The sequence below is a fragment of the Paraglaciecola polaris LMG 21857 genome, from assembly GCF_000315055.1.
Taxonomy (GTDB): Bacteria; Pseudomonadota; Gammaproteobacteria; order Enterobacterales; family Alteromonadaceae; genus Paraglaciecola; species Paraglaciecola polaris.
Map to the genome: position 1 here is coordinate 1 of NZ_BAER01000051.1, position 57,671 is coordinate 57,671.

Annotated in this window: 56 protein-coding genes and 1 pseudogene (1 of these 57 running past the window's edge); 11 read left to right on the forward strand and 46 right to left on the reverse strand. The window is 45.6% G+C overall.

Annotated features, from left to right (window positions below):
- Nucleotides 1-68: 68 nt before the first annotated feature.
- From GPLA_RS10940 to GPLA_RS11005, 16 genes are all read right to left on the reverse strand, one after another.
- A complete protein-coding gene (locus GPLA_RS10940; protein WP_007104980.1) occupies nucleotides 69-674 on the reverse strand; it encodes a tyrosine-type recombinase/integrase in 606 nt (201 codons plus the stop codon).
- Between the two features lie 201 nt (nucleotides 675-875).
- Nucleotides 876-1,136 (reverse strand): hypothetical protein, encoded by a 261-nt coding sequence (locus GPLA_RS24390; RefSeq protein WP_456095264.1) that lies wholly within the window; start codon nucleotides 1,134-1,136, stop codon nucleotides 876-878.
- A gap of 126 nt (nucleotides 1,137-1,262) precedes the next feature.
- Entirely contained in the window at nucleotides 1,263-1,583 is a 321-nt protein-coding gene (locus GPLA_RS24395; RefSeq protein ID WP_007104982.1) for a hypothetical protein, read from the reverse strand.
- Nucleotides 1,584-1,672: 89 nt separating this feature from the next.
- Nucleotides 1,673-2,746, reverse strand: a complete 1,074-nt coding sequence (locus GPLA_RS10950; RefSeq protein WP_007104983.1) for a DUF7146 domain-containing protein — start codon at nucleotides 2,744-2,746, stop codon at nucleotides 1,673-1,675.
- Nucleotides 2,747-2,837: 91 nt separating this feature from the next.
- Nucleotides 2,838-3,179, reverse strand: a complete 342-nt coding sequence (locus tag GPLA_RS10955) for a hypothetical protein (RefSeq protein ID WP_007104984.1) — start codon at nucleotides 3,177-3,179, stop codon at nucleotides 2,838-2,840.
- A complete protein-coding gene (radC, locus tag GPLA_RS10960) occupies nucleotides 3,179-3,676 on the reverse strand; it encodes a RadC family protein (RefSeq protein WP_007104985.1) in 498 nt (165 codons plus the stop codon). The genes GPLA_RS10955 and radC overlap by 1 nt, the downstream gene beginning before the upstream one ends.
- An 85-nt stretch (nucleotides 3,677-3,761) precedes the next feature.
- Entirely contained in the window at nucleotides 3,762-5,417 is a 1,656-nt protein-coding gene (locus GPLA_RS10965; RefSeq protein ID WP_007104986.1) for a nitric oxide reductase activation protein NorD, read from the reverse strand.
- Nucleotides 5,418-5,486: 69 nt separating this feature from the next.
- On the reverse strand, nucleotides 5,487-5,927 hold the full coding sequence (locus GPLA_RS10970) for a hypothetical protein (RefSeq protein ID WP_007104987.1): 441 nt from the start codon (nucleotides 5,925-5,927) through the stop codon (nucleotides 5,487-5,489).
- Nucleotides 5,928-5,988: 61 nt separating this feature from the next.
- Complete coding sequence (locus GPLA_RS10975) at nucleotides 5,989-6,942, reverse strand: DUF3150 domain-containing protein (RefSeq protein WP_007104988.1); 954 nt, start codon at nucleotides 6,940-6,942, stop codon at nucleotides 5,989-5,991.
- A 98-nt stretch (nucleotides 6,943-7,040) separates the two neighbouring features.
- Nucleotides 7,041-7,805 carry a hypothetical protein gene (locus GPLA_RS10980; RefSeq protein WP_007104989.1) on the reverse strand — a complete coding sequence of 255 codons (765 nt, stop codon included), beginning with the start codon at nucleotides 7,803-7,805 and terminating at the stop codon, nucleotides 7,041-7,043.
- Nucleotides 7,806-7,807: 2 nt separating this feature from the next.
- A complete protein-coding gene (locus GPLA_RS10985; RefSeq protein ID WP_007104990.1) occupies nucleotides 7,808-8,767 on the reverse strand; it encodes an AAA family ATPase in 960 nt (319 codons plus the stop codon).
- 209 nt (nucleotides 8,768-8,976) lie between these two features.
- Entirely contained in the window at nucleotides 8,977-9,993 is a 1,017-nt protein-coding gene (locus tag GPLA_RS10990) for a YqaJ viral recombinase family nuclease (RefSeq protein ID WP_007104991.1), read from the reverse strand.
- A gap of 60 nt (nucleotides 9,994-10,053) precedes the next feature.
- Entirely contained in the window at nucleotides 10,054-10,197 is a 144-nt protein-coding gene (locus tag GPLA_RS23710) for a hypothetical protein (protein ID WP_007104992.1), read from the reverse strand.
- 81 nt (nucleotides 10,198-10,278) lie between these two features.
- Nucleotides 10,279-11,097 (reverse strand): phage recombination protein Bet, encoded by an 819-nt coding sequence (bet, locus tag GPLA_RS10995; protein WP_007104993.1) that lies wholly within the window; start codon nucleotides 11,095-11,097, stop codon nucleotides 10,279-10,281.
- 79 nt (nucleotides 11,098-11,176) lie between these two features.
- On the reverse strand, nucleotides 11,177-11,596 hold the full coding sequence (locus GPLA_RS11000) for a single-stranded DNA-binding protein (RefSeq protein WP_007104994.1): 420 nt from the start codon (nucleotides 11,594-11,596) through the stop codon (nucleotides 11,177-11,179).
- A 15-nt stretch (nucleotides 11,597-11,611) separates the two neighbouring features.
- A complete protein-coding gene (locus tag GPLA_RS11005; RefSeq protein WP_007104995.1) occupies nucleotides 11,612-11,938 on the reverse strand; it encodes a hypothetical protein in 327 nt (108 codons plus the stop codon).
- A 367-nt stretch (nucleotides 11,939-12,305) separates the two neighbouring features.
- Between GPLA_RS11005 and GPLA_RS11010 the strand changes: the two genes are divergently transcribed.
- The 3 genes from GPLA_RS11010 (at nucleotide 12,306) to GPLA_RS11020 (ending at nucleotide 14,368) form a co-directional block, all read left to right on the forward strand.
- On the forward strand, nucleotides 12,306-12,908 hold the full coding sequence (locus tag GPLA_RS11010; RefSeq protein WP_007104996.1) for a hypothetical protein: 603 nt from the start codon (nucleotides 12,306-12,308) through the stop codon (nucleotides 12,906-12,908).
- 149 nt (nucleotides 12,909-13,057) lie between these two features.
- On the forward strand, nucleotides 13,058-13,831 hold the full coding sequence (locus GPLA_RS22965; RefSeq protein ID WP_051997667.1) for a hypothetical protein: 774 nt from the start codon (nucleotides 13,058-13,060) through the stop codon (nucleotides 13,829-13,831).
- A 9-nt stretch (nucleotides 13,832-13,840) separates the two neighbouring features.
- Nucleotides 13,841-14,368 carry a hypothetical protein gene (locus GPLA_RS11020; protein ID WP_007104998.1) on the forward strand — a complete coding sequence of 176 codons (528 nt, stop codon included), beginning with the start codon at nucleotides 13,841-13,843 and terminating at the stop codon, nucleotides 14,366-14,368.
- Between the two features lie 162 nt (nucleotides 14,369-14,530).
- Here GPLA_RS11020 and traN read toward each other — a convergent pair whose 3' ends face one another.
- The 7 genes from traN to GPLA_RS11055 are packed head-to-tail and all read right to left on the reverse strand — an operon-like array spanning nucleotide 14,531 to nucleotide 24,300.
- The gene (traN, locus tag GPLA_RS11025; protein WP_007104999.1) at nucleotides 14,531-18,223 is read right to left on the reverse strand and encodes a conjugal transfer protein TraN; all 3,693 of its coding nucleotides are present in this window, start codon (nucleotides 18,221-18,223) and stop codon (nucleotides 14,531-14,533) included.
- A 2-nt stretch (nucleotides 18,224-18,225) separates the two neighbouring features.
- Entirely contained in the window at nucleotides 18,226-19,254 is a 1,029-nt protein-coding gene (locus GPLA_RS11030) for a TraU family protein (protein ID WP_040514474.1), read from the reverse strand.
- Entirely contained in the window at nucleotides 19,238-20,362 is a 1,125-nt protein-coding gene (locus GPLA_RS11035; RefSeq protein WP_040514475.1) for a TrbC family F-type conjugative pilus assembly protein, read from the reverse strand. Before GPLA_RS11035 ends, GPLA_RS11030 begins: the two co-directional genes overlap by 17 nt.
- A gap of 10 nt (nucleotides 20,363-20,372) precedes the next feature.
- Entirely contained in the window at nucleotides 20,373-20,885 is a 513-nt protein-coding gene (locus GPLA_RS11040) for a S26 family signal peptidase (protein ID WP_015066570.1), read from the reverse strand.
- On the reverse strand, nucleotides 20,869-21,216 hold the full coding sequence (locus GPLA_RS11045; protein WP_007105003.1) for a hypothetical protein: 348 nt from the start codon (nucleotides 21,214-21,216) through the stop codon (nucleotides 20,869-20,871). The genes GPLA_RS11040 and GPLA_RS11045 overlap by 17 nt, the downstream gene beginning before the upstream one ends.
- The gene (traC, locus tag GPLA_RS11050; RefSeq protein WP_007105004.1) at nucleotides 21,209-23,608 is read right to left on the reverse strand and encodes a type IV secretion system protein TraC; all 2,400 of its coding nucleotides are present in this window, start codon (nucleotides 23,606-23,608) and stop codon (nucleotides 21,209-21,211) included. Before traC ends, GPLA_RS11045 begins: the two co-directional genes overlap by 8 nt.
- Nucleotides 23,608-24,300 (reverse strand): DsbC family protein, encoded by a 693-nt coding sequence (locus GPLA_RS11055; RefSeq protein WP_007105005.1) that lies wholly within the window; start codon nucleotides 24,298-24,300, stop codon nucleotides 23,608-23,610. The genes traC and GPLA_RS11055 overlap by 1 nt, the downstream gene beginning before the upstream one ends.
- A 378-nt stretch (nucleotides 24,301-24,678) precedes the next feature.
- Between GPLA_RS11055 and abiEi the strand changes: the two genes are divergently transcribed.
- The 3 genes from abiEi to GPLA_RS24205 are packed head-to-tail and all read left to right on the forward strand — an operon-like array spanning nucleotide 24,679 to nucleotide 26,126.
- Nucleotides 24,679-25,215 (forward strand): type IV toxin-antitoxin system AbiEi family antitoxin, encoded by a 537-nt coding sequence (gene abiEi / locus GPLA_RS11060; protein ID WP_007105006.1) that lies wholly within the window; start codon nucleotides 24,679-24,681, stop codon nucleotides 25,213-25,215.
- Nucleotides 25,205-25,699, forward strand: coding sequence for a nucleotidyl transferase AbiEii/AbiGii toxin family protein (locus tag GPLA_RS24200; RefSeq protein WP_264370820.1), 495 nt, complete (start codon nucleotides 25,205-25,207; stop codon nucleotides 25,697-25,699). The genes abiEi and GPLA_RS24200 overlap by 11 nt, the downstream gene beginning before the upstream one ends.
- A complete protein-coding gene (locus GPLA_RS24205) occupies nucleotides 25,644-26,126 on the forward strand; it encodes a nucleotidyl transferase AbiEii/AbiGii toxin family protein (RefSeq protein ID WP_264370821.1) in 483 nt (160 codons plus the stop codon). Before GPLA_RS24200 ends, GPLA_RS24205 begins: the two co-directional genes overlap by 56 nt.
- 65 nt (nucleotides 26,127-26,191) lie before the next feature.
- Here GPLA_RS24205 and traA read toward each other — a convergent pair whose 3' ends face one another.
- From traA to traL, 6 genes are all read right to left on the reverse strand, one after another.
- The gene (gene traA, locus GPLA_RS11070; RefSeq protein WP_000180225.1) at nucleotides 26,192-26,578 is read right to left on the reverse strand and encodes a TraA family conjugative transfer protein; all 387 of its coding nucleotides are present in this window, start codon (nucleotides 26,576-26,578) and stop codon (nucleotides 26,192-26,194) included.
- Nucleotides 26,575-27,147 carry a type IV conjugative transfer system lipoprotein TraV gene (gene traV / locus GPLA_RS11075; RefSeq protein WP_001944091.1) on the reverse strand — a complete coding sequence of 191 codons (573 nt, stop codon included), beginning with the start codon at nucleotides 27,145-27,147 and terminating at the stop codon, nucleotides 26,575-26,577. Before traV ends, traA begins: the two co-directional genes overlap by 4 nt.
- Before the next feature lie 74 nt (nucleotides 27,148-27,221).
- Nucleotides 27,222-28,511: a TraB/VirB10 family protein gene (locus tag GPLA_RS11080; RefSeq protein ID WP_007105008.1), complete on the reverse strand. Its 1,290-nt coding sequence runs from the start codon at nucleotides 28,509-28,511 to the stop codon at nucleotides 27,222-27,224.
- A gap of 2 nt (nucleotides 28,512-28,513) precedes the next feature.
- Nucleotides 28,514-29,410, reverse strand: a complete 897-nt coding sequence (locus GPLA_RS11085; RefSeq protein WP_007105009.1) for a TraK domain-containing protein — start codon at nucleotides 29,408-29,410, stop codon at nucleotides 28,514-28,516.
- Nucleotides 29,394-30,020: a TraE/TraK family type IV conjugative transfer system protein gene (locus GPLA_RS11090; protein ID WP_000667170.1), complete on the reverse strand. Its 627-nt coding sequence runs from the start codon at nucleotides 30,018-30,020 to the stop codon at nucleotides 29,394-29,396. Before GPLA_RS11090 ends, GPLA_RS11085 begins: the two co-directional genes overlap by 17 nt.
- Nucleotides 30,017-30,298, reverse strand: coding sequence for a type IV conjugative transfer system protein TraL (traL, locus tag GPLA_RS11095; protein ID WP_000433891.1), 282 nt, complete (start codon nucleotides 30,296-30,298; stop codon nucleotides 30,017-30,019). The genes GPLA_RS11090 and traL overlap by 4 nt, the downstream gene beginning before the upstream one ends.
- A 225-nt stretch (nucleotides 30,299-30,523) precedes the next feature.
- Here traL and GPLA_RS11100 point away from each other — a divergent pair, with 225 nt between their 5' ends.
- A complete protein-coding gene (locus GPLA_RS11100) occupies nucleotides 30,524-30,820 on the forward strand; it encodes a HigA family addiction module antitoxin (RefSeq protein ID WP_007105010.1) in 297 nt (98 codons plus the stop codon).
- A gap of 196 nt (nucleotides 30,821-31,016) precedes the next feature.
- Here GPLA_RS11100 and GPLA_RS11105 read toward each other — a convergent pair whose 3' ends face one another.
- The 15 genes from GPLA_RS11105 to GPLA_RS11175 all read right to left on the reverse strand — a co-directional run bounded on the left by GPLA_RS11105 (nucleotide 31,017) and on the right by GPLA_RS11175 (nucleotide 54,027).
- Nucleotides 31,017-32,123: a Fic family protein gene (locus tag GPLA_RS11105; protein WP_007105012.1), complete on the reverse strand. Its 1,107-nt coding sequence runs from the start codon at nucleotides 32,121-32,123 to the stop codon at nucleotides 31,017-31,019.
- A gap of 138 nt (nucleotides 32,124-32,261) precedes the next feature.
- Nucleotides 32,262-32,897 carry a DUF4400 domain-containing protein gene (locus tag GPLA_RS11110; protein WP_007105013.1) on the reverse strand — a complete coding sequence of 212 codons (636 nt, stop codon included), beginning with the start codon at nucleotides 32,895-32,897 and terminating at the stop codon, nucleotides 32,262-32,264.
- The gene (locus GPLA_RS11115) at nucleotides 32,884-33,444 is read right to left on the reverse strand and encodes a hypothetical protein (protein WP_007105014.1); all 561 of its coding nucleotides are present in this window, start codon (nucleotides 33,442-33,444) and stop codon (nucleotides 32,884-32,886) included. The genes GPLA_RS11110 and GPLA_RS11115 overlap by 14 nt, the downstream gene beginning before the upstream one ends.
- 9 nt (nucleotides 33,445-33,453) lie before the next feature.
- Complete coding sequence (traD, locus tag GPLA_RS11120; RefSeq protein WP_007105015.1) at nucleotides 33,454-35,274, reverse strand: conjugative transfer system coupling protein TraD; 1,821 nt, start codon at nucleotides 35,272-35,274, stop codon at nucleotides 33,454-33,456.
- Between the two features lie 48 nt (nucleotides 35,275-35,322).
- A complete protein-coding gene (gene mobH / locus GPLA_RS11125) occupies nucleotides 35,323-37,473 on the reverse strand; it encodes a MobH family relaxase (protein WP_007105016.1) in 2,151 nt (716 codons plus the stop codon).
- 121 nt (nucleotides 37,474-37,594) lie between these two features.
- Complete coding sequence (locus tag GPLA_RS11130; RefSeq protein ID WP_007105017.1) at nucleotides 37,595-38,410, reverse strand: abortive infection family protein; 816 nt, start codon at nucleotides 38,408-38,410, stop codon at nucleotides 37,595-37,597.
- A 34-nt stretch (nucleotides 38,411-38,444) separates the two neighbouring features.
- Nucleotides 38,445-39,215, reverse strand: a complete 771-nt coding sequence (locus tag GPLA_RS11135; protein WP_007105018.1) for a hypothetical protein — start codon at nucleotides 39,213-39,215, stop codon at nucleotides 38,445-38,447.
- 26 nt (nucleotides 39,216-39,241) lie between these two features.
- Nucleotides 39,242-41,293 carry a protease Lon-related BREX system protein BrxL gene (gene brxL, locus GPLA_RS11140; RefSeq protein WP_007105019.1) on the reverse strand — a complete coding sequence of 684 codons (2,052 nt, stop codon included), beginning with the start codon at nucleotides 41,291-41,293 and terminating at the stop codon, nucleotides 39,242-39,244.
- Between the two features lie 38 nt (nucleotides 41,294-41,331).
- The gene (locus tag GPLA_RS11145; protein ID WP_007105020.1) at nucleotides 41,332-43,635 is read right to left on the reverse strand and encodes a PglZ domain-containing protein; all 2,304 of its coding nucleotides are present in this window, start codon (nucleotides 43,633-43,635) and stop codon (nucleotides 41,332-41,334) included.
- 12 nt (nucleotides 43,636-43,647) lie between these two features.
- Nucleotides 43,648-47,403, reverse strand: coding sequence for a BREX-1 system adenine-specific DNA-methyltransferase PglX (pglX, locus tag GPLA_RS11150; RefSeq protein WP_007105021.1), 3,756 nt, complete (start codon nucleotides 47,401-47,403; stop codon nucleotides 43,648-43,650).
- A 4-nt stretch (nucleotides 47,404-47,407) separates the two neighbouring features.
- A complete protein-coding gene (brxC, locus tag GPLA_RS11155; protein ID WP_007105022.1) occupies nucleotides 47,408-51,097 on the reverse strand; it encodes a BREX system P-loop protein BrxC in 3,690 nt (1,229 codons plus the stop codon).
- 12 nt (nucleotides 51,098-51,109) lie between these two features.
- Nucleotides 51,110-51,658 carry a hypothetical protein gene (locus GPLA_RS11160; protein WP_001115853.1) on the reverse strand — a complete coding sequence of 183 codons (549 nt, stop codon included), beginning with the start codon at nucleotides 51,656-51,658 and terminating at the stop codon, nucleotides 51,110-51,112.
- On the reverse strand, nucleotides 51,642-52,442 hold the full coding sequence (locus GPLA_RS11165) for a BrxA family protein (protein WP_007105023.1): 801 nt from the start codon (nucleotides 52,440-52,442) through the stop codon (nucleotides 51,642-51,644). The genes GPLA_RS11160 and GPLA_RS11165 overlap by 17 nt, the downstream gene beginning before the upstream one ends.
- A gap of 17 nt (nucleotides 52,443-52,459) precedes the next feature.
- Nucleotides 52,460-53,410, reverse strand: coding sequence for a WYL domain-containing protein (locus GPLA_RS11170; protein WP_007105024.1), 951 nt, complete (start codon nucleotides 53,408-53,410; stop codon nucleotides 52,460-52,462).
- A gap of 317 nt (nucleotides 53,411-53,727) precedes the next feature.
- Entirely contained in the window at nucleotides 53,728-54,027 is a 300-nt protein-coding gene (locus tag GPLA_RS11175) for a hypothetical protein (protein WP_007105025.1), read from the reverse strand.
- Between GPLA_RS11175 and GPLA_RS23715 the strand changes: the two genes are divergently transcribed.
- The gene (locus GPLA_RS23715) at nucleotides 53,920-54,180 is read left to right on the forward strand and encodes a hypothetical protein (RefSeq protein ID WP_193362942.1); all 261 of its coding nucleotides are present in this window, start codon (nucleotides 53,920-53,922) and stop codon (nucleotides 54,178-54,180) included. The two genes, GPLA_RS11175 and GPLA_RS23715, sit on opposite strands and share 108 nt — an antisense overlap.
- 56 nt (nucleotides 54,181-54,236) lie before the next feature.
- Here GPLA_RS23715 and GPLA_RS11180 read toward each other — a convergent pair whose 3' ends face one another.
- A complete protein-coding gene (locus tag GPLA_RS11180; RefSeq protein WP_007105026.1) occupies nucleotides 54,237-55,142 on the reverse strand; it encodes a 3'-5' exonuclease in 906 nt (301 codons plus the stop codon).
- Nucleotides 55,143-55,797: 655 nt separating this feature from the next.
- Here GPLA_RS11180 and umuD point away from each other — a divergent pair.
- From umuD to GPLA_RS24340, 3 genes and pseudogenes are all read left to right on the forward strand, one after another.
- A complete protein-coding gene (umuD, locus tag GPLA_RS11190; protein WP_007105028.1) occupies nucleotides 55,798-56,247 on the forward strand; it encodes a translesion error-prone DNA polymerase V autoproteolytic subunit in 450 nt (149 codons plus the stop codon).
- 7 nt (nucleotides 56,248-56,254) lie between these two features.
- Nucleotides 56,255-56,413: pseudogene (locus tag GPLA_RS11195) on the forward strand (Y-family DNA polymerase); the annotation flags it as partial.
- Nucleotides 56,414-56,912: 499 nt separating this feature from the next.
- On the forward strand, nucleotides 56,913-57,053 hold the full coding sequence (locus tag GPLA_RS24340; protein ID WP_013786620.1) for an ATP-binding cassette domain-containing protein: 141 nt from the start codon (nucleotides 56,913-56,915) through the stop codon (nucleotides 57,051-57,053).
- Nucleotides 57,054-57,454: 401 nt separating this feature from the next.
- Here the strand turns inward: GPLA_RS24340 and GPLA_RS11200 are convergent, their stop codons facing one another.
- Nucleotides 57,455-57,671: the end of an FUSC family protein gene (locus GPLA_RS11200; RefSeq protein ID WP_226993098.1), read on the reverse strand. It continues 755 nt past the right edge of the window; the window shows 217 of its 972 coding nt (coding positions 756-972); its start codon lies off the right edge, out of view; the stop codon is at nucleotides 57,455-57,457.

A 57,671-nucleotide genomic window follows, 5' to 3' on the forward strand; every position in this document is an offset into this window, starting at 1 on the left:
AGGTTAATTAATTAGCTGAGTATAAAAGTACAGTATTTTTTATAAATAATAATGTTAATAATATCAAGCTATATGTCGAGATTTTCAGCAGACTCAAGCGCATCCTGCATATCGATACCAAGATAACGCACTGTGCTTTCGATTTTCTTATGACCGAGTAACAGCTGAATGGCGCGTAAGTTTTTGTCTCGCTTGTACAGAATAGAAACCTTAGTTCTGCGCATGGTGTGAGTGCCATACAAACCGCTTTCTAAACCGATGGATGACACCCATTTATGGACTATGCGATCATAAGCGCGGGTGCCAAGATGAGGCACAGCGTGTTTTCGTGAAGGAAATAAATAATCATCATATTTTAAATTTGCGAGAGTAATCCATTCGAGCAATGACTGGCGGGTGTGAGCGATGATTTCAAACATTACTGGGGTGCCAGTTTTCTGCTGAACAATACTGGCTCTCGTTAAAATTTCACCAGCTCGCATGACATCTAACACTTTTAAAGCGACTAAATCACAACCTCGAAGCTTTGAGTCAATGGCCAGATTGAACAATGCCAGCTCTTTAGTGTTATTGGCAATTTCAAGTCTGGCACGTATAGACCACACTTCTTGCTGACGAAGTGGTGCTTTTTGGCCGATGATTTTTCCTTTATTCCAAGGTATGCGACGAGCCATGATTTTTATCTCAAAAAGATTGGGCTTATGAGGTTATCGACCCGCTTGTATGAAATTTGACCGCAATTATTAAAGATAATTTACTGAAACGAAGATGAGCATGACGGCTATCCCTTGAAAGCCGTCATTAATGTTTGTTGAGAGGAGTGTCTGCAATTTGGCACATAAGTAATATTCATAAAGTGCGAATACTACATTAGCTCACTTTACTGCAAAAACCGTAACCAATGTCTTCATTGAGTCACCCGTAATCATAACAAAGTACATCTTGCTCTCCACATGCTGCCAGAACTCGGCCTCTTGTGCATATTTTTTGGCTTTTTGGATGGTGACCCTTTCAGGCAACTGGGCTTTAGTTAGCGCAGAACATAGCAACTTTGAGCACAAAGCCTTCCAAGGATGCTTAGGTACACCATCAGAAAGCCGTTCCACAAACCGTTCCAGTGCATGACGAGTCACCACGACAGGTCCAATGTTCGGAACGTTGATGACCTCATCGATTTCTCTCACTGTAGCATTATCGACGCTGTATTCTTCGAAGGAATGTGAGAGCCAATCGTCCCGCTTCTCTACCGAGATCTGTGCTTCCTAGTATCGAGTGAGCAAAAACCTAGTCAGGCTATAAAGTGAATGCTTAGTTGAGCGTTGTTTCTGTAACTTTTTGATAGCTCCTTTACTGACTCGGATTTGAAGCCCATTACCGCTTCGGTTACTCCCCATCACCTCTTTCACTGACAGTAGGTGATGAATAGCATAAAGCTCAGCTGCAATTGGCTTTTGCTGCTCGGGTAGCTTGTCGTATTGCTCACCTAAATCGACCTTTAGCTCACCACCTCTTCGAAGGCCGGTCTTCCAGTAAACCTTAAACTCACCATCAATCTGCTTTGTTAACAGGGTTAATACCATCATGTTTGTTTCTCCTATTGGTTATCTATTTTTCATTCTCCATGTTTTTTCAAATATGCAAGGCGCAAAAAAAGGGGCCGAAGCCCCTTGGATCAGATATGAACTTTAGGAAAGCCCATGGCACCGTAAACATTCAACACATCATTCCAATCCCAACTTTTCACGCCAAGTGACGTTGGTATCGGAGGGATCAACACTTGTGTCAGAATGCCTTTTTGCCAGGCTTTTTTCTTGAGTTCATTCGCTGCATTCAGGCCGGTCTCAGAGAGATCGTGATCTGCCCAGATGTACAGCATTTTCACATTACTTGGTGGTTCAAACCTAGCCAGTAGCGTTGCATTCACAACCGACCAACATGTTTGCCCCGTTGCTCTGGTTACCGCTAGGGCCGTTTCTATACCTTCAGAAACACCTAGTACTTCACCAGGCTCACCTATAGGAATGGCACCACCAGTGATTGTTCTGTCACTTGGTATCGGCATCATCTTTTTAGGCTTTTCAACCGGCGCTTTGAATCCATCTTCACTTAGGTAGATCCGATGGAACGTGGCCGAACGCCCTTGCTGCGTAACGATTTTACCTAGCAGCGCTGGGTAGCTATCGATAAACAGACCATCTTCATCATGGTAAGGCAAGTTTGGATGAAACCTCAGCACCGAATCCCATTCAGGACGAAGCCGGGTAACAATGCCACGACGATGCAAGTAGTTCCAAACTGGTTGCGCACGAGTATCTGCAAGAGATAGCGTTTCTCCCCAGGTTTGATTCAAGCGATGGATAATCGCTTTGTCCTCGTCCTGCTTTCTAGCCTTCCAATCAACAGCGTTACGCGTTATTGCCCGAGAAGGTGCTTGTATTTGTCCGGGTTGAATACCAAGAACTTGGCCAATTGCTTCAATAGACTGAGCAAAGTTCCACCCATTAATCCAAGACAACAGTTCAAAGCCATCATGAAAGATACCGCAGGTATTACAAACGCCACCACCGGTATATTCAGCATCTTTGAACAGCCTAAAGCCATCACGACCCCCATGAACAGGACAAGCCACATGACGGCCTTTTCGAGCAATAGCGGCATCAAGTTCTGGCACCAATGCCGCTAATACTTGAAGCCATTGGCCATTAAGATATGGCCTTACTGTTTCAATTTGTAAAGGTAACGCCATATAACCTCCTTAAGTAAAAAGCCGACTCCTACCACTGGTGGTAAAAGTCAGCTTGGGTCCTACATTAAGCCGTATGGTTAATGCAGGAACGTTAGTCAAGCTGGATACCATGTCGTCTTAATAGCCACATGATGGAATCACGAAGCACATCAGGATCGACAACCGCAGCCATCGCGCAAACACGAAAGCAAAATGGCGCTATTTCGTCATTTTGAATCCACGACAACACATCCTTGCGCAACCGAGTGCTGACACGACCGTCCAGCAATACTCGGATCGCATCCAATAGAATGCCTTCGCGTAACTGCCAGATTTCCGTGTCAGACCAAGTGACTGGGGCATCATCAAACTCAAATAGAAATTCGAGCTGTGATGATGTGTGTTGATGGGACTGCTTTTGTGATGTAGGAGAATGGGCAATGCGCCCATTCATTAAAGATAACCGCGTTCGGCAAGCGAAACGCAGCCCTCGGATGCGACTACGACATGGTCAAGCGTTCGAATATCAACAAGTGACAAGGAGTCACGAAGTCGATGAGTGATGCGTTTATCAGCTTCACTAGGCTCAGGATCACCCGATGGATGGTTATGAACCAGTATCACTGCTGCCGCATTAAGTTCCAATGCCCGCTTTGTTACTTCCCTTGGATACACGCTCGCCGCATCTAAAGTGCCTTTGAACAGCTCTTCAAATCGAATAACGCGATGCTTTGTATCAAGAAACAGCACTCCAAAGACTTCGTGCTCATACTCGTGCATCAGTGTTTGCAGGTATGAGAACGCCGACGATGGCTGTTCAATTTTGCGACCTTTACTCAATCGACCACGAGCAAGCTTGAGCGCCATATCTAATATATCCGCTTCGGTCACCTGCTCAGGAACGATGTAAGTACCGGCTTCTTCGCCAGCTAAGAACTTTTTGTTTTTCATAGGAGTCTCCCCAAAAAAAAGCGGAGACGAACCCATGCCCTGAAGGGGACGGAATCGTCCCCGCAGGGTGGTAAAATTGATGTGGTTACTGAATTAACAGTTGTTGTGTTACTTCGAATAACTCACGCTTCAGATCTTTGACATCATTAATCACGATGCTTTGAGGAAAGAATCTCTCAACACTGCGTGTTTGAATCCCGATCCCCAGCAGCTCAAAGCCACTGCGTCTGCACCGGTCAACAATGTCATGCGTGGCAGCCCAATCATCTGGGTCACCATCCGTTAGCACTATCATTAGCTTTCGCTTCTGTTTTTGTGCTAACAAACTGTTTGCCGCAAACCACATCGCTTGTGCCATAGGCGTACAACCTCGTGGTTTTTGGTCAAAACAGGCGGCCCGATGTCGAACCGATTGCTTGGGCAATAACGCGATAGAAACTTCCTGATGAATACCAGGAAAATAACTGACCGCAGGTACAACACCCGGTATACCTTCCAATGCCATGGATAAAGCCAAAGCGGCTTCATTGGCAACATGAAAGTACTTGCGATTACCTTCGCCAATGGGCTTACCCATTGAGCCCGATATATCGACAAGCAAGTGCACAGCAGCATTGGGCGCAATGCGAGGTTGCCTTTGAATAAACAATCTCGACTCTCCTGCTTGTGAAGCGGCAAGACGATGGGTTGCAACTCGAAGACCGTGCCTTTGGGCATGATTCCGATTGTCCTGACTGGACTGAACCATGCCCCTAAGTCGGGCTCGAATTTGAGCGGACTCAGACGCCGATAAGGTCAAGATGGCCTCATCACCCAACATAGCCTGCTCTGCTTGGGGCAAACTGAGTGGAGTGACGCCCTGATGTCCTTCAGCTTGTTCCGACAACACTTCTGCCACTTGGGCAAAGGTATCGGGTTCAAACTGAGCGGCACTGGCCTCTAAGGCTTGTCGCAAATTGTCAGCTTGATCAGAGTTATCAGAATCACTCGTTTCAGCAGCATCCCCTGTTGCAGACGAACCTGTTTCCGGGGTTTGACTGTCACTACTGCTATTGCTGTCATTACTCGCATCTTGTCCAATGTCATCACCGCCATCAGCATCAGACTCATCCTGTGGTGGACGAGATTCTTCTTCCAACATGGCAACGATGGCATCGACAAGTTTCAGCACTTCACCTGTAGATGCCAGGCTAGGCACTGCTGTCAGCATGGCGCTTAACCGGCTCATCGCTGCGGCAGGAAAGAGTTGTCTCACTCTTTCATCAACAGCTTGATACAAAGGTGTCAGCGCTTTCTGGCCCAGAAAATGGCATCTCAAGCGGAACAACAACCAGGCTTGCAAGTTAGATGCAGGCTCAAGCTGTTCAGGTACACACATTTGCTGTGTGTCCACCATGTACTCAATCACTTGCGAAATACTGCGCCGGGTTCCGGGGTAATCCTTTGCCAATTCGTTTTCAATGCGAACGTCCTCAATGATATTGAGAAGTGCCTTACGGATCGGTTTGGACGACGCCTTCTGCACCATGTCAAAATTAGTATGCCGAATATGCGCCGCTTCATGAGCCAGATAACCCCAAGCAATATGTTGATAGTGTGGGTCGTCTGGGTTTGCTGTTGGGATCACAATCCGCTCACCATCGGTAAACGCATCTTGTCCTTGAATAAGCACCTTCACACCAAACTTTTCGCCATAAGCGGCGGCAACGATTGGCAGTGCGTTTTTTAATGGATGATTCATGGGAGTCTCCTAATCATTAGGGGGAATACTCCCTCAGCGGGAGCGTTTCCCCGCTGGGAATGTAAGTGTTTAAACCTGTGCTTTTAGCTTATCCAGGTCGTATTTTTGACCTAACCAAGCCACCAATTGAGCTGGACTCTCGTGCTGCTCAAATGACGTTTTAAGCTGGTCTAAACTCAGGATGTCATCCAATGTCAGACCGTACTGGTCTTGTAACTGAGTAGACACCTCGTGTTGATATTGCAGCCAGGCCCGCTCATAAGCGGTTTGCTGCAATGCCATGTTTGGAACAAATACCATGGCCGTTACCCAAGCTCCTTGTGCGTCCGCATCTGCGATCAAAACAGGGTTCTTGGGGATCACGACACTATGTGTTGAGTACGACCGTTGTACTAACGTTCGACAACACGCCACTTCTGGTATCGATTCACTTTCAACAGCATCAGTCACACCACGAAAATGCGGTTCAAACTGGTTCAGTTGGCTGGGGTTATGGATGGTTGATTGCATAATTTCCTCTTACATAGTTCAGAGGACATGCGCCCTTAAGGGCAACATGCCCTCAAGGACGTTAGAAATAAAATGAGTTTGGTACAGTCGAACCAAGGTTTGGTCTGACGGTTGGTTGTGGTATTGCACGTAAGTTATCTGCCTGAGCAGATACTGGCTGTGCGGGTTTAGGTTCAGGTTTGGGCATCAGTTGTCTGATATCCAATTGACCTTCACCGTGCATTCTCATCTTGTCTGGATCAGACAAAATTAAAATGGTCGCCATCAGTTCGTGATAGAGATTGTCTGTCACAGGGCCGGTCTTCGGCAGACGAACAAATAAATTGTCCATCGCTTCGACCATCGGCTGAACTCGATGATCCAGGAATGACAAACCATCCAACTTGTCTCTTAACCGTTTGAGAGGGTTAAGGGCTCGCTGACTGATTTGATTCTTACCTGCAACGGAACGCTCAAACAGTTCATTGGCATCACGAGCCACCTCCCTAAAGAGGGTGTGTCCCATACCATTGACCTTGTCATCTAAGCCACCAGCTTGGTCAGCCGGTTGCATTCGATAGATGGCATAATCGAACTGAAGCCGTTGTTCCACGTCTTCGATGGGTGATAATGCACGTCGGATTGCATCTGCAAATTCCGGGTGTTTTGCAACCCAGTCAAACGTCACCTGATCATAGTTGTCCAGGAACAACTGCTTGCACTGCGCAAACTCCTGACCGATTCTGTCAAGCTCTGGAACAATCTGATCAATTCGCTCTTCAGGGACGGCATAGCCACCTAAGAACCGCACACCGACTTGCTCACACAAGCGCTGCGCTTCTTTCTTAAGCCTTTCAAAGTTCGCCAATGCCTCTGGGTCGCAAATTTTTTTACTCCCTAAGCTGGCAACATCCTTCGGTGGAAGTTGGCTGCCATTGGCTAATCTGAAATCTTCAGGCCTTAGTTTTTTTCTACCGCTCCAGATGGAACAGTCGATGTGACAAATCAAAAGTTTGTCGAGGGTTTGAATACTCATAGTGCATCCTCATGCGAGATGGGGACGCACCACTCCCAACAGGAGCAATGGCCCCCTTTTGGGTGGTAGTAGTTGACGCGCTAATGGCAACATCACTATCAGAAATAGTAATTTTGCGAATCAGGCGACGATTGGTTGAGATCGATTTTCGCAGGCATTAAGTCCAGTGCTTCAGCAATCGGGCGAACCCGCTCTAAATCACTGCCTAGTAACCGCAATACATCTTTTTCCAACTTCAGTTGGTCGGATACTTCTATCCCTTCAGGACTCGCTACTGTGAGCGAACACAGAGGTGGTAATTGACGCTTAAAGGCCAGTAACAGCAACAATGGCCACGGGCCATCATCCGTGTTAACAATGCCAGCGCCTTCACCTGACACCATGCTGATTTGATTGGTACTAGGTAATCCGCTTTTGCAAAACCCTAATGACCATTCTCCAATCCTGACCTGGTTATCATCAATAACAGCCAAGCCATAGGCTTCAAGCAGCTTTGCCATATCGAACAACGCTTTTTGCGCCAGCGAGATTTGGCCATTGACGTCCTTGCGAGTACGAAACTCCCAACTGACGTTATTGGCGCACGCGACGCTATCTAGCGCATTTGAGAGTTCAAATGGCCGCCCTTGATGATCAATGCCGACTTGTCCAACAAATCGATAACCCTTGTTGATTTTCTCATTGATTCTTCGGTCTGCTTCAGCGTTAGGATCAGTCGAGTCAATCAATCGCTGCTGCGACAATTGACCGGCTTTTCCAAACCGAACTTCAATCTCCTGGGTGTCTGATCCAACGTAAATGGCCCATTCTTTGGCTGTCCCATCAGAATGACTGTAACGGTAAAGAGCAAAGCAATTTTCCATCATCAATCCTCCCAGTGGTCACCGAAGACATCAGCGGCAATACGGTGAATGGCTTCACGTTGCTCCAACTCAGCACGAGCCGTCAACGACCGAACCAGTGCATACTCCACTGCGTTAGGAGCGCCTTTAAAAGCAAGTGTTAACTTTGCCCAGCGCACCAAGGTCCTAGTGGACATGGTGATACTAAGCTCAGCACCGCCATCCGCGCCCCCAATAAAGAGACGACGAATGTCACCGGCTACTTTCACCATTTTTTGGCGAAAGACTTCTGGCAAGCCCGGCGCAACGTTCTCCAGAATGGCTTCCTCTACAGAAGGCTCTGCATAGGTCGCTTCGATGATTCTAAAGCGATCAAGAAAAGCCAAATTCTGTTGGAGCACACCTTGATACAAGCCCGTTTGGTCACCGCTGCCCGCACTGTTGCCGGTAGCGATAAAACGAAACTTGTTATGTGGCATGATGATCTCACCGCCATTTTGTGCGATGACCAACGGGGCACCTTCCAAAATGTCATTGAGTCCAGCCAGTTCAGCAGGCTCAGCAAGATCCATTTCATTAATGATCAGCAAATGGCCATGCTTTACAGCCAGTGCCAGCGGTCCATACACAAAGGTCATGTTGCCATTAACCAGCGTGTGGTGACCGATAAGATCGGACAACTCCAATCGACCGTGCGCAGTAATTTGCTGAACAGGCCAATTCAATCGAGAAGCAACTTGGCAAATTAGCGAGGTCTTCCCGCATCCAGTGGGGCCTGTAATATACAAACCATCACCGTCGGGGTTAGACAAGAACGCCAATACGTCACGTAAGTCTTCTTTTCTAAAAACATACTCGTCCTTGCGAACGGGAATGTTTGGATGGGTTGTGTCGGCACTAAATCCTTCCAGAACGAAAGCATCAGGAGCCGGGACATTAAACGCTTGATTCACTTGAACCAAAAATGGGGATTGTTCAGTCATGGTAAACCTCATCAGTTTTGACGAGGCCCCATGCCCCAACAGGGAATGAAGTCCCCGTCGGGTGGTGTGTTGATTGTGGTATGGCTGTGTATGTAAGAGTTCAGCTCGCTCTATCATTCGTACCCAGCATTGGCTACGAGTGAAACTGCTTTCTGATGCACTCGATGTAAGTGCATGAGAAAGGAGCCGAAATCGGCTCCAAGTGAACGTTAAAAATAAAATGAGCTCGGCGAGTCACCTGGCAGAACCAAGTTCTCTTGCTCAAGGCTGATTTTGATTGGTGTTTCAACGGGCTGATCTGGCTTATTGGTGCTGATGCGCAACCGCTCTTGTGGCGCTTTTCGGTAAGCTGCTAAAACCTGTTCGTCCAGCTCGCCTAATTTATCGGTGGACAATTGCTTATAGTCCACCGTACCCGCCATCATGTAGCGGCTGAGTTTGACCCCAGCATAGTCGGCATGAGCGTAGTTACCCATCATGGCGACCAATTTTGACTGAGCGTCTCGCATTTCCTCTTTCAAAGATTTAATGTGATTTTCCAGTCGGACCACTTCGGCATGTGCTGAGCAATACTGCCGAGACAGCGATGTCCAGCGGTATTGGGCTTCACCCTTGGGAACAAAACAATCTTGTTCAGGGCATTTTGACGGTTCTTTTTTGGTCTGTACTAACTCCCAAAACTGAAGCGCCGTTTCTTGCAACTCAGTTAAGAACGCCGCGTCTCGTTGTATTTCAAACTCAATCAGTTGATCCTCAAAATAGAAAACTAACCAACCACGCGTGCTATTGGCGACCAGTATTTGATGCTGTACCTGCACCCAATACAACTGGTACGCCTCGCTTTGTTCTCTGTGAGCTTGCACATCCTCAAAAACTGACTGGCAAGGACATTTCAGTTCAACAGGTTCGCCCGCATCGTTGATGCCATCAAAGCTGGCTCGAAAGATTGCGTTATGATCGGCTTCTGCACATAACGGCAGAAGAAAGTCATTATGCGCATTCTCAAATGCTCGCCTTGCTTGAGGCTCCAACCGAATACCGCGAAGCACATTAGGATTATTCGACAGGTCTTCTGGTAATACGAATCCGGTTTTTTCTGCCCATAATCGCCAAGGTGTTTTGTAGGGTGAACGCCCCATAATAATTGGGGCTTCAGATGCCGTAACCCCTGCAATGCGCCACTGGTGCCATGCAGGAGTACGTTGTGATAGGTCGATAACCTTCATATTGCCTCCTTTGAGGGGAGACTCCCCCGAAGGAGAGTACTCCCCTTCAGGGTTAAGTGGTTACTTTGCAGCTTGTGCTAACGCTGTTTGGTGCTGAACAACACTTGCTTGAAGCGAATCAATTGCCGCTATACCGGCTTGAATCGAACCTACGACAAGGGCAACAACCAATACGAAGCGAAAAAGTGAGGCTGATTTAGTCATGGAAGATCTCCAAAAAAAGACGAGACCTTCCCCCTAACGGGAGAATAATCCCGCCAGGGTTAGTAGAATGAATGCGTGGCGCTAAGAAGCTAAAGGCTGTGTGAGCGCTTTGGCTGCTTGTTGCTGTGTATTAAATATTTCTTGTTTCGCAAACGTCAGTTCAACACCTTGAAAATGTTCATTGGCATATTCCAATGCACTATTCCATGCGTTTGAAGCTTCCGCCCGCTCGATAAGCTTGTAAACAAGCCCTCGGGTACGATCATCAACTTGCTCGGGTGGAATCACAGATGGCTCAACAACGTGTGTTGCTTGGCCTTCGATAATTCGCTCTGCTTCGTCTTGATCGAAAATTCCCACAAAGCCAAACGCAATGCGGGAACACTGGATCATGGATTTATGTCTTAGCATTCGCTTCGTGTGCGTTTGCCATGGTCCATCTACCCGGTAAGGGCCATTTTTGCCGTTACCTTCAAAAGGCGGTCGATAGACTTCATCCAGATACTCAGTGATTTTGACTGGGTGCGAACGGTCGCGCCGGTAGATGATGCATTCCATCCATTCCGGGCATTCTTTCGCACCATCCAGTGAGACTTTGTTTTCTGAAGTCTTAAACTCCATGCCATCAAACTGGTCGTGTTGATTAATGATGCGAGACCATCCATCGACACCTACCACTGGAATAATCCCAGCTTGTTTATCTGGGAACGCAAAAATCTCTTTGGTGAAAGGGTTCAAGCCGTACTGATCTGCAACCACCAAGAGCGCCATCATCTGCTCATTGGTCGGTGCACTACCGTCACGTTGCTTGAATGCTGTTGCTTTTAAGGTATCGAACAATTTGTTTGGATCGACACTAAAGCGCTCAGCAAAGCGTTGGATTAGCTTTGGTTTTTCCATTGTGGACTCCGACAATCAAAGTGGGAGTCTGCCCCTGACGGGAAAGTACTCCCGGCTGGGTTAAAGCGTTTTCGCTCGGTTAAAAATCTGGTTCAGGATAAGTTTGTGCCCAATTAGCTTGGGAGCCCGCATCATCCGCCGGTGATGGCTCAGATGCTTTGTTCACACTATCAAGAAGCAGAAACTCGTCCGCGTCCACTTCGGTCAATCGATGCTTAATGCCATCTTTCTCCCATGAGCGCGTGCGCTGAGGCCCTTGAACAAAAAGCTTCGCTCCTTTTTGGATTAAATCTTTTGCCCTTAGCCCTAACTTAAATCCACCACGATCTCGAAAAACAACCCGATGCCATTCCGTATGCTCTTTGAGCTCATTGGATTGACGGTCGCGCCATTTCTCAGAAGTGGCCAGCGAAATGCTGGTCACCAAATCACCTGATGGATAGGCTCGCGTCTCTGGCTCAGCGCCAACGTAGCCTATGAGTGTTACTTGGTTTTTCATGATGTTCTCCTCGTCTTAGTTGAACTCTGTGCACACAGTCGCTTCTACCCGGCTGGGCAAAGAAGACTGACGACGCAGATAGGTTGGTATTTCGAGTAAAGCCATGTCGTACTGATGTGGCTCTTTGTAAAACGCAGATGTCAAACGGGGCATACCAGGAGCTTTAGGCACTGCCATTGGACGACGTTTTGGTGTTGGTGTGAGCAATCGCTTGATTTGAGTAAGTACAAATCGAAACGGGCGCACGCTTTGACGAGCAACCAATCGCAAAAGCGACCAGCTCAGTTTTGCAAGCAACATAATGCCTGCGACTTGGATAATAAATCCGAAGATATATTCCATTGGTGACTCCTTAATTAGGTTGTGAAGGAGTCTCCCCCAACTGGGGAAAACTCCCCCAGTTGGGTGGTGAAAAGGCGAACCGCAAGGAACGCATGGTTGAGCATGTAAAAACATGCAGGCTATTTGTTTAAGGAGGCTAGCTACCTCTTAGTACCACTGAGAAAACTCAGCGGCGGGCTTCCTTTGAGCTCATGCTCTCAGGCGCAGATATCACTGAAACAGATCAGCAATATTTGATAGTCAGTGTAACCGTCTTATCCAGACAGGATAGTTAGAAAGATGCTCAATTCTTCCACCTAGCTGAAAGGCCATTACCTCACAGAGGATTAGGCTAGGGACTGATTATTGTCATATCAGGAGCAAACTTATGGCCCAAGCAAAACCCAATTACTCAAAACCCATCTTTGAACAATCATTCACAATTAATAGCTTACAGGCGCAACGTGTCGTTGACCGTGTTTTTAGACGGACGGTCAGTGCGCTCTACGGAATCGATGTCATCCTACGCATCATTGGCGATGAGAACGAAATTGATGAAGTGGAACAGATCATTAGCCATCTGATCGAGGATTGCGCTAAGGCGGTAGACAACGAACAAGCTCGTTTGGACAAATTGATGGAGTCCAACGGCATCGATGAAGTACCTGACTACACCGACCCGATAACCTTCAACGCAAAAATAAGCTCGCCCCAGGTTGGTCAGTTTGTTGGCTTAGTGCGCAAACTCGATGCGTTGATGATCTCAATGGACACACTCTGGTTATCTAGCGTGCTTAGCAACAAGCAACGTGTTGATGGCAACTACGCATGGCAACAGCGCATTATCAAACTTGCACGACGCATTATTGATATCGAAATTCGAGCACGAAAATCAGCCCAAGCTAAGGGTAAAGAAGCTGAAGTTGAGCAAGCGGTGCCTTCTACCGATGACGATATCACTGAAGAGGAAACAGATAACCCCGCCAACTAGGCTCCCTCAACCAGCCCCTCTCGAAGGGGCTTTTTTAACTCAGATAGTATCCCAAAACTCTCTGTTACTTCTCAAGTGTAATTACAGTTGACTTAAAATGTAATGATCATTACTATAACTGTAATCAACATTACTTATGAGTATCAGCAATGCAAATTGAACTATCGCAAGAAACTTACCTTCGCCTTGGTAAACACGTAATAGGATTTGAGACACCGGATAACGTTATCTGTAGGCTTCTTGATTTCTATGAATCCAGAACGGTGACTGGAAAACCAGAATTGGTATTTATTCCAAGTGAAGATGAATTTAGACAATGCTTGATAAATCAAAAGCAAGCTTGGAAGGTTTTTCAATATGCTGATGGCCGAGTCTCAACTGAAGAATGGTCGGCTCAGCAATTTGGAGAGCATTCTAACCTTAAAGCCAATATTTGGTCTGGAGCCTTGAGAGGCTGGAAAAATAAAGGAATCGTTAGATTAACATTGACGACAGAAATGCCTGAGGGTGAAGCTTTTAGATTGTTAAAACATTCAGAGGATGTGGATATGGTGGAGCTACGAGTTGGAAAATTGGTTAAAGAACACATTGATGCAATTATCGGTTTTTGCAGCCAAACAGCAGAGCATTTAGAGTTATTGAAAAACATTGACTGGTGCAAAGAACACTTTGGTATATCTTTCCCATTGATCATGATTTCAACGGAAGCGTCCAAAAATTATCATGAAAGGTATTGGGTCAAAGAGTATTCAATTAATGGTCAATCATACCGTTTCTGTAGTCAGTTTGGAGGCAATAACGCAGTAGGGACTAAAACATTGTCTGAATACCATGGTGAGAAATTTCTAGCTTACTTAAAAAAATTTAATTTACTAAATCCAGCTTATACGGATCAGCAAATTCGTTTTATTGTAAAAAGTTAAGAGAAATTTATGAATGCGTTTGAGGCAATGAGTGAACTAGCTTCACAAGAAAAATGGTGCTGGAATTTAAACTGTACCACCTGTGGTCAACTTCATTTTCGATTTGGTCTAGTTGAACTAACTCGGGGTAAACACCCTCTTGAAGATAATTGGTTGGTGAAAAAACAAAAAACAAATTACTCAGTTAAAATTGGGCAATTCCCCTATACTTTTACTCCAGAACAACAGCGTAAAATAGTTGATATCTGCATAACTGCCGACCTAGTAAAGATTTCAAAAAACTGCGTATTTCCTGATTGGCTTGGGTATCTTGGTCTAGTATTAACATTTACAAAAAGTGATCCTTTGCTATACAAGAAGCTTTGCACAGTCTGGTCAAGTCAACTAGCAAGAATGGTTCGAACGGATTCACTTATTTATAAAAAGCTTAACGATGCAGCATTAGGAGTTTCCGTTTTAGACATCAAAGATCTAGAGCATTGTGAGAATAACATCATTTCTCAACATAAATATTTTGCTAGGGTTTCTAGTCGCTGATATTTGCACTTAAAAAATCATATCCGCATCAAGTATTGAAACATCCTAGAAGAAAAATCATAGCAACCACAAAGCGCTAAAATGGTTACCTTAAGGCGCATTTTGCTCATTAAAGTAACCAATATGGAACATTATTGGCGCAGCTTTTTTATAAGGACGAGCTCAATTATTCCCCGAAATTTCTTCCGTTGCCTCCTGGCGTAATTTCTGAGCATCCATTCCGTTTAGCCTCTCAATAGCTCTTTCTGCGGCACTCTGACGATTTCCATCCACGTTTAGCGTACTTCCTGAGCCTGTGAGTCTTTCCAGATCCAGTGACGGTACTTCGGGTAGGTTGCCCGTGATCGACAAGATACCTATCCATTCATCCAGATTGACTTGGCTCCAATCCACCTGGTTTAACTGACTCGCGGTCAATCCTTCACAGTTGGGAGATTTCGCACTGCCCCAGCCAAGGCCCAATTGCGGACGCACTTGCTCTTGAATGATCCGTGAAAGCGGCGAAGTAAAGCAGCAATATGATTGCCGTTTCTCAACACAGGCACCTAAGAACTTAGACTTGCAGTAAGAGCCCACATAGTGGCAACTCTTCAATACCCGCTTAGCGTTCATCTCAAACTCACTCTGCTCACATTTCCAGATAAGCTGAATGAGGATCATGGTGACTGAGTAAATCATGTAGGCCGTCATAACCGTACTCAGAACCGCGCCCGCAGCGCCACCCAGCGCAAAGTTACCACCCGATACAACACCATCGGCTCCAACCGCGCCACCAACGTTACTAAACAGTGCCGATTGCGCCCCCGAACCAAAGGTAGAGCCTACCCACTCAGCCGTTTTGTTGGTCAACACCTGCATAAAGCCAGTCGCAGCTTGCTCCGCTCCCGCGCCAGCAGCCGTTGATGGCCCAGCCCCCATGAGAGAGTCCCATGCAGACACAAAAGGCTCTTTAACCGCACTCCAGGTACTCGTGATCGGTTCCCTAAGCGTATTCCACGAACCATAGATTGCAGAAGACGGATTCATGGCCATGACTGCCGTATCAAGCTTGTTAACCGCCACTATCATCGTGATGTAGTCCGATAACGACACGCCACTTGGCTTTTCACAGCAATCCACTATGCCACCAACGGCTTTTTTGCACTGGCCAGCATTACCTTTAAAGACCGTACACTCGACGTTATCTTGGCCATCAGCTCCCGTACATGACATATCATTGGTCATAAACTGCGCAGCATTGAGCATCGCAGCGGCCTCTGCAAAGTTAGCCTGCTTGATTGACTCTGGCTCTAAACAATCTGTGCCCATACAGCGAACTGGGCCCTCACAGTTGAATTGAGTTTCCATTCGTGCATTTTGCACTTCAACGCTTTGTCCACAGTCATACACCAAACTTTGGATATAGCAGAAGCCTTCATGACCAGCCCCGCCTTCAGTGCATTCGGTTCTGACATACTGGCAGGCAGGGTTTTGCTCTAGCGCGGCACACGTATTGGTGGTCGTGTTTTGTCCGTTATTGACGATGGTTTGTGTATTACCATTGGCATCTACCCAGCTATCTGAGCTGCCCATGTTGAACTCTGGATGAGCAGTCGAAGCATTGTAGGTTGCTCTTGCCCTCCAGCATGAGAGTCCCAGTCCATCAGAGCTGCCGCGACTGGTTAAATGAGCAGGAGACGAAACAACAGCCGGATAAAGACTTCCAAGCTTCGCCAACTCGCTACTACCAACCGTTAACCCGTCGATTCGTTTTGTGCCCGTATCCAAACACTGCCACTGCACCGCAGTAAACTGATCCGTTTGCATCAAGCATTGGTCTATGCCGGGATCACTTGATTGATGAACAACGTCCTGCTCTAAGTACTTGCCAGAGAAGGTCATGGAAGCGCTCAGTTTCGCAGGAGCCAAGCACTTCTGAACTTCTCGGCTGCAAGTGTCGAAATCGACTTTGTTCCAGCCGGAATCGCATCTGGAACGAGTGACCTCCTGGGGTTCATGCCACGAAATAATCGACCCATTAACGACTTTACACAATGAGCCAACCAAGGTTCCTTTTGGACAGGTCATTTCAGGGTATTTAATGGACGGTTTCGTCTCAGTCACCGTCTCCTTATTGCCCGTCAATGAGAGTGTCGTTTTCCAGCCATTTGCCTTGGATGGCAACTCGGTGATTTTTATCTCAGTATTTTGATTATCAAAAATCCTCAGCGTAGCGTTTCCAGTTTGCATAGTACTGCTGTGCTGTGGAACAAAACTGAGCGTTTCGGAGCTAAAGCAACCACGCTCAATGGACCAGCTTTGTTGATGGGTTTCAGCGGATACACGTCGCTCTAACTGACACTCAGTAAGCGTGCTGATCTTCTCGCACACCTGGTAATCCGGTACATGCTTGGTTTCAGTAAATGGCGTAATCGTCTGAGTAGGCTCACAGGCCTCAAAACTACTCGGCATAAGATTGGATACCACGCACTTTGGATCGCTGGTTTGCAATCCACAGTCATAGGTATCGGTAAAACGAATGCATTCACCTCTATCATTGGTTTCGGCACATTCTGACGACATGAAGCCACAGGAAGGGTTCGCTTCAAGCACTTGGCAGGCCTGATTTTCAATCCCCTTATAGCTTTCATCATCCACACTAACTTGTACACGCCGACACAAAGGCGATATGCCAGCCACTGGGCTTGGGGCAAAGTAGGATTCACAAACTGAAACACCATTAACCACCGTACATCCGTTGGTTGAAGAAGGCTGATCCGTGCATTGAATGCTGTAGTCTGAAAACTTAGCTGGGATATCCGCTGCTTGTTCGATACAGGATTGTGGCGACCAACTATCATTCATCACCACCTTGGTTGGATCAAAGTGCACCTTGATGCGTGCATACCCCTCACCACTACCCGTAACCGATACGCGAATTTTTATCGGCACTTCTAAACCGGGCTCTACCGCTTTTAGCTTGGCAGTGAGATCGGTATTTGGATTGCGCTCCCAACTGGTACTGAGCTCGCAGCGACCTGCCGTTTCTGGTGGAAAGTTATTGTTCGGCCCAGACCAGACTTTCTGATCGCCAAGCCACACTTGCATGTAGTCATCCCATTTGGCGTACTCAAGAACGGCTGAGGTAATCGCATCGGGGTTCACAACTTTGAGTGTGATGGCCTGTTCGAACACTTTACAACTGCCACTCCAGTAGTTGTCACCAATTCGTCCTATCCAAACTTCAAGACACCCCTCACCACAAGAGCGAAGGTTCATCGGTCCAGAAACATGTTCAATAATGCCTGCCGTGTAATCGTGAGTAATAGTGCAGCTGTTAACCGCTGTATTGAGCCTGTCACATTGCTGGTAGTTTGGACTGCCTTCACCTTGAGACTCACAGCCGGGGAAGCTTTGCGTTAATAGATTTGGGTCAGTTTGAACCGCATCAGTTAATGCCCAAAGGGGATCATTGACCATATCTGGCCGCGACCGGTCTTTGATTTGCTGTAGCGAGCGAAACGCCTCACCCGTAACGCCACTTTCGGATGCCATGCTCTCTTGGCGCTGCGTCCCCAATTGATTCATGCTGGCATCAGAGCCATAAACGCCCGTTAAGACATCCAATGAGCCCTGATCCATACCAGGGAAAAGCTCTTGCAAGTTAATCGTCTCATTTCCACTGCCATTCGGCACCGACAATGTATTGCCATTGAGTGCGGGCATCGTCCAGTTTTGCAGTAATTGCTTACCTTCTTGTTGTCCGCTTAAGCCGGATTGGCGCTGCACATCAGCGGCCACACCATGTAAGGGCAAGCACGCCATAGTGATTGATAAAACACCCGCTAAAACTCGGGTAAAAAGTGTTGGTTTCATGGTTAACCTCCCGAGTTACAGCAGTCTTGCCAGCGCCACAAAATGTAGAGCGCATCTTCACCGGCACCGGGGATCGTTCGCCACTCTCCCCATTTCATGGTGCTTTCACCGATGACATGCGCACTTTCAGTTTCCGGTACAGGGAAGAACATACTCATCTTGTATTGGGATTTCGGTAGCATGGGTTCGATAACAGGTCGGCATAGCGCACTGTTCCCCATTGTTCGCCTAGCAAGACCACGCCTGTGTTGAGCCGCGATTGCACGCGCCGCTAAATGGCTGGTATTTTCAGCTAATGAGCCAAAGGCTAAGGTGTGGCCAGATAACGGGTAGAGATGGCCCCAACTGCCAGCACACCAAAACAACTGGTCGATGGGTTTACCAAGCGTTGATGAAGCAGCGTCAGCGGTACAAGCTGATATAGCCAATGGATTGGCAACGGCAGCCGCTTCAGGCTGAGTAAAAAAGGCCAGTTCATCGTTCAGCCATGTTGGGTCCAATTCCGACAAATACATCAAGTCAAAGTCCATGTAACCATCGGCATTGCAATTGCCATCCATGAACAAATCGAGCATGACCAAAAGCGGAAAGGCATAATAATGGTAATGGTAGAAAGCAAGATCACCGGTATCGTATTCACCCTCACCGTGACCACCTTGCAATCGCCTATCACCTAACGGTAAGCGAATCCCTCCCAGTGAAGGTGAACAACCTGGCGTTCTGACCAGTTCAATTAAACGCGCTGGCTCCCACATACTGGTAACAATACCTGGCCTTGGCACGCCTAAGTTGTCTTCACATAAGCAAAATGACTTATTTGATGCGCCGCTTGGGACATTGCCAGAGCCAAGAGGAAGACCGGCAACCCGGATAGGAAAAATGCATGACCAGCAAACATCCGTCAGCAACTTGCCGGACAATAACCCCGAGTCTGGGCAAGTCAATTCGGCTTTTGCAGGAATAGATGCGCTTAGGGCAAACATGACAACGAGAGTCCGCATCAGGCGATACGTATTATTGAGCTTTTGCATGAACAAGCTCCTTTGCTGGAATTTCTTCTATTTCAAACGCGAGTCCCTTTGCTTGAACAAACGATGGGGTGACTTGCAAATCAAAGCGCTGCTTTAGCGAGGCATTGAGAAGATAAACCGGACTGTCCAATGTCTTTTCGAGCGCATTGAGGCTATTCCAACCTTGAGCACGGTCGAGCTGCGTGGTGATAAGCGTAATGCGGCGCAGCGTCCTATCTTGGCCCTCAAGCCAATGCGCTACTGCGTCCACTTCTTCAGCGTTCGACGCATTAAACACCACGAGCTGCTGAGTAAATGGCAAGGCTTTGAGCGGGTTAACACGCGTTCCTGCTGGGATCAATGTTCGGCCATTGGCATCCAATAGTGGCCGCTGCATGACGATGGTTGGATCAACCGTTCTTATCCGATACTGCGTGGCTTTGGGTAACTCAGTAAATGTTTGGCGAGACCAGAAACGCTCAATGGCTTTTTTCTTTAACGCTCCCAAGTCAATCGACTGTAAACGCTGCATCGCTACTTGCATCAAATCCGGTTCTAAAATCGAATGAATAGGACCGCGTTGACCCAATGAACCGGTATTGCCTGTTTCAATTTGACGCTGCAACCAGTCCTTGCTGTAAACCCCTAGTGCACTTGCAGTCACCTTGTCATCTTCTATGCGGAAAATGGCAGGCACGCTAGTCACCCGCCAGTGTACAAAGGCTTTCGGGTCGATTCGAACCTGAGGAACAGGATCAAGCCCTGTCATCAGGGTATGCCAATCACGGATAGCTGCCCCCAAGGTCTTTCCTTCAGGAATTCCCCGAAACAACACAATAGCGCCGGTAGCACTGGCCTCTTTAAATAGCTGCTTCAGTGAGGAATCTCCCAGTGAGGACGACGCAAATATCAACCATTCATCGTCGTGTTTGAGCGACGCAGGTTGTTCAATCGGTGAAAAAGGCTCGATAAATTCAGATGAACCATCCACAGCACTTTGTAAAATGCTGCGGCTCATTTCGACGATCTTTTTGTCCTCGTCAGACAACGGATAAGGCTCTTGTGCCCAGGACACTTGCACCCAAGCCAATGGAGCAACCAACAAAAATAAGAGGCATAGTCTTCTCATCATCCACCTCCTACCAAAGCGGCCAAGCGCGACCGACAATCTGCTCGCGCTTAACGGCATTCCAATAACGGGAGTCGAAACTCGTTGCGGCCTCACCAGAAAACCAATACTCGTTTTCTTGCAGCGTCAATGAGCGGCTAAATTCTGTTTCAGCCACACCAAGACGCTGGGCTAATGCCATGCCGGTAGAGACTTCAGCACCGTTCACCAGCACATGCTCAGGCGTCACCTTGACTTCATCCCCTGGCATCCCTGTTAGGCGTTTCAGCATCCGAGTACCGTCGTTATATAACGGAGCGAGTCCTTTTGAATGGAAGGCATACAAACCATCCTTAACGGGCTCTTTATTCCATAAGTCAATCAGATACACCGTGGTATCAGGCAGACAGCGCTCTTGCTGGGTATCAATACCTATTCGGTAGCGCATCATGGCGTAGGTGCCTACCAAGGCCATGATTAACGCAAGAACGGTCAACCGAATGAGATATGGCCGCCAAGGCATTCTTTTACGGAGTATCTGCATGAGACACCTCCTTTGAGCCTACTGGCACGAAAACAGAATCATCAGCGCCAACCACCGCTTGGGCATCCAGCACGATAAAACCGGCTGCTTTTAACTTTTCAATTTGCTGATTGGTCTGAAGCAACCTGGATTCGATGTCTTGTTCGCTGGCATTAGGACCCAGTGACAACACCGCATCCCCAAAATCCACGACTGCAATGGGCGTACTTAACGCCAACTGGCTGTGGATGGGTTCGAGTGTTTTCATTAAGAGCCAGCTGGTCATTAAACCGCTACCAGCAATAGACAAAGTAATAGAGGCCATAAATGGCCAAAGCGTGGACTTATTCATAGCCTCGCTCCTTCAACAACTGAGAGATGGCATCAGCAACAGAAAGGCCTTTGCGCGTTAACTGCTTAATCGCGTTTACATCTTCTGCACGGGACGAGTACAACAGCTTGTGAAACGGATCGACGATAAGGCGGCCAATCCCGGTGCCCATTTCGGTAATAAAGAAAATTTCGGAATAGACACCCGTGACGGTATGAACGGTTTTCAGGTATTCGTAGCCGCCTTCACCTAGTGGCAAGCGACCTTCTTTTTTGAGTGCGTTGATGGTTTCAGCTTTTTGGCCAAGCAGGTACATATTGGCCGAGTTTTCAGCGATGGCTTTACCTGTTGGGCTGTCATACAAATCGTTGACCGACTGCGTTACCGTTACAGCACTGCCGCCATATTTTCGAAATCGACGGTAACCCGTCTCGATGAACTTACCGACATCACCTTGAGTCAGCAGATCCCAAGCTTCGTCAATGAACACAATCTTGCGTCGATCCCGCTCACCTAAGTACATCTCTTGTTGGATTTGGTAGATAAGCTGAAGCAACACCACTTGTTGTAGATGCTTACGCCCCTTGAGTTCTTCTAACTCCAAAACGGTGAAACGGTTTTTGAAGCGAATATTGTTGTGGCCATTAAAGAAGCGGCCATATTCGCCCTTTGTCGTAAACGGATAGAGCTGCTCACCCACGTCTTGCACACGACGGTCTTCATGATTTTTTAAAGCCTCTGCCACATCATCAACTAACATGGCACGACCTTTTTTCTCCCACAGTTCACGTGTCTGACGCTTTAGATTGGCCATCTGAAAATCGGTTAATGACTGCGTAGGTGCGGCCATTGCGGCCAATAACCCAACCAGTACATCCGCTTCTTCGTCATAGTCCTCAACGATTTCAAACGGATTTAAGCAAATGCCACTGTCCCGCCCGAACTGTAAGAACTCTCCGTCATAGACTTCACACAGCTTTTCATAAGAGCGGCCAACATCAATCACCCAGCATTGCCCGCCTTCAGATAAGTAGGAAGAGATGATTTCGTTCACCAGGAAAGACTTGCCCGACCCTGATTGCGCCGCGATGCAACAGTTGTAATTACTGCCTGAGTCATAAAGGGACACACTCATGATCTGGCCATTGCGGGAAACAAAGTTAATCACCGGCGTGCCCGTGCCTTTCCAATCTGCAAACAAAGGCAATAGCGGGATCACATGCCGTGTCGCCATGGTCTTGAATCGAAACAAGTCGTTCATCGCCTGGCGATCAGCACCAAATGGCAAGGCATTCAGGAAAATGGGCAAACAGAAGTACTTGTCTTCCATCAGCTCAAATCCGAGTTCTTTGAAGTAAGTTCGAGCATTTGAAACAGAGCTGATGGACGCCTCTTCCGTCGGTGAAAACAGCGTTAAGGTCATGTTTGCCCGAATAGGACGATCACCTTCTTGCAAGGCTTCAAAAAGAACATCAAATCCCTTTTTCTTGGCTGCAAGCACCGGCACAAACTTGAGCATCGGGCCATAAGCCTGATTGACCGCCCATTGACGCTTCGTCTCTAAACGAGATCGCATCGCCTCAGCTGAAGGAAAGTGAATGGTGACATTCAGCAAAAAGCTGCCGCGTAAACCGCGACTGCCCGTCATCATATCGCCCGCAAAACTTGCGGCATGACCAAACCAGATCCGCTCAGGCAAGCGCTTAAACGATAAGGTTTTAACTCGGTAATCACCCAGCATCAGACCTTGGCTATCCACCTTGATAGCTCGGTCATAATCCAACACTTGCTCTCGAAGTGGTTTATCTGCCTCACTTCGAATTGGAGATGGATTACGCCAAGAAGCATCTTTTCCCCAGTTAAGCTGCGCACTTAATGCCGCGAGCCAGTTTCGGTCAGTCATCTCAGAGACGCGAAAACCAACCGTTGCCAGCGCTTGCGAGAAAGAAGCCCGAAGCGCGGATGCTCGACTCAACTCACGCTCCGTCGGTATAGGACTTTCCAAAGGCAATTTGCAGGTGACGATCAGTTGAAAGTTGCGTACCTGAGTCTGGGTCGATTCTTCTATCGGTTGAACCGTGCCCCCATCGAGGAAATCCGCACGTTTGCGAATCGACGCCCTGAGCAATGGATCGGATTGACGATGCCTTAAGCCCATCATGCGCTGAAGGTCGGTTTGAATATCAGGCGAGGCGTACAGGCCAAATTGCAGCAAAGTGTCTTTTGGCCAGTCGTTGTTGAGTAGAACATTAACCCTGTCTGCAACAGACTCATCACCACCAGGCAATGGGTCACATAGAAATCCAAAACCAACACTTTGGTCTTCCATGAAAAACAGTTGCTCATCGTCCGAATAGGCCAATACTGGCAAGAGCTCTGAAGCGCGTTGCCCTGAATACAGAGAGGCTTTCATTAACGCCCCTCCAACCAAGCAGAAAGATCATAAGGACGGCCTCGACTGATGCGACCATCATTGGCGACGATGAAAGGCACACCTTGAATGCCCAGGATTTGAGCCGTCACCAAGGTACGCTGCATTGGCTCTAAGTTGCAGGCATCATCCTGTTCTAGGTTACCAATCCGGCCATTGAGCAATGCATCGGTGGCCGCTTTCTTGTCACGCGCACAGCCAAGCTGGCGAACCTGACGCTCTGAATCAGGACCAAGCACTGGCACAGGGAGTATTTGGAAGGTGTATTCTTTGGTTAGCGGTAAAGCTTGTTTCAAAAGCTCATGGCAGTGCGGGCATCGTGGGTCAACAAAGACCACCACTTTCTTTTTGCCTTCGCCCAGCGTCAGTGGGTTCAAATCATCCATTTTTAAGCCAAGACGACTTAAGTCCAGCGTGTTCCCCGCTTCACGAATTTCTTCAAGACTGGTAAGCGGCTTTTTCGACCAGGCATCATAGAGCGTGCCATCAATGACGAACCGGCCACTGTCTGACATGAAAACAATACGGCCATTGCTTTCGACCGCTTTCATACCCGTGACAGGTAAAGAAACCATGCCGTCAATTCTGCCAACGGGCGACACTTCAGACACAGGTTCAGCTTGAACCAATGGAGACAGCGCAAGCGCCAGAATAATTGGAGATAGTTTTCGCATGAGGAGTCCTCGTTAATGTAAATCGAGGCTCCAGTCTATGCAGTTGTCCTATGTGGACTCGGTTAGATAGATTGAAGAATTGGATGCCTTGCTAGGGTGCCACTTGTTGTTACGCACTATTAGTTCAGATATAGCTTTCATTCTGGCAGCCTTACAGGCTTCCCCCAATTCATCTAGTTTATCTAAATCCGCTTTTTCACACTCTGGGTGTTAAAATTCATCACAGTGTAAACTAACCAAGTCCTTTTAATACCCCCAGAGGTCAAGTTGACAAATTTGACACCTTTTAGCGTCATTATTGTACACTTGCGCCCCATAAAAAATAAGTCTACACTTATGACATGTTTAAGTGTCATCCTTGATAACTAGAGGCGTATTGTGAAAAAGGCTGAGGCAATTAAAAAGCTCTTAGAATATGACAAGCGTGGTCGCTGTGTTTTTACTAATTCAGATCTGGCGAAAATCTTTCATCAAGATAATGAACGAGCATTGCGTGCGGGAATTAAACGTTTGCAAGACGATGGCTTACTCACCCGAATCATTAATGGTGTGTACTTATACAATTTAGCGCAGTCGAAAGGCAGCGATACGTTGGAGCAAATTGCTAAAACCATTCGGCGTGGAGAATATAACTACATTAGCCTAGAGTCTGCACTTTCTGATTTTGGAGTTATTTCGCAAATTCCAGTAGATCGCTTAACTGTTATGACAACGGGACGTTCCGGTGAATTCAAAACACCTTTGGGTACAATTGAATTTACGCATACGAAACGAGATCCAATGGATATTTTAGAAAATACCAGTTTAGTCGGCAGACCGCTTAGGTTAGCAACGAAACAAACTGCATACAGAGACTTAAAACGAGTTGGCCGAAATACACATTTAGTAAGCAAGGATGGGCTATATGAAAATTGATCAAGAAAATTTCGCGCAATTGGTAAATAAAGCAATGCAGGTTGAAAATGTATCTCATATGCGCTCAGTGATAGAGAAAGAGCTCTTACACTACGATATTTTATTTGCGCTAGAGAAAGGTGGACTTCTAGACAAACTAACTTTTCAAGGTGGCACTTCATTGCGCCTTTGTTATGGCGGCAATCGTTTCAGCGAAGATCTGGATTTTGCTGGCGGGAAGGATTTCAGCTCAGCGATGCTGGCAGACATGAAACATTGTATAGAAAAGTACATTGGCGAACGATACGGGCTTGAAGTGACAGTAAAAGAACCAAAGGATCTAAAGCAAGATCCTAAATATTCTGAATTGAGCATTGATAAGTGGCAAATAGCTGTAGTGACTTCTCCTGAGAGAAAAGATCTGCCAAAACAAAAAAATCAAAGTAGAAGTGGCAAACATTCCAGCCTATACAAGAGAGCCCCAACCTCTTCAAATAAACTATGATTTTTTGCCTGATGGATACAGTGATACGCTAATTTTGACAGAAAGCTTGGATGAAGTCATGGCGGATAAAATCATTTCCTTGCCTGCCACTACAAGGTATGTCCGCCACCGAGATATATGGGATTTAGCTTGGTTACAGCAACAAGGCGCGACACTCAATATGGACTTAGTTAAAAACAAGGTGTCAGATTATAAACTTGAGCACTTCAACAAAATGTTGGATAACTTTCTCGACCGACTTCCTGATATTGTATCTAGTGAAGCGCTCATTGCAGAAATGAAACGTTTCTTACCAACAGATGTATTTGATAGAACCCTAGCTCAGGATAAGTTTCAAGTTTACCTGCAAAATACTTTGGCGAAACTATTTAAAACTGTGAGTAACGAATTACTAGGCAACGTTACTAATAATGAGTTTAGAATGTAAAAAATTGGGTCTAAAAAGCAGTGACTTTGTAGACCCAAACCTTTTAAAGGTCTCTATTAAGTTTATCAGGTGCCCAGTAAAACGGCGCTGATTGCTGGAACTGTTGTGCCAATGACTTCTTGAGTGCTGGCAACAACAGGTAAGGTTGCAGACATAACACTTTCAACAACGGTTGGCGTATTGTAGAGACCCATACCGCCACCAATGCCCAAGGCAAAAGCCATCAAGCTTTGGCGAGCGATACCGCCCACAATACCCACCAGTACCATGGCTCCCGCTACGATCCGTCCCAAAGTACCTTGGGTCCAGTCTTTTAGGGTATCCCACACATCGGTGAAAGCATCACCACCGGTGCCCGCAAATGAGGGCTCCGAAATCATTAACGCCATTAAACCAAGCGCACCAATGGTCATTAGGCGCTGAGTTTGAATGGTGCGAACTGCATTTGTCATTCGTTAGTTTCTCCGTAGATACTCAAGTTATCGCGCTTACCATCAGCTCCCGCTGAGGCAGAATCGCTTTGAGTCTGAAGTGGACGTAGCACTGGCGAAACCGTTCGAGGTGCTGACACCCCAATATCCCACCGGCGCGGTTCAATTTCGGTAAACACGTAGCTGGATAAATTCAGATCTCCACGGTCATCCTCCCAAGGCGCAATCCAAATCCGCATTACCCTTGAAGGAATGCGAATAGGTGCAGATTGCTGCGTCTCAGGTAATGCTGGATGGCTCAGCAGTCCTGTCTCTAAATCAGATTGTGAATACCCAGAGGGAGAACCAATTCGAGTCGCCACAGCATCAATCGTCTTGGGTGCAGCGCCATTACTGGTCAGCTCATAGACTTCACGAGCGGATAAACAGCGCACACCGTCAGGCATACCTGGGCATCCATATTCACTACTCCCAAGACCCAATGAACTACAGCCAGACAATAAGGTTGAGCCGACTGCCAATAAAAGTAATCCAGCTTTAGACCACTGTTTTGACTGGTGCTTTGGGTTGTTCTGCATTGATGTCGTCATGGTTAACTCTCCTCTGGATACACATCTTATTGTCTGAAACGGACTTCGATCGGTTAGCAACATGCAGGATTTTTTCATCTTCTTGCACCTCCCCCTTGCGAAGTGGCCAACGACAACGAGGCACCACGAGTGACGATTACTTCAATTTTCCTTGCAGCGTCTATCTCTATGACTGGGAACATATTTTCAGCCATGTCCAAATAGAACTTGGCCACTCGATCCAATGCTTTACCTGTGCCTTTAATCGCAGCGCCTTGTAATGCTTCTTGGCTCATGACTTGCTGGTACAGCTGAGTATCACCGGCATTACCCGTCTGAATCGTCGGAACAGGATTTACATCAAATGCGCCAGCCAAGCCCTGAAGGAATCCGGCCATCATCGATTTGGCCACCAGCTGGCCTTGTTTCGACACCAATCGGCCACGAATACCGGCTTTGCCGTCTTCACCCACGGCATAAGAATCCAGTCGTGTTTCAATGACGCCACCATCTTCTCTCACACATGAAATGGTCTCGCCTCGCAAATAAGCACGCTCAGAGCTCAAATCACCGTAACCTGCGGCGATCAAGAAACACTCTTTGATATCCGCTCTAAATCGGTTGGGTAAAATGGCTTCCTTTTGAATCCTCAGCAATGCAGGAAAAGGCTCGCGTCTTGCGGACTCGTGAGTAGGAGCATCCAAACCTGTGATCAAAGTACCTGAGATGATGCTGCCCGCCGGTAGATACAAAGGCGGCGCTTCTTGCACAACAACCTCTGGTTCAGCAACCACTTCAGGCTCAATCATACGAATCGTGATTGGCGGCAATGGAACATCTCGTGCTCGTGTACCGTGGCCATTGGCTGGCTGCTGATAGAGCGGATCAGGCAGCGGCGCATTGGCAAAATAGTCGTCTGGGTTAGACGGCAGAGGCTTTTCGTCTTTGGGTAATTCCATGGCAGATAAAGGCACTTCAAAACGGCTATTTGTGCCTTCAACTGCTGCATCACCTCCTGCGCGAACATCATCAAGTTCCGCTCTAAGGCGGGCCAGCTCCGCATTGACCTCACTTGGTATAGAAGGCGAACCTGGGCTTAGCCGTCCTGAATCGACGTCACGACGCAAGCGCTCAACTTCACGACGTAACTGTTCATTGCGCTCACTAAGTAGTTTTACGTTCGCAGCCAAACTATCGACCCCAACATCACGAGTATTGGTATCCGTAAGAATGTGCCGGATTGTTTCCTGCCGGTTCCGACTACTTGAGCCATCGTCAGGATTAGGTGAAAACACCATCACCATAAGGATGAGACCACCAGCAATACCAGCAACCGATAGACCCCGCTTCATGTTCGGGCTCATTTGTTCCCATTGTGCTTTCATCGTTACTTACCTCCCACAAGAAGCGAAGGTCGCTGACTTTCCACTGGTTCTTCACGATGATTGCGAACAACCACATACAACTCAGTCTTTTCACCCGGCAACAAGATATTGCGAGGCCAGTAGGCGCTTGCCACTATATCTGGTGCATGACAGGCTATTTCACTGGCTTCTATCGGCTCATCGGCAAAGCTTTCAACCAGTCCTACAAAGACGGTGAAATAATGGCCTGTCACAATTTGCCCCTGCTTAAAACCAAACTTTAAGCCCGGCTGAAAACATTTCGGGCTTGTGTCAGTTTGGCCAGCTAAACGGATGTCATAGCCTTGTGGTAACTCATTTAGTGCAAGGCGTCTGAGTAAATCACGTAAGCTATCGACGTATGGCTGAGCCGTTTCCCAAGTGGCGGCTTTTCGGTTCACGACGCCCTTAATGGGCCACTGCTGACCATCAATCGCTAAGGTGATTTCACGCGGTGGAATACGACGAGGTACTAAGGTGACTGATAATGCGGGCGCTTCCTGACCAGGCGGAGTGATGTAAAGTGAAACCGGTGATTCTTTGTCCGTGGCCACATATACAACATTCCCCTTAATTTGCGTCTGAGCATCACTGGTTGTTCTCACCTGAGGCGATTCAAACGGCGTCACAATCCGATTCAGATGCCCAAGTGCGACAGGGATCAGTTCATTAACCCCCGGTGTCATCAGTAACGTTGTTGGCGCATCCGCTGCAACCGTATTGCTTTGAACCGGTGGATTTGCAGTAGCAGACTGCTTCATCACACTGGCTGGTACAATCGGCAATTCCACGTCTGCATACGACGCTTGAGATAACAGGACGCCACTCAAGCTCATTGCGATTAAGCTTGGTGTCATCCATCGACTAATTTTGGTTCGCATCATTCACCCTCCGGTTTTGCTCTTGGGTCAACTTTTCACGAACTCGCTTCGTTCTAGCTTGCCCCTCATACGTATCCATCCAACTGAGCTTTGGACGGTATTGCTCAATATCGATATCAAACTCATAGGTGCGAGTTTGGCGCTGTTCATCTCCAGATGGTCCAGAGACCAAGGAATAACCGGTCACAAAGACATGGCCGGTTTCATACTCATACTCCACTTGTCTGGGTTGGAATTTGAGCGTGACTCGGTCTTCCCGGATTTGTCTTGCCTGAATCTCCAGTGCATCGACCACTTGCTGGTACACCGCTGGAGAAAGTAGCGGCTCAATAGCAACCCGGATAAAAGACACATTACCCGGCGTCACGTTGCCCATAAGCTCAGCCAGGTAGAGTCCCCAGGATTCAAGGTAAGGTTGAGTGGCTTGGTTTCGTGACACTTCAGCCGTTTCAGACAAGGTTGGCGGTTGAATGGCTACCACGGTATTGCGAGAAAATGCTGCTACCGCAAGCAGCAAATTAGATAGCACCAGTACTGCAATCAGAAACCGTTGCCATCGGTTCTCTAATTGCGTGCCTTGCCATGATTTTAAAAACACGTCGAACTTCACGGCAGATAGCTCCTGATAAATGGGTTAGGGATCGTCTTGGCTTTGGTTGGCAACAGTCCGGCCCAGTAGATGGCGTGAAGAATAAAACCATCTGGGCGACCATCACGAAAGCGCCGATAGAGTTTGGTTGTCACCAACCCCAACAGGCATAAAACCAAGGCATTACCGGTAAAAATGCCGATCACTAGCCCCAACAGAATGGGAGCCATCTCATCGGCACTCCAAAGCAGGAAGTGCGGCGGGTCATCGATATAGGACGGAATACTCACAGGTTCCATAGTCACTCCTCGTTGTTTGAATTGAGAAGTGAAGAATGCCTTGAGATTGACAGGTTCAGTGGTCAGCTAGATGCCGAATTCTTGAAGGTTTTGAGGTGGCTTTGTGATTCTGCTCTTACAATCATATTGATATCGTAAGCTTAAGGGTTACTATTAGTTCTTGGTAATTGGCGCATTACATTCAGATCTAACCGACGTGAAGCAGAACTACGAGGATTATCACTCATGACAATGCATAACCCTGCTCACCCTGGTGAGATATTAAAAGAGATGGTCATCGAGCCGTTGGAGTTGACGATTACCGATGTTGCAGAACACTTGAATGTAAGCCGTAAAACTCTATCCAAGGTATTGAACGGACTAGGTGCAATCACTCCGGAAATGGCTGTACGCTTGGAGCTGGCTTTTGCTAAGCCCTCTGCTGAGCACTGGTTACGCCTGCAAAGCGCTTATGACTTGTCAGTACTCAAAAATCAAAAGGCCTCGTTACACGTCCAGCCTTATGAACTAGCATTGGGATAAAATTTATGTCTCTAAAAACATTGAAAGGAAAGGCACTTAAAAATCAAAGTGTTGCACGTGAATATCATAAACTAAGTCGAGAATTTGCACACATCGAACGGAAAATCACACGCAAAAATGCTCGAACACACACCTTAAGCAGCTAGTTTAAAATTGTCTCTGGTTCTATCGGAGCACACCATCAATGTGCGTTTTTTTAACTCAAGTGCGCCAGCTTATACCGAGTACTCCTGCCCCCAGCATCACTTTTTACCAAGCAACCAAGCTCGACCAAAGCCGCTAAATGACGAGACGCGGTTGGCTTACTCACTTTCGCCACTTTATGATATTGCGACGTATTAATGCCTTGGTCAAAATCCCCATCAAGCATTCGATTGAGCACTTTTACTTGTTCCGAGGACAGTCGCGTTTGATCGACATTTCGCCAGAAGTTTGTTTTAAAAACCGTTTGGTCGATTTCTTCGAGCACATTGGTGAATGTTTCACCTAAGGTGTTTAAAAACCACATAAGCCAAGCAGTAATATCAAGTTCACCTTTCTGGGATTGCTCTAATATTTCGTAGTAGCTTTTACGGTTGGCTAAAATCGCCACTGACATTGCATAGAAACGGACTGATTGACGCTCAGCCTGGGCCAGTGCTAAATCAGTAAGTAAGCGGGTGATCCTGCCATTGCCGTCATCCAAAGGATGGAGCGTCACGAACCAAAAGTGAGTTATCGCAGCTCTAAGCAATGGGTCTAGAGCGGGGTCCTCACGAGAGTCATTAAACCAGCGGATAAACACGTCCAGTTCGGACTCAAGCACATCTCGGCTTGGCGCTTCAAAATGCACTGTGGGTTTATCAATCCTACCCGATACTACCTGCATAGGCTCATCCCCACGTAACCGCCCCCCTATAACAGGGTTGAATAAGGTGTAACCCTCAGGAAACAGCCGTTGATGCCATTGCAATATTCTCTCAAGTGAGAGCGGCGAGTCTAAATTCTCCACCGCATCTAACATTATTTCTGCTAGGCCATCTGTGCGTTCAGTGGTTGGAAATGGTTTGTCTTCAGAAAGACCAAGCTTATTAGCCAAGGACGAACGAACAGAAAAAGCATTGAGCTTCTCACCTTCTATGGCACTCGAATGAATAATGTTCGCCAATAGCGTGTCTAACATACTTTGCCTTTGGTCTTTAGGTTGGCTCGACATCTTGCCCAACAACATTCCTTGGTGAAAGCGAATGTCGCGTAACTTGGGTTCAATGACTTTTTCATCCCAGATAAAGTTCGGCCAGTCAGCTTGTTGCCAGATCCACATCTTGTCGCCTTTTTGATTTAAATAACAGTCTTTTCAAATCATAACATGATTGGAATAAAACTCACAATCGAATCAATTCATGATATGAATAAGTCAGATATTCATATCACCCTGTCTTGGTGGCCATTAACCGAGGCCTCAAATCTTCTTCTGCAAGTGACTTAACGCCAACCCCGCCATCAATGCTAAACCGATGATCAGCGACGGTAACACCACCGGTGGAATAGCCAGCGGGGCGAACAATCCCATAAACAGCAAAATGACACCTGAGCCCAGGATAATCATGCTGTAGCGGTGAATGATAGGGCTCGAAAAATCAAAGGTTGTCTTCTTAATCTTCCAAGTCATTAAGCCGTCCCACAGCGCCGGTAACATGAGAATAAGCGCAAAGGGCAACCAGACCATCAGCAACGCAAATCGCGTGAACACTTGGTACAACACATCAAAAAATGACTGAATACGGTCTTCTACCCAGACAAACCAAAAGCCTCCCATGTTCTCCATCCCTTTAGAGCGTAGTCGCTGTTCTTCAGTGGGGATTAGAAAATCTCGCACAGATTGCTCCATCTGCGTATCCACAATCCATGATTGATACCAACCATGACTAGTTTGACCAATCCAATAGCTTGTTTGTGCGCCCAATTGATTTTGGATCATCTGCTTCTCTTTACTAATGACCCGGCCAGTCCAATCACCGGGCACTAACACGCCAATGGCAATAATCTCCAGCATCAGTGCCAGACACAGCAGCCAAACCGACTTATGCTTGCTCATGCCAAATATCCTCTTCTACTCGGGCCAGCATGGCTGCAACGGTTGGCGTCACAATCCGGGCTTTAATCACTTGTTGAAGCCGCTTTGTCGTCGTATGACCACTGACATAACGCACCTCGATGCGTCCTTCTGCCAAATACGCCATCCGATTTGGACGATTACGCATCCAGGTGTGGAAATACACACCATCTACGGCAGCCCACTCGAAATGGTCAGGATCACGCAGGCGAATACCCGTTAAAGCACTGGCGGCAGTCCAGGTAAGCGCCTCAATGAAATGCCAAAGGCGAACACTGTCATCATCACAACTGACTTCTTCATAACTACCCAAGCCATTGCACAGACACAAATCAAAGATGGAATGGCCATCTAACGTGAGCGCATCCGTTAAATAGTCCGCCAAACAGTGTACTGAAGCCAAAGCATGAGGCCAGTCGGTTTCAAGCAGTCTTAAAGCTTCCTTGAACTGAGGGTTATGTTGCTGCCACTGAGCGAGCATTTCTTTACTGGTAAGTGTTGTCATTTTCAGACAGACAGAATGATGCATACAGACTCCTTATGCTGCCTGTGTAGAGCTGGTTAATATAGGAATGCGACCTTTGATCACACGGCCACCTGAAAGCTTGGCGATGTACTCCAGGTTGGGAAGCTGGCCTAATAACTGCGGTGGAAACATATCGCCTTCTTCCTCCATCAAGCGTTCGCCATGATTGCCGGTAAACAACGCGGGGCTGTCCGAGTTGGACGACATACCCTGAGTTTGCATGATGTACTGCAACCGAGTCTTTGGCAGATTGTCAGTAATGTACTGCTGGGTTTCGGCGTCCATCACCCGAAGGGCTATCAAGTTGTTGATGTTGCCTAACACCTGGCGAGCCTTAGCTTCGCTGCCTGTACGAGCGGCAAAGTCAGCAAAGGTCTGAGTAGCAATCACACAACGCATTTTTGCGCCACGGCCTTTGTTGAGCAGTTGAATGAAGGGATCGTTGACGACTTCAGCCGCCTCATCGATGAAAATATTTACGGGACGATTTTCAACACCATAGTTATAGCGGTCACCGGCCACAGCGGTAAGATCGGATAAAAGCAACGAACCAATGGCGCTGCCAACCATGGCGTCGGTTAATGAATCCAACCCGATATAGGCCACTTGGGCATTGTTGATAATACGGCCAGAATCCGTAATTAACCGGCTGTCATCCACGTCGTTTGCAATCGGTGATAGCAATGGACCTAGTTCACTTGATGTGAGCATATTGAGCACCGGCATCAATGAAGCTACCATCTTGGAATAGTGGGTTCTATCATGCTCAAACATGCTCAAAAGGCCTTCCAAATCGGTATTGGCGGCAACGGGCTGAATGCGTTCGTAGTAAAAAAGCAGCATCGCCATAGCTTGTTTAGCCAAGGTATTGGCCTTTTCAGTAAAGCGCTTGATCTCCACACTAAAGTTCGGATATACCTGCTCACCCCAGGCTGTGACGGCTTTTACTACCAAGCCTTCTGGGCCACCTTCCAAGAATCGTCTCAGTGTTTTCAGATCAGGACGCTGTGAAGTAAGCAACAAACCTTGCACGATGTTATTCAGTGCCATTTGGCCAAAGGCTTTAAATGGATCAGCACCGGTTTCAGATGGGATTAATGCCGCAATTCGGCTGGCAATTTCAGTGCCTCGGTTAAAGTTTCTCAGGGGATTAAGACGTACTGAATGCTCTGGAAAGCCCGGATGAAAATACACAAAGCGCTCAGGACTACCGGCGGAAATACAGGCTCGCTGCGCATTATCCTTAAGTTCCTTGTCTCCCTTAGGGTCAATAATAATCACGGCTTCATTACGCAAAATGGCCTGGGTGATCATCGCATCAAAGCATCGGGTTTTCCCTGCCCCGGTCGTGCCGACAATTAAGGTATGCCCCTCTGTGTGACCAACTGACTGGTACACATCTTCTTCTTTGGGCTCAACACCATGAATCCAGGTCGAACCCATTTGCTTACCGTGCCCCTGGTTAAGCAAGGTTTGCTTATCCCGCTTTAAGATTTCATAAGCGCGTTGAGCATGACGTTGGTCCCACTCAAAGCCATACCCTAACCACAATTCATCAGGATGTTTTGCCATCACCTTTTGTAAATGCGACAGCGCCATAAAAGCCAATGGTTTGCCTTTTAGCCCCTTCTGCAACTTATAAAGACGGTAAGCCTCGGGCAGGCGATACAACGCCATGCCCGAGGAAATCCCTGTCATCCACCAAAATGGTTCGGGCGGTAACTCTGTCAGCATTTCTGCGGCAATTGCCCCAGTTGCTCCAACCAGCCAACCTGCTACTGCCATGGCTTCATAGTTCGTGCGCCAGGGCATCTCATATGCGTTTTCTTTCATTCATGCTCCGCAAAATAACCGTTTACAATCCGCTTAACTTCAAATGGATTAACGTTTAGCGTGAGCGGTAAACAGAACCGTTTCCCCCTCATCAAACTGGCATTGGTCACTGGCCGAGATCCCCCGAAGTAGCTGTCCGGCTGGAATGCCATGCTCATTGGCGACTTGGCGTAAGGTTTGAATCGTGACGCGAATACCATCGGCACTATGATCCACGTCTGGGTAATTGCCATCGGTCAGTAAGATGGGCAAATCTTTCACAAAATTAACCATCTGTTGGCGCTGCGCGTGTTTGGGGTCTGTACTTGAGTTCGCATTGGGCGCAATCGGCTTTTGCTTACGCTCCGCTCTTGTGGCGGGCTCTTTTGCTTGGGCATTGGTTGTCTCGGTTCGACTCGGACGCTGTAAAGCCTCTTCGTTCTGAATTGCTGTCACTGATTCTTCGTCTTGTTTAGAGATGTCTATCAGTGCAGTAAGCCCTTTAGAAATCGATACTTTCAGCAGCAACCCTTGCTCCTGAACGCCATCTTTCGTAGTAACAGTTCTGGCTTTACGTGTCGGGTTTGCGGGATCTAGTTCAAGCCAATCTAATTGACTGAGTTCAGCAAGCAGTTTTCGGGGAGCACACCAATGTCTTACGGCATCGGGATAGCGGATCAGTATATGTTCACCAACCATAACCAACGCACTGCTGGCCTCTGGGAGCCACGCCAAAGATTCAGGGAGATTCAATGCTTCTTCATCGTGTCGGATTACATTACTTGCGATAGCGGCATCGTTTGAATCGTTAGGCTTTTCGCATTCATCACCTGGAGCATTTTCAGTTGCCTGGGGGTTATTAACATCACTGGCATGACGAAGTTCATCATCTTGGTCGGACGGTTTTGTCGATGGCGACTGTGCCGAATTGCTATGTTCGATTGATGATGACGCTTCAGGCAAATCTGGATGTTCACTGGAGCGAATCTGTGGCTCTGCTTGTGTTTGCTGTGTTGCTTCCCACTCAGGTTTACTAAACAGTGTCACACCAATTGGTACATTCGAGCTGAACAATAAATCGGCCTCAACTATATGCAGCATGGGTAACCAAATTGGCTTGCCGTCTTTGATCAGTACTTCAGGGGCAAGGCTTTCATATCGCTCATTTGAGGCGGATTTAGTGGCCAATCCTCGCTCAATGAGGATGTCCGCAAGGGTATCGGGATCTCTTGGAATGCCGGGTATCTTGTCTTTGGCCAACAGCTCAATGATTTCCTTAGCCGCGCTTTTCCAGACCAGGTAAAGATTGGTTGATTGATTCGATTTTCGTACCCAGACTCTGGCGTCTCGCTGATTGACCAGCCACTGCGAACCGGCAAGTAATCGCCTCATGGCATCAAGTAGATAGCGTTCAACTGGGACACCAATGGCATTGTCGTCAACGGAAATTCGTTGAGCTTTCAGGTCTCGCTGGACACTGCTTTGGTCAGCTTCAATAACCAATTTAGACAGGACATGCTCGGGATCGGTATTGCCAATTGCCTCCAGCATAGCTTGCAAAATCTCAGGGCCCGGCTGGGTTAACCAGGCGAGCAACTCAGGTGTCATCACCCGGTTTAACACCAGAATTGAAAATTGCTCGTGCCGTTTGCACCGTCCGTCGCGCCAGCGAATGAAATAGCGTTCAATGCGGTTATTAGTGGCCCACTGGGATAAGGTTTCTAAAAATGGGTTCCACTGATAGCGTCCATCTTCGTCTGTGATGGACAAGTCTGAAACAGGCTTACCAATATCATGGAACAAACCGCCTAATGCCGCCGCAACACGCCACCTTGGTTCAAGCTCTTTTTTCTCAACCGGTGTGCCACTGGCAACGAAGATGATCCCTTCAGCAGCTTGTGCCGCCCAGAAAGCAACTTCCAACGAATGACGTAATAAACCACCAGCACCACTGTGATGATGATGCTCAGAAGCTGGCAACAAGTGAACATAGGACGCCAGATGATCAATGCAGGGTTGAATTAGCCTTTGAAAATCACGCTGGTTGAAGCCAAGTACCTGACGCAGTTTGGCTATTAGCTCGTCTTGTGTGGACTGCAAATCCTCGGGTGACGCTGCTGGCAACCCCTTCAGGAATGGCGGATAGCGTGGAATGTCTGCATCCAGTTGAGATGAAAGCTCTGGTAGTGCTTTGGCTTGAAAAAATAGGTTTTTGAACATAGTGAACCTCCGACACGATAGTGTGAAGGTTCAAACAGAGTTGTTTAGTTCGATAGCTTCAAGAATCTTGCATCAAACTGCCATGTCATTTTCAGGCCACCAAGAGGCTAACAGCCTGCTATCAATGTTTTACGAGGTCTTTTGATGGATACTTTAGTTGCCATGTTTCAATTAGAAATAACGCTGCGGTACTTGCTGAGTGAATAGCTAACTTGGCTATACGGGCATCTAGTCGGGTGTAACCCCGCTCTCGACCATGAGCATCACCACCATGTGTTCGCAGAGCTCCGATACCTTCAACAATGGTTGCCAATCCAGATAGGACCTTTCTTACGTCATCAGCAATTTCTGGATTTACATTAATTTCACCAGGAGACAACCCTAGTGGTCGCTTTACTGAATCAAACAATCCCTTAATATCTTTCTTCTTAGGAAGTTCAAAGCCAAGTTCAATTATGATCGAACGGCACACACTCTCTAACGTAGAACAAGCCGATGTGACTGCACTTTCCGGATCACGAAAGGCGCTTTCCAGGGCTCTATCAAGGTCCCTAGATACCGTATCCATATTCAAAACTTCGGCTTTGGTTGAAAGCGTTGCTAACACTGAAGCACTAACACCTGTTTCAATTTTAGCTAAAATTTCAAACAGCTTTGCCTTTTCCTGTGGGTCTTCGGGTTTGTAATCACATTTATACTGCCAAAGTTTTCTGAGTACTTGGCCAACCAAGTAACCATCCTCTAGCTCAATAAAAGATCTTAAACGTTTAGCCTTTGAGCCTCCATTAATCTGGTACTTCTCTTGGGTAATATCAATGCTCAACTCATCTTCAAAATACTCAGCCATTGTCCTATCTGAAAAATCTAACAGATAGCCATCTGACATCTCGAAAATTTTATCTATTGTTCTAATCTCAGAACCTTTTAGTTTTGGCATGAGTAATCCTCCCTAACCATACAACACTGTCCCGTCATGTTGTTAGCCAAATAAAGCCTTGATAAGCAGATATGGGTACCGAAATTAATGCACTAGCCAATGCAATTGTCTTAGCCAACCGGCTTTCAAAAAGCCTATCAATGAGAACGCCCATACCCTTTGAGTTCGTTTTAAGTTTTCCCTGAGCTAGCTTATCGATTACTTTCTTATAAAAACCGGTCTTACACAGCGTAGAGTTATGCATTTTAATGAATTCATTACTCTTGAAAGCTTCTACTTCTTCCGCACCAGTTAAAAAGTGTCGATGGATACCACCATTCAAATTCATCAATGACTTTAATCGAGGATCTGCAACGTAGCCGCTACCATAACGGTCAGACAAAATATCATTGAGATTGATTCGTCTTTCAACAGGAATTACCGCCATATCGGTTTTACCAAGCACTCGGTATCGATGCTCTAAATGTTCGAAACCGTAAGTCAGATTACGCATATTCCAGTGAATCCAGTATCTATCTCGACGATCACGGACGAATTCATTGAATTTACTTAGTAACGCACGCTCAATATCATCGAGACGTTGATGGATTTCGTCTCGGCTGATACCAAGTTCTTCAGCAATAGCATGAATAGAAAAACTTACTGTCTGATCTGTAGATAGATGCAGTACAGCAATCGAGGTAATTCGAGGAGATAAGCCGTCGTTATCATCATTCAAGCTTTGGCAAGAATAGTGAATAATGTAGAAATTCTGAGGTGTGCGCTTTACCTCACGAATGAATTCTTTGCTATTAACGATAGTCAATTATCTTACCCCAACAATATTTAAAATCAGTCAAGCAGTATGCTTTTTTGCATAAGCATCTGATTATTCTGATAAAATGGAACATCTGTATTGCCAAGAACTGTTGGTGGTACATTTGTTAGCTCAACTAGATTATCCATTGGAACAACAACCGTCTTCGCGCCATTCTCAGACAACATTGTTATCTTGTCTGCAAAGTTAATTGACCTTTCAATCGCACCGCCAACGGATATATTACCCAACACTGCAAGGCCAGCCTTTAGGTTCTTTTTGTACAGAGCAGACACGATTGCGATATAAACCGCCGAACCAATTCCCGTTGATATTGAAGCCCCCAGCATATTGGTTACTTGGATAGTGATATCGTAATTTTTAAGCGAATGCTGTTCACTTAAAATTGTTTTTTCATTAGCTTTAATATACTGGTAGGTATTCTTGATATTTTCTTTTACTCCGGTGTTACTTACACCAGAAATATTGAGTTTCCCAGAACCCGAGGTAGTAACAGCTTCAATACGCACGAGCGCGACATTGTCACCATCACTAGTACTGGTGTAACAAACACCAGGCGGCAGTGGCGTATTTTCGATTAAGTGAGATCCCTTTTCCTCAGGCAAGCCAACAAAGTGCTCTTCCTGCGTTTCTTTATCTATGTAAGAAAAATTCGTATCCCAAAACTCCATTCCACCGATTCGCTTTAACTGTTCTTTCACGCGACGTCGCATTTCAAGAGCAATCTCGAGGTATTCGCGTACATCTTCCTTGGTGTATTCACCATTCGGATGAAGCAATTTAATCAGACCTGATACCGTCTTTTTCACAGGTTTGGTATCACGTTGCTTCAAGTGTGAACCTAATGAAAAAAAGTTTTCGAGAGCATCAGTGTATGTAACGCGACGAAACGACTTCAATGCTTCTGAGAAGTAGTCTGTACTGAAACCAAAATTAGATGTGAAGTGCTTAGGAGCAAACTTGATCATTTCCCACCCAGGTAGATAAAAATGAATACGATCAAGGAATGCAGTATCGTTATTCACTTCATCAGAAAGAGGACTAAATAAGTGAGATGTTTGCAATACCGTCTCAACTGGTTGATTTATATTGCCGTTTAGGATTATTGAAGCAACACCAGTGATTTCACCTCCTGCACCAGCTCGCGAAAACGAGCCAGACTCCATATAGTCCTTCATTAAAGGAACAGCATCCTTTTCTTTGAAGATCTTGTCCGTTGCCTCATCGAAACATATCGCATCCCATTGACCAACGGCACCAACTTTGCCAGTAGAACCGTGAACAAAGAGCTTGGCAACTGTCCCTTGTCCACCTGATATAAGCACGGCATAAGGTGTAAGCTCTTTAAAAACGAACGACTTACCTGTTGACCGCGGACCTAACTCTACAAAGTTAAAATTACTCTCGACCATTGGCAGCAGACGTGCAAGTAACAGCATTTTTACGCGGGTTGTCATCCCTTCAGCATCAGGCTCATATCCACAGCTACGTAGTAATACATTCAGCCATTCATCTCTCGAAAACTCATTCCTTTTCTGGATAATCTTACTGTTATCAAAAGTCGACAGTTGAATAGGCTTTATATTTGTCACTACAAACGGATATATGTTTTGACCGATTCTTATGTCGGGGTCATATTCGACGTCAATAATGGCCCAGATACCGCCCATCAGCATCTTCTCATGCTCTTTCACAAGACCATCACGGATATTACCATTGATAATGTTGCTATTTTGAAGCTGAGCCCAATAGATATCTTTTTTCGAATCCAGTTTGACAGAAATCTTATCGATTATTTTAAATCGACCTTTTTCTCTTATTTTAGAATGTATTAGAGAACTTTCTTCAGGGTTAACGTAGTGCTCGCTAAGAATTTTCTTAACGTTTTCCATGCCTACTTTAATTTTTTCTTCATCATCAGTAGAGCAGGAATTAGCAATTAAATATTCCAATACAAACACCGGTACGTTGGCACCAACTTTTACCATACGCACTAAGTCTTTCTTTACCACATAGCCTCGAAAGTGCTCTAACAACTTGTGATCTAAATCGTTCAAAACGGCCATCGCCTATTCCTCTATCGCATTCTTTAACATAACTGGCCTTAAAATAATCCGCCAAGGTCGCGGTCGTTATTCTTTTTAATAAGAACACGATCAAGCTGCTGTTTTGTAATCGCGTCTACCAGTTGCACTTCTAACTCTTCATGGCCATCAAAGGTGTACTCTTTAGTAACGTGACCATTACTCTGCACGGTAATAACATCGCTCTTATTCACTTGGGTTTTGTTAGCAAAGAACAACAACATCACTTTACGGTCAAGCGTGAACATATTTCCTTCACCAGATTCAGCCCGCAGTTTTAGCTGGTACAGCTCTCCAGTTACACTGACCAAGTCATGCTTGTTCGCAATGGTTACAGGCAGCTCTCCCATAACATCACTTTTTTGCTCCCAACAAAAATAAGGCGTCACCAACTCCTGAGGTGCTAAACCGCCATGCGCAAAGCCATAAGTGCCAGGGGTTTTGAACGGGTTCATGCTGCGGGCGAAGTAAAGGTAGTTGTAATCTTTGTAGGCCTTTGCTACTTCAATAAACTGAGGTATTAAACTTTCTTGCTTGTCACTGGTCCAGATAAAGCGCTCGTCAATGTAGTTTTGCCCTGAAGGCTTAACCACTATCTTATCGGCTTCACTTAGCAAGCCAGTCAACACGAAACCATGGTCGGTGATTAAATACACTTTTCCATAGCCGATATTGAGCAACTGATTAATCTTTTCAGCAAAAAAATCGATAGATTCTGGGAAGTATTTCAGCGCCTTATGATTGAGCTTATCACCCATGTCATCAATATCTTTATAGGTACAAATTAGCACCTGACCCGATAGTGGCTGATCACTTACCTCATCAAGACGAATGTAATCAATATCAATGTGTGAATTTTGGGCTGCAAGATACTTTTCTCGCTTATTTTGCACGGCATCAATCACACCATTTGCCATGTAAATATGGCTCATGTTGTTTTCAGTTTCGGATGGACAATCAGCTAAGATATGACGGCGAGTAAGTGTACTATGGCTACCAAGTTGCTTAACCTTGATAGCAACCTGCTCTGCAATTTCATAGGCTACGCCATCGCCTACAATCACGGCTATTTTGCTGTTCTTTCCTGGGCGATCAATTTGGATATCACGGTCAATAATGGATTGTAAAATGCCAGTTTGATCTTCCCGGTACTGACTAAAATACTGGAACCACTTATCTAAAAACAGCGTAACGTACTCTTTGTAAAGCTCTTGGAAAGGCTCAAGGCTGTCACGTTGTTGCATAAATTCGGTGTACAAATTACGTATGGCAGTATCAAGCGGGCAGAAATGTTTTTTGTAAAACTCAACACATTCAGCAAAGCTGCTTAAATAGGCCATATCCTTCGGATCAAAGTCGAGCAAAGTAATAATGTCGTTCCAAAACACAATGCCCAGCGCTTGTGCCTGTTTGCTTTGATGGCGTTGTTTCAGCCTTGCAACTAGTTGTGCTGACTCTCCTTTAGTCAAAGATTTATTAGCCAGTTTATTGCCTAATTCCTTTAACCAAGCTTCATCCACCTGCCTAAATGGGTGGTCGGGATTGATCTGCCAGATAGCACTGCTGTTAATAAACGCTGAATCCAACTTATGTTTGGCGAGGTATGAGCCAAATGAATTGCGATAACTCACCGAATCAAGCCAGCTGTTGTAAACTGATAACAACGTTTTATCACAGTCATTATCCGCCAAGCCCTTTAACATCGCAGATACAACTTCAGACGCTAGGGTAGATGCAGGTTTATCGATATATTCTTGGCCTAGCAGCTCATTAACCTTGCGGTAAAAGGTTTCACGCAACTGTGCGTCGTATTTTTCAGTGACATAGTTTTCGGGATCATGAACAAAGGGCAGCAGTTCCTTGTCTAAATCAAAGATTTCAGAGGCCCCTTTGTGGCTTAAGTCCATCCAGTAGGTACGATCTTTACCCACACTCACTTTTGCAGCAGCGATCAACTCGTCTTTCGGCAAGTTAATATTTAAGTTTAAGGTCCGGTGAACCTTATCCTTGATGTAGTTCTGCAAATAACGAATTTCGATGCAACCATTGGTCTCACAGTACTCGCGTACGAAGGTTAAGTCTTCTTTGCTGAGTTGCGTATAGATAACGTACTTGTGCTCAGATTCAGGATGCTCTTGTAAGGCTTTTTCAATGCGATATTTCGCTTCCAGCTCATCCAGCTCGCCATTGGTGCGATACACATCACAATCACTTTTTAAGCTCTTTAATAGAAAATCCGCCTCGCCGCTTTCATCAATAAACACGGCCACAGGGTGCGGTTCCAGGATGCGCGCTAAATCCTCTTTAAACCAGGTATCAATCATAGTCGGGCATCCTTACCAATCAGCGTTCAAGTATTTTTTTAGCTGGCCTGCATTCAATACGTCATAAGCCAGTATTTTCTTTTTCTGTAAAGGCGCAATATTTTTGCCAACACCATCATCAAGAATCGGGTTGTAACCTTCAGCCAATAGTTCGTCGATTTTCTTTTTAAAGGCGTCGATTTCTTTCAATTGCTTAAAGATGCGCTCTTTCTCGTTTTGCGCTTCAGCGCTTTCATTGCCAGCAATATCACTCTGGCGGTTTTGCAAAGCGCGTTCACGGTTTTCGATATATACCGAGCGTAAGCGCAGCAAGTTATCGCGATTCCATTTGTAGATGATGATATAGCAATCGAAGCCTTGTTCAGGGCCGCTAGTTAAGTGCCAGATAAATGGGGTTTTAGGCAAATACATAAACAGATTTAAGTGATCTGACAGCTCTGCAAAGAAATTTTTGTTTAGATAGTCATTGATTGGCCGCCCTAGCACAGATTCAAAGCTTGAGTATTGAGCAGTACTAAACCCTTTCTCGAGAAACTTCTCTTCGATTCGATCAAGAAGCACTTTCTCACCGGCATTAGGCACAAGAGGAATGATGCCATCTTCGTCTTCCATCAGGATTTCACGGATAATATCAGCCAAAAATTCCATGGCTAAAGTTTGCATACGTTGCTTAGGGATGACTTTGCTTTGTTTAAACCAATACCAGACGTTGATAGGGTTGATTTGGTGACGAATGCAAAACTCTTCCAAATCATTGTTCTTCTGGTAAAGACCGGCAAAATGACTTTCAATAACTTCACGTTTTTCAGGAGAAAAATCAATGACAGGGAGTGAATGGATAAACTCGCTTGTAATTGTGACAGTGAAGTTTTCTAACTCATTAGTCTTCGATATGAATTCTTCTCTAGCTTTAGAACAAACAGGCAATCCCCCCACGCTATGACCTTGCTTAGCTAGAACCATCTTTTTGTCATTTTCAGTCAAATTGTATAATTTGAAAACTTCCTCATCGACCATAGCTTCCTGAACCAAGACCCTAGACAAGATTGCATTTTCATAATTTAGGAAGTCTTTAATGCTATTTCTTATTGTTCCTTGGAAAAACATATCGATAGGTGAATTTGAATAACGCATTTCAAGTAGTGAAAAACGCTCTAAATGTTGATAGATTGAAATATTACTTTCACTTAAAGACTTAAGATATCCAATAGACTCACTCGTTGGCGGCGCAAGAGGAATTCTCTTTACATCATTTGGCTGTTTGTTAACAGTAGGATTAAGACAATCAGCCATATAAAAAGCTAGCTTCGAATTTAAAACGGATAGCGCATAAAAGACATCGAACTTCGGAAATACAGCTGAAGACCCCATATCAAAAAGCACATTTTTTTCTAAAAAACGGAAACAAACGCCCTTTTGTCCACTTCCAGAATAATTAATGCCTTCACTGAAGGATATATTTTCTGGAGGAATGTTGTAACTATTTTGTTTCTTAATGTAACTGCAGTTATTATTCCAGTCTACGCATAACCAATTGTTTCCTTGCCACTTTTTAAATTTCCCTCCTTTAGTGTACAAAACCCATTTTTTGTCACCAATTCCATCATAAATATCTTTTCTATCAACTTCCCACCATAATCTTAAGGCTCCATTGTTATTTCCTGTTTTAACACCAGAAACAACATCAGCAACTTTATGAAGCGGAGATTTTGTGAATTTTTCTCTGAGATCTTCACTTATCCAATAGATAAATGGCAAACTTTCAATTAATAGAAACTCACTTTGAAAAATCTTGAATACCTGACTATTCTCGACATCGCGAACAATATCTGATAAAGCGTTGGTGAAACTTTCTTTTTTGTGTTTTTCTTGAATTCTAGTATCCACATCAATAAATATCGATTTTTTATCATTTCTATTATTTTTACTAAGTACGTAGAAACAATTCGAGTCAAGTAGAACATCACCACCAAACAAATTCACTCTATCCAAACCGTAGTCGACCAAGATCTCCAGATGCAAATTATTAATGATAAACTTACGTACGCCATCAAATGTCTTAATAAACATAAACGTATTCGGATGAACCATTGCAATATATCCATCACGACTGGTTAATTCGAAACACCGTTTCATAAAAGCACTGTAAAGATTTGTATGGAATTTGGATGTTTTTTTAAAATTTGTATCGACAAATACCCTTAAATCAGGCCCAAAGTCACCACTATCTGTATACGGCGGATTAGCAGTCGCCACATCATATTCAGTGGTTAACAGCTCTAAGAATGTAATCGCATCTCGCGTTTTGCCACTTAAGAAAGTATTGCGTTCTGTTCGGGCATACTGCTCTACCGCAGCAAATAAGTTTGCAAAGAAGTTTTCTGCAAATTCTTGGTGCTCGGCATAGTCTGCCGCTGCAAAAAGATCCCCTTCAACAATTTTCTTTTTTAACTTTTGCGTCGAATCAAACGTTTCACCAAGGGCAAGCTCTTTAACCTGAGATAGCTGTTCTTTTAACTCTTTATCAATATGAATCAGCGAGCCAAACTTATAGGCTTGCATTAGATCAGCCCATACTTTCTCTATAAACTCTCGTTGCTGAGCTGACACCAAATTGCCCTGTTCGAAGATGTGTTTTACTGCTTCATACTCAGGCAGATAGAAATCGGACGATACCACTTTGAAATGCAACTCGCCGACTGTACGGCGCTTTTTCTTGGCTTTGATAAATAAGCCAAGCTGTGCTAATTGGATAGCGCGATCGTCTAAGTCTATGCCATGCAGGTTATTTTCAATGATGAGTTTAGGGATGTCTTTTTCATCATAGTCTGCGCCATAGTTTTCAATTTGATCCAAATAAAGCTCGTAATAAAAGTCAAAGGCATACAACAAAAAGTTGCCCGAGCCACAGGCCGGATCTATCGTGCGTACTTCATGTAAAGGCTTAGGTGTGCGCGTTTGCGTTGTTGGTGCATTGGCAATTTTATAGCGCTGTTTTATTTCGGAGTGCGGGTACATCTCCAGGTACATTTTACCCAGAGAGTTTTCGACCAAGAATTGTACCACCCAACGCGGCGTATACACCTGTGATTGCAGTGATACCTTGTTATATTCGGTTTTATCACCGCTGTCTTTGTGGGCCTTTTTCTTGGCGTTATTGTAGCTTTCGTACATCCAACCGAGAACATCATCACTTTGCCAGATGGTCTCTTCTGATGATTCATTAGCTTGCGCGTCAGTATCAACCGTATTAAAAGCGTCAATAATATCGTTTAAGCTTATGGCATCAGGTAAAAGCGCATAAGGGTAAGTTTTGCTATACAGCGGCAACGTTTGACCAAGTTCATCAAACGCTGATTTTAAATAATCGCGAATACCTTCCAGCTCTTCATCACGCATGTGCGGATTCATTTCTAACCAAGCCTTATGGCCAAATGAACGATCACCATGCTCCTTCTGCTTTGTTAATATGGGCGGAAATAAGCTTGCTGCCTCCATCACCTTTATGGCGGCAAGGCGGTTGAATAACGTAAACGTTAATTCATCCAGTAGCTTTTCTCTGGCACTGTCATAGCCACCGGTTTCACCAATATGATTATCCAGCATCACGGCGAAGCGCTCACGCTTAGCTTTAACTTCCTCTGGTAGTTTTTCTACCTGGATGGCGTCCATTTGCTTGGTCTTACTAAAACCCAGTCTAGCAAATTGCTTATCGAAGGCGGCTTCAATCAGCTCTCTTAAATGGTCTACGTGGTCAGCTAATTTCATGGGCTTACAGTCCTTCGCTATTAATATCTATAGTTAGTTCGATTTCTTCATCGGGCTTGGCCGCAGCAAGCGCCGTTAGCTGCGTAGTCAGCAAGGTTTTATACTCTTGCACTGTCATCACCTTACTAGAAACTTTAAAAGCAACTTTGCGGGGTTGTTTCGGTGCAGGTGATTGAACTGGAGTCGGGGCCGGTGCAGGCTCGCTACCATCGGGATCACGATTAGGTGTAGGCTGCGGTGTGGGTAAAGGCTCGGGCTGTGGCTCTTCTGTGATAAAACTACTTTGCACGATAAGCAGCTCGCTATCTTTTAGCGGTGCTTGAGCTGTGTAATTCAAAATGTCGGAGAGAGAAAAACCACTATTTGAGCAACTAATGCTGAACGCAAGTACTGGTTCACCAACTACTCGTTTTTCTGCGTAGGCTTTTAAGGAATCAAGCTTTTGCTGATTTAGTCGGTTCGGCGCCGCAGGGTAATTCTTAAGTTCACGAAAAGCAGCCTCAATTTTACCGCTCAGGACCTTGTACTCGTGACTCATACCTATAGATGCTGTCTTAACTAACTTGTAATAAGCATCTTTTACAACTTGTACTTGTTGCTGGAGATTGACAAAGTTTTTCACCATATCCAGTTTGAATAAGCGCTCGAATTCTTCATAGGCTTCATCAATGTTATTGTCACTGCGATCAGCTTTTATCAGCTCGCTTCGAACATCGTCAATAAAGCGCTTAAATTCTTTAACTTTAGGAAAGTTCTTTTTAATGAATTTCTGAGCTTTTAATATGGCTTGAACCGCATCGCTGAACGTATCGCTGTTATTAAGTAGATACTCAACCTTTTCGATATAGTTACTCTCGGTAACTTTACCCGCGAAACCTTGCAAGTCTTGTTTTAAACCTGCCACTTTGGGGAATAGTTCTTCAAAATCTTGAACAGTATCACTCAGGTTGGTAATAGCACTGATAAAATGTTCAGCCATCAAACGAATACTGTCAGCCAAGTCAAAATCGTTTGTATTCCAATCTACCTTTTTGCCGATATGGTCCTGTGTTTCGAGTTCCATCAGTAGTTGTACTGCCTGGTTCTTCTGCACAGCGGTTAGCGTTGCAGTAATCGATTTGAACGACGCAGATTTAAACTTGGTGGTATTCGTAAAGGCATCGTGAACCGCTTTTTGCTCATGAGAAAAATAGGTGTCGCCGTTAAACTTAACCGATAGTCGACCGGCACGGAATAGTACTGCAAGAGTCGTTACTAATGTTCCGTAGCTATAGCCCCATGGAGCACCTGACAAGTCAGCTTCTAGAGATTTACCATCCATATAGCGCGACTTTATCTTAGCGTTGATTTCTTCAACAATTTTAAGGTGATCGCCAGTAAAATTGCCGTGACCGTCGAAGAATGCAAAATCATTAGCGGTAAATAACTTATTCAGGCTTTCTTTATGTGTGCTGAAAATCTTCGAGACCAGGCTATCAGAAAGTTGACTTGATAAACGCTTGGTGTAGATGTTTTTCACCATTTTTCGCTGGTTGTCGGCAATGGTTCCCTTAAATGTATCAACGTTCAACAGATGCTCGTCGAACATGTAGATCAGGGATGCATTGTGATATGCGTCTTGAATTAGCCCTCTTAAAGTTCGTTGCTTCTCTTCTCGTATAACTTCAAATTCACGAATAATTTGACGCTTATCGGCATCTTTTTCATTCGAGTATTTTTCCTCCATGTAGGCGTAGCGCATAACTTCGCCTATCAATTTATCAATCTGGGAGAACTCTGAAGTATCTGGCACCAAGGTAATAAGCTCTTTCTGATACTGAGTATCAAGCTTCAGTTGTTCAATAAAATCCTGACGATCATCACTGATATTGAACAAGCTATAGGCTGTGATCTTTAAGTGTTTGCTTCCTACAGGTGCTAACTCATCGTCTTGGTCTGACAGCACGCTAAATTTGAATGCATCACTGCCATCATTGTAGGATGCAATTGCGTTAAAGGTTTTGTAGTCCTTCAAATACTTAATTAACTCACGCTTTTTGCTGAAAAGTTCGACATCAAAATCTTTCATTTCTTCGAGCATTTTGCCTTCAAGATCTGATGTGATTTTGTAGTTGTTGTTTGATAGTAGTAGTACTTTAGCTTCAAGCAGTAACTTAAGCGCGTCTTCAATTGCTGGCTTTACTTCATAGTAAGACGTAATGTCAGTAATATAGCTTTTGGTTATATTTTCAACCGTTGGCGCAACTACTTCAGAGTCGGCTAATAGATGCATGGTTTTGAGCAGTTTCTCGCCGTCAATGCTGCTGCCATTTTCCTTTAATATTTTTCGGCTCGTATCGTATTTGTTGACCAATCCAACTGGCGGCGCAGTTTGGGCTTCATCACATATAGCGAACCCTGGCGTAAAGCTATACAGCTCTTTGTCACGCATTTGCTTACGTAGCACATCAAATGTTGTGATAATCATGCCTCGAGCTGCAATTTGGGTAGCAACTAAAGCGTTTGAGCTAAACAAGAACTTTTGCAAAATATCGAATTGATATTTGTGGAAAGGATAATACACCGCAAAATCTTCAGCTGTTTCCGTTTTCGTAGGGAACGATGATTTTAGGTTGGTGGCGTCGCTGATTAGGCCTTCATTCTTTTGGTAATAAGCAACTAAATCTTGTTTTGCCTGTTCTGTTTTTTGAAGTAATCGACTACGAATGATAACGTCTACTTCTGTAGACTCAAGGTGAATCTTGGTTTTAAAACGATCGGTAACCTTGGTCAAACTACTGCGACTAACGTTAGCATTATTAATCACGTCGTCGAGCTTTTCTTGGGCAATCGCTATGGTCCAAACTTTATTACTTATACTCGATAGCGATTCACTAATCCCTTCTAAATCTAAAAGGGTAAATTTCTTCTGGCTAATAGCTTCACTCGCCTCGTCGAAAACAAAGACTAGTGTTTCTTCTGCATTAAACTTAAGATATTTTTCCAGTTCCGTTTTAAATTTACTGGCAGAAAAATCCTCTATCGAAGCACTGTAGACGCTTTTGGTATCTTCATAATCTGACTCGCTGTACCCCATTTCGGCAAAGACCTTTCGCATAACTCTAGCGACATGCCGATTACTTTTCTTTAGCTCATCCCAATCCTTCGACTCTAGTTTTTGGACAATAGTTTTAAACTCGTCGTATTTACCATCTAGGAGCAGATCAAACTCCATATAACCGTAAATATCATCACGAAAACCAAGATTTTTAAGCAGATTAGCAAACAAGGTGAAAGCCAATCCACGTTCAGTATTTTGCTTAGCAACATCAAGGAACACTACGCGGCTGTTAATTGCGTCAAGATTACGTAGGGCGTTTTCAATAAGACCTGCATCACTTACACCTTTTAAGCGTGGTATAAAACGCTCACGTGCAGGAGTACCATTTATAATCTGGTTATCTATTATATAACCCAGCATCTTTCCGAAATATGACTTACCAGAGCCATAAAAACCTGATAACCAAACCCCTGTCTCTTTAATATTAGAGGTGAATTGGTTTGTAAATTCGTAGAGGTGCCGCCCAATACCTTCGGTTACGATGTATGACTCGATTTCGTGTTGAATTTCTGTCTCTGAACGGTCTTCAAGGTCAATAACGTTTTTAATATCTTCTTTAAGATCTAACGTTAGTATGTCATTTATGATTGTCATTTAAATTAGTCCCTATTTCACTAACGTACAGCGATACTTTGATGCTGGTCTAAAATTCAAGAATAAAATGTTGTCTTCTGATATTTTCGATGGATAGAAAATGACAAGTGGATGCTTTAGCTGCATAACATCTTTGTGCTCCATTATGTTCACATTCTCTATACCCGTGCCATACAAGCAACCACTTCGAATAAGAAATGGAATCTTATCCTTTTCACAAGCCTGTTTAATGGCTGAAATAATCATGTCAAAAAGGTCTTGTTCTGGATCGTCAGATTTGAAAACAACATGTGGAGTGTTAATGAAATCTCTGTAGTACTCGGAGAAAGCATCCCAGCCATCGGAATCTATAAATCTGACAAGTAATTGACTGATATCTATGAATTCCGCTTTCTCTTCATAAATATCTCTCGCTTTGTCAATGTATAAATTTTCCTCACCTGGACAATAGGAAAACAATATACTGTTACCACCATTGGCTTGCCGACGAAGCTGATCTTGGTTTTCAATATTAAAGTCTAGGTCAGCAAACTTTTGTTTGTGATCAGCTATAAAGGGCATCGCATATATCCTTATAGGTATGAGTTAATTCGACATTGAGCGCTACACCATTGAAACTCATGTCAAAGAAGCCTTTCATTGAAAGCTTTTTGAATCGGTCTTGAATATCTTCTTTGGCTATAAAACTTGCAGGGAGCAATTCATGCTCAAAAATGCTTTTTATCTCAGGTGAGAATAAATTAGAGAAATATACGAAAAGCACTAATGCCTCAGGTGTTGGGCGAATATGATTGAAAGACTTCACCCGCCCTACCGTGACAAAGTCAAACTTGGTCATTAAACTGAGGTACTTTGTAGCAACTCTATATAAAGTATCTTCTGACCATTGCGGAAAATCAGGACCCTCTGAAGACATTTTATCTTTTAGAAAGGCAATGATGTCGTCCTGTGAAATCTGTGCTCTTCCTGTGAAATACACTTTACTGAACACTTGTGTTGTGACTTCTCTGAACAACCGATTATTTAGACATAGGTGCCATAAAAAGCAAAACTTCTTATCTATTAAAGGCGCATCTGAAAGATAAATTTTTTTAATTAAAAGCTCATGATCTTGATTTATAAACTTTAGAATCGCCTTATTAATCGCCCAACTTACTTTATTGCGAGTTTTTGAAGTTCTAATGTCAAACTCATTTTCATCAGTTATCTTCGAGTCAGTCAAATTAGGCTCACAAAAATAGGCGCTAATTATATTGAAAACAAGCGTATAGTCTTTCAGGCCCGCAATATCTTTAATTGCAGTGTTATAATCTTGCACACTCATTTTCTCTATTAAATCTTTCATTTGTAATATCTTATTTATTATTCATAACCAGGTGCTATTTTTAAATTTCCCACACCATATAAGGCACCTAGATTTTTAAGCGCTAGTTGAAAATCTCTTGGCTCTAATTCGGACTTTTTAGAACAATCCACATGCCATTGGCGTAGCAAATACCCAGCGGTTGCAGCTCTAATCTCAACCTTTAGAACGCCACCCGTCATGCCATAGTCCAGCTCTATCGCTTCGCTGTGCTCGATGCGTGGGTGCGGCACTAACTCAAGCTCTACAAATCGGTTCCATTGTCGGTCTTGAGTTTCGAGCTCGGTTTCCGACAAAGTGGAATCTTCAAGCACAAACGCTGCTTTAATGCGGGTCAGTACAAAGTCACGGAACTCACCATGCTTGCGGTCAAAACCACGAACATGCCAACGCAGGCCATTATCCACCAGCGTATGCGGCACAATTTCACGCGTTGTTTCACCACTCGATAACGACACATAGGTGATACTCAAGGCTTTGCCTTTGTGTATGGCCTCGGTGACTTTCGCCACTATCGATAAACTCGGCTTATTTAGGTGATAAGGCGCTTCACAAGCCAGAGGTGGTTTTACCTTTCCAGTGAAGCCATCACCGTACCCTTGGCTAATGGTCGCCAGCGTTCTCACAACGTCATAGTCGAACAAGGGCTCAAAAGCTTCACCACGCTTATGCAATTTGAGCTTTTGGTCATACTCAATGTTGCTTGGCGCAAGCTCTCGGTATAGGGTGAAGTCTTTCGTTGCTTGTGCAGCGGCTATGCTGAAGCGATCGACTAAATCCGCCCGTACCGCCTCTCCCTTAAACAATAAGGTGAAATCGATGTGGGCAATGCGATCCCTGGTTGCTTGTGGCAACTGCGCTATCTGCGAAAGCCTATCTGGCTTTCCTTTCGCGCCTTCTTTAGCGAGTGAACTCGCTGGTACCGTTTGTTTCAGACCATCATTTGTCATGCGTCTTGTTTATCCAATTCAACCAGTTTCTTAAAACTCTGTTTATAAAGTACCGTCAGACATCGCGTAATCCCATTGAAAGGCATGGCATAAAGCTGCTCTTTATCCGCAATGACTAATCAATCTCTACTGGTTGAAGCTGGACAGATGGCCATAAAACACTGAATAGGCTTCAACCTAATTAATTTTATTAGGTATCATCCTATCACAAATTATTTTGTAGGGAAGACTAAGCGGCAACTTTTTGATCTGGATTGCAATTGCCGCTCAGGTATGGGCGTGAAGACATTGTTTCATGCCATTGCTGATAGCCGCTATCAATGCGCTACCCGAACCAATGGCACCACGATGTTACCGCGATGAGATACCCCTTTGTCCGTCTCTGTAGACATCAGGACTCGTTGCTCACTCTCCCGAATGCGCCTGGCAACTTCTGCCTGGGCTGGTAGCAATGGCAGCATCCCTTCAGCAATCGCGTCTGGGGCAGACTCTTGGCCACAGGACATCAAATGCTTCCATGGATCTTTAAGAAAGCGCTCGAACGTGATGCCAAATTCAATGATGCGGGCAGAGACGAATATTTCGCCCCAGTATTCAATGTAGGTGTCTTGGTACATGGAAAGGTTCCTCTTGTTGGTTATATACCCTGCCTACTTGCAGCCGCAGCGGTGTTACCTGCATTCGCTCACCCCAATCACATAGAAGACCTATGCTCATGGGGATTCACTTGCCGCCTAGCTGCAACACCAAGTAGTTTGGGTATAACGTAAGTTCACTTTCCATTTTCCAGATGTTTTCAAATATGCAAGGCTTACCTTGTAGAGAGCTACAAAGCTTTAAATCGATTGCGGGCATCTTTGTAGTCATAGTGGGCATGTTCTGAGCCACGATGGTACAAATCATCCAGGTAAGTTTGTTCCTGCGGCAACTCGTCTTCGCTGATTTCGCGCCACCAATGCTTGTTGGCACCTTTAACACCGTCATGCCAGCGGTAACCGCGTTCTTTTAAATAGTCCTTTACGTCAAACGGCGCACCAAAAGCACGAACTAACACAGTTCGCCTGTCTGCTTCAGACAACAAGTTTGCAACGGACTCGGGCAACAAATGAAACAACCAGGCCATCGCCAAACAATCGGTTGCAGCTCGGTGTCCTTCATAAAACCAACCTAAGCGAAGCAGCAGGTACTCAAGCTTTCGACTTTCAAAACCCAGCGCCTTCCAATCTATGCCACTGGCTGAACAGGCCCAAGATAGATGTCCTAATGCAGCAAACCGCTTTTCAAAGAAAGGACGATCAAACTGTGCATTGTGTGCAACCACCAGCGGATCATCGGATAACCAACTCGCTACCAGTGAATCATCAATGTGCTGGCCTTGCACCATCTCATCGGTGATGCCGGTTAACTCGGTAATCAGCTCGGGGATTGGCTTGCCGGGATCTTCATACAAGCTGATCACATCAACAATCGACACAATCCGCTGAGCAGAGGGGCTGTAAAGCACCTTAACCATACCAAGCTCAATAATGGACTCATCATCGGCAGACAGTCCGGTTGTCTCTGTATCGAGCAGCACCATTGGCTGTTCGTCACCGACTACAGGAGATAGTTCAAGTGGCCAGGACTGCGGCTCACGCGTTAATGGAATACGCTCCAGCAATCTAAAATCTTCTGGTCTTTCTTGGATATCCGCGAGGCGCTCTAGCGGAAATGGCGCAGGGGCTCTTGTCATTGATGGTTCCTCTTCAATTTTATTGTTCGCTTTGGGTTATTTCATTGTGCCCTGTTCGTTTATAAACGCATTTGTACAAAATGCACCTTGGATACCTCAGCGTTTTTTTAATCTTTCTACTGGGTGAACCCATGTATGAAGGCTTTAGCTAAGCCTTTCAGAAAGCCTTAGCCAAACCGTGTAGGTAACCCTTACCGAAACCCTTTACGCATGGCTTAGCCAACCCCTTTTCAAACGGTTGCAAAAGGCTTGAACTGAGTTCGACTGAGCATTTTAATGATGCTCCTGACTTCGCTTTAAGCCAGTAAATTCAATACGAAGCAGAATTTTACTAACTGTTTTTAAACCCTTTGCAAAGGGTTCAACAAGCCTTGTTTGACGGTTACTTGACCCATGCGTTAACCAGTAGCAGTAACAGGATCAGTAACAGAAACAAGAGCAGTAGGCAGAAGCAGTAATGTCCAAGCCTTGCAGGCTTTGACGAGGGCGAGCGGTCCCCCACATCAAGCTTTTCAACACAAAAAAGAAATCGCCCACGACACAACGTCTTACTCGAACAACTACAGTTTTACCTACAATTTTACTTGTAGAAATCAGCATAGCATTAGATACTGTATAAACAAACAGTATCAATTGCGATTTTTCGAGGTTCGTCATGAGTGTCTCGCTGATAGGCCGTAGCGGCGCACTTGCCTTCATCAAAGCCAAGCGCCTTCGTATTCCATTGTTCATGGAACGTGTTTCTGCTGGTTTTCCCTCACCAGCGCAGGATTATGTTGAGCAAACGCTCGACCTTAACGAGCTGTGCATCAAACGACCGGCTGCAACGTTCTTTGTGCGTGTTGAAGGTGATTCAATGATTGATGCCGGGATTCACCCAGATGATATTTTGGTGGTTGATCGCTCTGTCCAAGCAGAACACGGTGACATTGTCATAGCGGGAATCCATGGAGAACTCACGGTAAAGGAGCTTCAACTAAGGCCGTGCGTCATGCTGATCCCAAGAAACCAGGTGTATGAGCCCATTCATATTCCTGAAGGGACAGAGTTAGAGATATTTGGTGTGGTCACCAATGTGGTGCGAAACATGCGCCGCAAGTCGTGACTGTCCCATGCCTGTATTTGCCTTGGTGGACTGCAACAACTTTTACGCCAGTTGTGAGAAGCTGTTTCGTCCTGATTTAAAAGATACGCCGGTTGTGGTGCTGTCTAACAATGACGGCTGCGTGGTTGCACGCTCACGTGAAGCTAAGTTACTCGGTATAGCTTTGAAAAAGGACAGGTACCCTTTGCTGATACTTGAGGTTCAAGCCTACATAACTTCTAAGTCGGAGCAAAAGAGGAGCAGCAAGCGTACTACAGACAACAGGGCAAGAACCGATAAGCAGAAGATCGCAGACTATCGCAAGCAGATTGATCGCCTGAGTTCTATTGTGGCGGCGCAGAATTCGACTATCGAAGAGCTTCTGGATGAGATTGAGCGGTTGAAGGCCGGGAGGGTGTCACGCTTTTAGCCCTCCGGTTACACGTAATATTCCGGTAAGCTCATGATATTCAATGACGCATAGCAGGTTACGCTTTTCCGATTTGCTACCCAAATGATGCTACCACAATTTGGCCGCTCGGGTCGCAAAGCGAACATTCAGGGCCGAGTCCGAGGGGTTCAATTTGAGGCTACGGTGTGTCACACGCATCGGGGTAAGTCCATTGAGGCTGAGGGGCATGTCGTGCTTAAAGGGGTAATTCTCGGATTCAGTCGGGGTTGTGAACATGTCAGAACCGATAGAGCGCCCTTTGGACGCGCTATCCGGAGGCCCGAAGCAAAGGGTCTGGATTACCATGACCGTTGTCGAGGAAACGCAATTGGTCCTTCCCGATGAACCGACCTTAGCCCTGGATCTTGGCCGCTAGGTCGAGGGGTTCGATCTTATCCGGGAACTGAGTCGCCGGGGGCAAAACCATTGCCATAGCTATCGACGATCTCGCCAACGCCTGTCGCTGTGCCAACCACATTGTAGTGATGAGGGAAGGTTGTATTTATGCTGAGATCAGCCCCAAGATGTGGTGACAAGGGAGCTTATTGAATCGGTCAACTGAAGCCGCCGTGATCTCTTTCCCGATCCAGTAACTGGCACTCCCGCTCGTATTCTTAAACCCACACTCGTATTGCGGTCTCTAATCCAAAACGCCGCGTCCGATTCATTCTCAGTGATACTCAGGGCCTATGAACTACCCATAAACTGGCTCTCTTGCATCTGGGACAGACCAATGTTTTGATAGGCGTTCGAGAACCAACAGCCCGTGACTGCAACTTACCTTCCGCGATTTATGTGATGAGTTAGCAAATGAGCTCGGTCGTCCAGGGTCGAAAACAGAATCGCAAAACAGATCCCGACAGCGGTCCCTATGAGGGTATCTACTACCCGCTCCTGCACCATCGCCATGCCAGCAAGGTCTGGTGCCGCCAGATAGCTCATAAACAGAGCCATGGGCGTAACCAGAACCTGGCCCAGTCCATAATTCGATCCG

Coding starts and splice junctions, on each gene's coding strand:
- brxL (WP_007105019.1), bottom strand. CDS start 41,293: ATGGCCGTTTTGAACGATTTAGATCACAAGTTGTTAGAGCACTTTCGA.
- traL (WP_000433891.1), bottom strand. CDS start 30,298: ATGGAACCTGTGAGTATTCCGTCCTATATCGATGACCCGCCGCACTTC.
- GPLA_RS11160 (WP_001115853.1), bottom strand. CDS start 51,658: ATGCCCTTTATAGCTGATCACAAACAAAAGTTTGCTGACCTAGACTTT.
- GPLA_RS11170 (WP_007105024.1), bottom strand. CDS start 53,410: ATGACAAATGATGGTCTGAAACAAACGGTACCAGCGAGTTCACTCGCT.
- GPLA_RS11045 (WP_007105003.1), bottom strand. CDS start 21,216: ATGAATAAGTCCACGCTTTGGCCATTTATGGCCTCTATTACTTTGTCT.
- GPLA_RS11105 (WP_007105012.1), bottom strand. CDS start 32,123: ATGTGGATCTGGCAACAAGCTGACTGGCCGAACTTTATCTGGGATGAA.
- GPLA_RS24200 (WP_264370820.1), top strand. CDS start 25,205: ATGAAAATTGATCAAGAAAATTTCGCGCAATTGGTAAATAAAGCAATG.
- GPLA_RS11030 (WP_040514474.1), bottom strand. CDS start 19,254: ATGCAAAAGCTCAATAATACGTATCGCCTGATGCGGACTCTCGTTGTC.
- GPLA_RS11145 (WP_007105020.1), bottom strand. CDS start 43,635: ATGATTGATACCTGGTTTAAAGAGGATTTAGCGCGCATCCTGGAACCG.
- GPLA_RS22965 (WP_051997667.1), top strand. CDS start 13,058: ATGCAAATTGAACTATCGCAAGAAACTTACCTTCGCCTTGGTAAACAC.
- GPLA_RS10950 (WP_007104983.1), bottom strand. CDS start 2,746: ATGGCGTTACCTTTACAAATTGAAACAGTAAGGCCATATCTTAATGGC.
- traA (WP_000180225.1), bottom strand. CDS start 26,578: ATGACAAATGCAGTTCGCACCATTCAAACTCAGCGCCTAATGACCATT.
- GPLA_RS24395 (WP_007104982.1), bottom strand. CDS start 1,583: ATGATGGTATTAACCCTGTTAACAAAGCAGATTGATGGTGAGTTTAAG.
- umuD (WP_007105028.1), top strand. CDS start 55,798: ATGAGTGTCTCGCTGATAGGCCGTAGCGGCGCACTTGCCTTCATCAAA.
- GPLA_RS11130 (WP_007105017.1), bottom strand. CDS start 38,410: ATGCCAAAACTAAAAGGTTCTGAGATTAGAACAATAGATAAAATTTTC.
- bet (WP_007104993.1), bottom strand. CDS start 11,097: ATGGAAAAACCAAAGCTAATCCAACGCTTTGCTGAGCGCTTTAGTGTC.
- GPLA_RS11020 (WP_007104998.1), top strand. CDS start 13,841: ATGAATGCGTTTGAGGCAATGAGTGAACTAGCTTCACAAGAAAAATGG.
- GPLA_RS24340 (WP_013786620.1), top strand. CDS start 56,913: ATGTCAGAACCGATAGAGCGCCCTTTGGACGCGCTATCCGGAGGCCCG.
- GPLA_RS10955 (WP_007104984.1), bottom strand. CDS start 3,179: ATGAATGGGCGCATTGCCCATTCTCCTACATCACAAAAGCAGTCCCAT.
- traV (WP_001944091.1), bottom strand. CDS start 27,147: ATGACGACATCAATGCAGAACAACCCAAAGCACCAGTCAAAACAGTGG.
- GPLA_RS11110 (WP_007105013.1), bottom strand. CDS start 32,897: ATGAGCAAGCATAAGTCGGTTTGGCTGCTGTGTCTGGCACTGATGCTG.
- GPLA_RS10990 (WP_007104991.1), bottom strand. CDS start 9,993: ATGAAGGTTATCGACCTATCACAACGTACTCCTGCATGGCACCAGTGG.
- GPLA_RS23715 (WP_193362942.1), top strand. CDS start 53,920: ATGCTTCCATGGATCTTTAAGAAAGCGCTCGAACGTGATGCCAAATTC.
- GPLA_RS11085 (WP_007105009.1), bottom strand. CDS start 29,410: ATGCGAACCAAAATTAGTCGATGGATGACACCAAGCTTAATCGCAATG.
- GPLA_RS11180 (WP_007105026.1), bottom strand. CDS start 55,142: ATGACAAGAGCCCCTGCGCCATTTCCGCTAGAGCGCCTCGCGGATATC.
- GPLA_RS10965 (WP_007104986.1), bottom strand. CDS start 5,417: ATGAATCATCCATTAAAAAACGCACTGCCAATCGTTGCCGCCGCTTAT.
- GPLA_RS23710 (WP_007104992.1), bottom strand. CDS start 10,197: ATGACTAAATCAGCCTCACTTTTTCGCTTCGTATTGGTTGTTGCCCTT.
- radC (WP_007104985.1), bottom strand. CDS start 3,676: ATGAAAAACAAAAAGTTCTTAGCTGGCGAAGAAGCCGGTACTTACATC.
- GPLA_RS11040 (WP_015066570.1), bottom strand. CDS start 20,885: ATGCAGATACTCCGTAAAAGAATGCCTTGGCGGCCATATCTCATTCGG.
- mobH (WP_007105016.1), bottom strand. CDS start 37,473: ATGTTCAAAAACCTATTTTTTCAAGCCAAAGCACTACCAGAGCTTTCA.
- GPLA_RS11005 (WP_007104995.1), bottom strand. CDS start 11,938: ATGGAATATATCTTCGGATTTATTATCCAAGTCGCAGGCATTATGTTG.
- traD (WP_007105015.1), bottom strand. CDS start 35,274: ATGAAAGAAAACGCATATGAGATGCCCTGGCGCACGAACTATGAAGCC.
- GPLA_RS11165 (WP_007105023.1), bottom strand. CDS start 52,442: ATGAAAGATTTAATAGAGAAAATGAGTGTGCAAGATTATAACACTGCA.
- traN (WP_007104999.1), bottom strand. CDS start 18,223: ATGAAACCAACACTTTTTACCCGAGTTTTAGCGGGTGTTTTATCAATC.
- GPLA_RS10940 (WP_007104980.1), bottom strand. CDS start 674: ATGGCTCGTCGCATACCTTGGAATAAAGGAAAAATCATCGGCCAAAAA.
- GPLA_RS11100 (WP_007105010.1), top strand. CDS start 30,524: ATGACAATGCATAACCCTGCTCACCCTGGTGAGATATTAAAAGAGATG.
- GPLA_RS11055 (WP_007105005.1), bottom strand. CDS start 24,300: ATGCGAAAACTATCTCCAATTATTCTGGCGCTTGCGCTGTCTCCATTG.
- brxC (WP_007105022.1), bottom strand. CDS start 51,097: ATGACAATCATAAATGACATACTAACGTTAGATCTTAAAGAAGATATT.
- GPLA_RS11000 (WP_007104994.1), bottom strand. CDS start 11,596: ATGAAAAACCAAGTAACACTCATAGGCTACGTTGGCGCTGAGCCAGAG.
- GPLA_RS10980 (WP_007104989.1), bottom strand. CDS start 7,805: ATGGAAAATTGCTTTGCTCTTTACCGTTACAGTCATTCTGATGGGACA.
- GPLA_RS11035 (WP_040514475.1), bottom strand. CDS start 20,362: ATGAGAAGACTATGCCTCTTATTTTTGTTGGTTGCTCCATTGGCTTGG.
- GPLA_RS10970 (WP_007104987.1), bottom strand. CDS start 5,927: ATGCAATCAACCATCCATAACCCCAGCCAACTGAACCAGTTTGAACCG.
- traC (WP_007105004.1), bottom strand. CDS start 23,608: ATGAAAGCCTCTCTGTATTCAGGGCAACGCGCTTCAGAGCTCTTGCCA.
- GPLA_RS11175 (WP_007105025.1), bottom strand. CDS start 54,027: ATGTACCAAGACACCTACATTGAATACTGGGGCGAAATATTCGTCTCT.
- pglX (WP_007105021.1), bottom strand. CDS start 47,403: ATGAAATTAGCTGACCACGTAGACCATTTAAGAGAGCTGATTGAAGCC.
- GPLA_RS11010 (WP_007104996.1), top strand. CDS start 12,306: ATGGCCCAAGCAAAACCCAATTACTCAAAACCCATCTTTGAACAATCA.
- GPLA_RS11080 (WP_007105008.1), bottom strand. CDS start 28,511: ATGAAAGCACAATGGGAACAAATGAGCCCGAACATGAAGCGGGGTCTA.
- GPLA_RS10985 (WP_007104990.1), bottom strand. CDS start 8,767: ATGACTGAACAATCCCCATTTTTGGTTCAAGTGAATCAAGCGTTTAAT.
- GPLA_RS11115 (WP_007105014.1), bottom strand. CDS start 33,444: ATGCATCATTCTGTCTGTCTGAAAATGACAACACTTACCAGTAAAGAA.
- GPLA_RS10975 (WP_007104988.1), bottom strand. CDS start 6,942: ATGAGTATTCAAACCCTCGACAAACTTTTGATTTGTCACATCGACTGT.